General features: G+C 65.4%; 51 protein-coding genes and 1 other RNA gene (2 of these 52 cut by a window edge). 37 read left to right on the forward strand and 15 right to left on the reverse strand.

What is annotated here, in order from left to right; all coding sequences use genetic code 11:
* From rpoE to recO, 9 genes are all read left to right on the forward strand, one after another.
* A protein-coding gene (gene rpoE, locus ISP25_RS21725; RefSeq protein ID WP_192157645.1) for an RNA polymerase sigma factor RpoE crosses the window boundary here: on the forward strand, positions 1–234 show its 3' end. Its footprint begins 387 nt before the window's first position; the window shows 234 of its 621 coding nt (coding positions 388–621); its start codon lies off the left edge, out of view; the stop codon is at positions 232–234.
* On the forward strand, positions 231–905 hold the full coding sequence (locus ISP25_RS21730; RefSeq protein WP_404611643.1) for a sigma-E factor negative regulatory protein: 675 nt from the start codon (positions 231–233) through the stop codon (positions 903–905). Before rpoE ends, ISP25_RS21730 begins: the two co-directional genes overlap by 4 nt.
* Before the next feature lie 127 nt (positions 906–1,032).
* Positions 1,033–2,517 carry a DegQ family serine endoprotease gene (locus tag ISP25_RS21735; RefSeq protein ID WP_404611645.1) on the forward strand — a complete coding sequence of 495 codons (1,485 nt, stop codon included), beginning with the start codon at positions 1,033–1,035 and terminating at the stop codon, positions 2,515–2,517.
* 125 nt (positions 2,518–2,642) lie between these two features.
* The gene (gene lepA, locus ISP25_RS21740) at positions 2,643–4,433 is read left to right on the forward strand and encodes a translation elongation factor 4 (protein ID WP_192157639.1); all 1,791 of its coding nucleotides are present in this window, start codon (positions 2,643–2,645) and stop codon (positions 4,431–4,433) included.
* A gap of 24 nt (positions 4,434–4,457) precedes the next feature.
* Positions 4,458–5,408: a signal peptidase I gene (gene lepB, locus ISP25_RS21745; RefSeq protein ID WP_404611647.1), complete on the forward strand. Its 951-nt coding sequence runs from the start codon at positions 4,458–4,460 to the stop codon at positions 5,406–5,408.
* 121 nt (positions 5,409–5,529) lie between these two features.
* Positions 5,530–5,913, forward strand: a complete 384-nt coding sequence (locus tag ISP25_RS21750) for a DUF4845 domain-containing protein (RefSeq protein WP_404611649.1) — start codon at positions 5,530–5,532, stop codon at positions 5,911–5,913.
* A 10-nt stretch (positions 5,914–5,923) separates the two neighbouring features.
* Entirely contained in the window at positions 5,924–6,583 is a 660-nt protein-coding gene (gene rnc / locus ISP25_RS21755) for a ribonuclease III (RefSeq protein WP_404611651.1), read from the forward strand.
* A 74-nt stretch (positions 6,584–6,657) separates the two neighbouring features.
* Positions 6,658–7,593: a GTPase Era gene (gene era, locus ISP25_RS21760; RefSeq protein WP_404611653.1), complete on the forward strand. Its 936-nt coding sequence runs from the start codon at positions 6,658–6,660 to the stop codon at positions 7,591–7,593.
* A gap of 16 nt (positions 7,594–7,609) precedes the next feature.
* Positions 7,610–8,320, forward strand: a complete 711-nt coding sequence (gene recO / locus ISP25_RS21765) for a DNA repair protein RecO (RefSeq protein ID WP_404611655.1) — start codon at positions 7,610–7,612, stop codon at positions 8,318–8,320.
* 2 nt (positions 8,321–8,322) lie between these two features.
* Here recO and ISP25_RS21770 read toward each other — a convergent pair whose 3' ends face one another.
* Positions 8,323–9,027, reverse strand: coding sequence for a response regulator (locus tag ISP25_RS21770; RefSeq protein ID WP_404611657.1), 705 nt, complete (start codon positions 9,025–9,027; stop codon positions 8,323–8,325).
* A gap of 44 nt (positions 9,028–9,071) precedes the next feature.
* On the opposite strand from ISP25_RS21770, the gene ISP25_RS21775 reads away from it, so the two are divergent.
* The 11 genes from ISP25_RS21775 (at position 9,072) to fabV (ending at position 19,773) form a co-directional block, all read left to right on the forward strand.
* On the forward strand, positions 9,072–11,093 hold the full coding sequence (locus tag ISP25_RS21775; protein ID WP_404611659.1) for a hypothetical protein: 2,022 nt from the start codon (positions 9,072–9,074) through the stop codon (positions 11,091–11,093).
* Between the two features lie 56 nt (positions 11,094–11,149).
* Positions 11,150–12,493 (forward strand): 23S rRNA (uracil(1939)-C(5))-methyltransferase RlmD, encoded by a 1,344-nt coding sequence (gene rlmD / locus ISP25_RS21780; RefSeq protein ID WP_404611661.1) that lies wholly within the window; start codon positions 11,150–11,152, stop codon positions 12,491–12,493.
* Between the two features lie 112 nt (positions 12,494–12,605).
* Positions 12,606–13,130 carry a CYTH domain-containing protein gene (locus tag ISP25_RS21785; RefSeq protein WP_404611663.1) on the forward strand — a complete coding sequence of 175 codons (525 nt, stop codon included), beginning with the start codon at positions 12,606–12,608 and terminating at the stop codon, positions 13,128–13,130.
* Complete coding sequence (nagZ, locus tag ISP25_RS21790) at positions 13,130–14,146, forward strand: beta-N-acetylhexosaminidase (RefSeq protein WP_404611665.1); 1,017 nt, start codon at positions 13,130–13,132, stop codon at positions 14,144–14,146. Before ISP25_RS21785 ends, nagZ begins: the two co-directional genes overlap by 1 nt.
* The gene (locus ISP25_RS21795) at positions 14,143–14,691 is read left to right on the forward strand and encodes a hypoxanthine-guanine phosphoribosyltransferase (protein WP_192157617.1); all 549 of its coding nucleotides are present in this window, start codon (positions 14,143–14,145) and stop codon (positions 14,689–14,691) included. The genes nagZ and ISP25_RS21795 overlap by 4 nt, the downstream gene beginning before the upstream one ends.
* Positions 14,692–14,715: 24 nt before the next feature.
* The gene (locus ISP25_RS21800; protein ID WP_404611667.1) at positions 14,716–15,258 is read left to right on the forward strand and encodes an NADPH-dependent FMN reductase; all 543 of its coding nucleotides are present in this window, start codon (positions 14,716–14,718) and stop codon (positions 15,256–15,258) included.
* A complete protein-coding gene (locus tag ISP25_RS21805) occupies positions 15,255–16,007 on the forward strand; it encodes an S-methyl-5'-thioinosine phosphorylase (RefSeq protein ID WP_192157614.1) in 753 nt (250 codons plus the stop codon). Before ISP25_RS21800 ends, ISP25_RS21805 begins: the two co-directional genes overlap by 4 nt.
* Before the next feature lie 191 nt (positions 16,008–16,198).
* Entirely contained in the window at positions 16,199–16,405 is a 207-nt protein-coding gene (locus tag ISP25_RS21810; protein WP_049620931.1) for a cold-shock protein, read from the forward strand.
* Between the two features lie 321 nt (positions 16,406–16,726).
* Positions 16,727–17,722, forward strand: coding sequence for a N(4)-(beta-N-acetylglucosaminyl)-L-asparaginase (locus tag ISP25_RS21815; protein ID WP_404612072.1), 996 nt, complete (start codon positions 16,727–16,729; stop codon positions 17,720–17,722).
* Positions 17,719–18,438, forward strand: a complete 720-nt coding sequence (locus tag ISP25_RS21820; RefSeq protein ID WP_404611670.1) for a copper homeostasis protein CutC — start codon at positions 17,719–17,721, stop codon at positions 18,436–18,438. The genes ISP25_RS21815 and ISP25_RS21820 overlap by 4 nt, the downstream gene beginning before the upstream one ends.
* 132 nt (positions 18,439–18,570) lie before the next feature.
* The gene (gene fabV / locus ISP25_RS21825) at positions 18,571–19,773 is read left to right on the forward strand and encodes an enoyl-ACP reductase FabV (protein ID WP_404611671.1); all 1,203 of its coding nucleotides are present in this window, start codon (positions 18,571–18,573) and stop codon (positions 19,771–19,773) included.
* A gap of 99 nt (positions 19,774–19,872) precedes the next feature.
* On the opposite strand, the gene ISP25_RS21830 is transcribed toward fabV, so the two are convergent.
* Positions 19,873–20,397, reverse strand: a complete 525-nt coding sequence (locus tag ISP25_RS21830; protein ID WP_404611673.1) for a PepSY domain-containing protein — start codon at positions 20,395–20,397, stop codon at positions 19,873–19,875.
* Positions 20,398–20,755: 358 nt separating this feature from the next.
* Here ISP25_RS21830 and ssrA point away from each other — a divergent pair.
* The 3 genes from ssrA to ISP25_RS21845 all read left to right on the forward strand — a co-directional run bounded on the left by ssrA (position 20,756) and on the right by ISP25_RS21845 (position 24,072).
* Positions 20,756–21,107, forward strand: a transfer-messenger RNA (tmRNA) gene (ssrA, locus tag ISP25_RS21835).
* A 295-nt stretch (positions 21,108–21,402) separates the two neighbouring features.
* Positions 21,403–22,902: a GGDEF domain-containing protein gene (locus ISP25_RS21840; protein ID WP_404611675.1), complete on the forward strand. Its 1,500-nt coding sequence runs from the start codon at positions 21,403–21,405 to the stop codon at positions 22,900–22,902.
* A 516-nt stretch (positions 22,903–23,418) separates the two neighbouring features.
* On the forward strand, positions 23,419–24,072 hold the full coding sequence (locus ISP25_RS21845) for a response regulator (RefSeq protein ID WP_404611677.1): 654 nt from the start codon (positions 23,419–23,421) through the stop codon (positions 24,070–24,072).
* A gap of 77 nt (positions 24,073–24,149) precedes the next feature.
* Here the strand turns inward: ISP25_RS21845 and ISP25_RS21850 are convergent, their stop codons facing one another.
* Positions 24,150–27,170 (reverse strand): Rne/Rng family ribonuclease, encoded by a 3,021-nt coding sequence (locus ISP25_RS21850; RefSeq protein ID WP_404611679.1) that lies wholly within the window; start codon positions 27,168–27,170, stop codon positions 24,150–24,152.
* A gap of 345 nt (positions 27,171–27,515) precedes the next feature.
* Between ISP25_RS21850 and ISP25_RS21855 the strand changes: the two genes are divergently transcribed.
* On the forward strand, positions 27,516–28,520 hold the full coding sequence (locus tag ISP25_RS21855; RefSeq protein WP_404611681.1) for an RluA family pseudouridine synthase: 1,005 nt from the start codon (positions 27,516–27,518) through the stop codon (positions 28,518–28,520).
* Here ISP25_RS21855 and ISP25_RS21860 read toward each other — a convergent pair.
* On the reverse strand, positions 28,498–29,988 hold the full coding sequence (locus tag ISP25_RS21860; protein ID WP_404611683.1) for a CPBP family glutamic-type intramembrane protease: 1,491 nt from the start codon (positions 29,986–29,988) through the stop codon (positions 28,498–28,500). The two genes, ISP25_RS21855 and ISP25_RS21860, sit on opposite strands and share 23 nt — an antisense overlap.
* A 14-nt stretch (positions 29,989–30,002) precedes the next feature.
* The gene (locus ISP25_RS21865; protein WP_192157596.1) at positions 30,003–30,344 is read right to left on the reverse strand and encodes a 4a-hydroxytetrahydrobiopterin dehydratase; all 342 of its coding nucleotides are present in this window, start codon (positions 30,342–30,344) and stop codon (positions 30,003–30,005) included.
* Between the two features lie 155 nt (positions 30,345–30,499).
* Between ISP25_RS21865 and ISP25_RS21870 the strand changes: the two genes are divergently transcribed.
* On the forward strand, positions 30,500–31,108 hold the full coding sequence (locus tag ISP25_RS21870; RefSeq protein WP_404611685.1) for an NfuA family Fe-S biogenesis protein: 609 nt from the start codon (positions 30,500–30,502) through the stop codon (positions 31,106–31,108).
* A gap of 118 nt (positions 31,109–31,226) precedes the next feature.
* Here the strand turns inward: ISP25_RS21870 and ISP25_RS21875 are convergent, their stop codons facing one another.
* From ISP25_RS21875 to ISP25_RS21890, 4 genes are all read right to left on the reverse strand, one after another.
* The gene (locus ISP25_RS21875) at positions 31,227–31,577 is read right to left on the reverse strand and encodes a c-type cytochrome (RefSeq protein WP_192157592.1); all 351 of its coding nucleotides are present in this window, start codon (positions 31,575–31,577) and stop codon (positions 31,227–31,229) included.
* A gap of 13 nt (positions 31,578–31,590) precedes the next feature.
* The gene (locus ISP25_RS21880; RefSeq protein ID WP_404611687.1) at positions 31,591–31,923 is read right to left on the reverse strand and encodes a c-type cytochrome; all 333 of its coding nucleotides are present in this window, start codon (positions 31,921–31,923) and stop codon (positions 31,591–31,593) included.
* 402 nt (positions 31,924–32,325) lie between these two features.
* The gene (locus ISP25_RS21885) at positions 32,326–33,558 is read right to left on the reverse strand and encodes a TraB/GumN family protein (RefSeq protein ID WP_404611689.1); all 1,233 of its coding nucleotides are present in this window, start codon (positions 33,556–33,558) and stop codon (positions 32,326–32,328) included.
* Positions 33,559–33,817: 259 nt separating this feature from the next.
* On the reverse strand, positions 33,818–34,708 hold the full coding sequence (locus ISP25_RS21890; RefSeq protein WP_192157586.1) for a carbon-nitrogen hydrolase: 891 nt from the start codon (positions 34,706–34,708) through the stop codon (positions 33,818–33,820).
* A 168-nt stretch (positions 34,709–34,876) separates the two neighbouring features.
* Here ISP25_RS21890 and ISP25_RS21895 point away from each other — a divergent pair, with 168 nt between their 5' ends.
* A complete protein-coding gene (locus ISP25_RS21895) occupies positions 34,877–36,676 on the forward strand; it encodes a chloride channel protein (protein WP_192157584.1) in 1,800 nt (599 codons plus the stop codon).
* A gap of 68 nt (positions 36,677–36,744) precedes the next feature.
* On the opposite strand, the gene ISP25_RS21900 is transcribed toward ISP25_RS21895, so the two are convergent.
* The 4 genes from ISP25_RS21900 to ISP25_RS21915 all read right to left on the reverse strand — a co-directional run bounded on the left by ISP25_RS21900 (position 36,745) and on the right by ISP25_RS21915 (position 39,691).
* Positions 36,745–37,269, reverse strand: coding sequence for a YbhB/YbcL family Raf kinase inhibitor-like protein (locus ISP25_RS21900; RefSeq protein ID WP_404611691.1), 525 nt, complete (start codon positions 37,267–37,269; stop codon positions 36,745–36,747).
* 90 nt (positions 37,270–37,359) lie between these two features.
* Positions 37,360–38,109 (reverse strand): helix-turn-helix transcriptional regulator, encoded by a 750-nt coding sequence (locus tag ISP25_RS21905; RefSeq protein WP_404611693.1) that lies wholly within the window; start codon positions 38,107–38,109, stop codon positions 37,360–37,362.
* Positions 38,110–38,117: 8 nt separating this feature from the next.
* Positions 38,118–39,155: an agmatine deiminase family protein gene (locus ISP25_RS21910; protein ID WP_404611695.1), complete on the reverse strand. Its 1,038-nt coding sequence runs from the start codon at positions 39,153–39,155 to the stop codon at positions 38,118–38,120.
* Between the two features lie 188 nt (positions 39,156–39,343).
* A complete protein-coding gene (locus tag ISP25_RS21915; RefSeq protein WP_404611697.1) occupies positions 39,344–39,691 on the reverse strand; it encodes a hypothetical protein in 348 nt (115 codons plus the stop codon).
* Positions 39,692–39,826: 135 nt separating this feature from the next.
* On the opposite strand from ISP25_RS21915, the gene abc-f reads away from it, so the two are divergent.
* The 5 genes from abc-f (at position 39,827) to asnB (ending at position 47,358) form a co-directional block, all read left to right on the forward strand.
* Positions 39,827–41,773, forward strand: coding sequence for a ribosomal protection-like ABC-F family protein (gene abc-f / locus ISP25_RS21920; protein WP_404611699.1), 1,947 nt, complete (start codon positions 39,827–39,829; stop codon positions 41,771–41,773).
* Positions 41,774–41,779: 6 nt separating this feature from the next.
* Positions 41,780–42,694, forward strand: a complete 915-nt coding sequence (locus ISP25_RS21925) for a phosphoglycerate mutase (RefSeq protein WP_404611701.1) — start codon at positions 41,780–41,782, stop codon at positions 42,692–42,694.
* Complete coding sequence (locus tag ISP25_RS21930; protein WP_404611702.1) at positions 42,646–44,505, forward strand: single-stranded-DNA-specific exonuclease RecJ; 1,860 nt, start codon at positions 42,646–42,648, stop codon at positions 44,503–44,505. The genes ISP25_RS21925 and ISP25_RS21930 overlap by 49 nt, the downstream gene beginning before the upstream one ends.
* Positions 44,506–44,857: 352 nt before the next feature.
* Complete coding sequence (locus ISP25_RS21935) at positions 44,858–45,229, forward strand: SpoIIAA family protein (protein ID WP_192157566.1); 372 nt, start codon at positions 44,858–44,860, stop codon at positions 45,227–45,229.
* A gap of 464 nt (positions 45,230–45,693) precedes the next feature.
* Complete coding sequence (gene asnB, locus ISP25_RS21940; RefSeq protein ID WP_404611704.1) at positions 45,694–47,358, forward strand: asparagine synthase B; 1,665 nt, start codon at positions 45,694–45,696, stop codon at positions 47,356–47,358.
* 338 nt (positions 47,359–47,696) lie between these two features.
* Here the strand turns inward: asnB and ISP25_RS21945 are convergent, their stop codons facing one another.
* The gene (locus ISP25_RS21945) at positions 47,697–49,010 is read right to left on the reverse strand and encodes an aspartyl protease family protein (protein WP_404611706.1); all 1,314 of its coding nucleotides are present in this window, start codon (positions 49,008–49,010) and stop codon (positions 47,697–47,699) included.
* A 98-nt stretch (positions 49,011–49,108) separates the two neighbouring features.
* On the opposite strand from ISP25_RS21945, the gene prfB reads away from it, so the two are divergent.
* The 3 genes from prfB (at position 49,109) to lysS (ending at position 52,340) form a co-directional block, all read left to right on the forward strand.
* Positions 49,109–50,234 (forward strand): peptide chain release factor 2 gene (gene prfB, locus ISP25_RS21950; protein ID WP_192157559.1). Its coding sequence is split into 2 segments (ribosomal slippage): positions 49,109–49,183 and positions 49,185–50,234, totalling 1,125 coding nucleotides; the frame shifts between segments, so codons are not numbered across the junction.
* Between the two features lie 87 nt (positions 50,235–50,321).
* Complete coding sequence (locus tag ISP25_RS21955; RefSeq protein ID WP_404611709.1) at positions 50,322–50,669, forward strand: hypothetical protein; 348 nt, start codon at positions 50,322–50,324, stop codon at positions 50,667–50,669.
* Between the two features lie 165 nt (positions 50,670–50,834).
* A complete protein-coding gene (gene lysS, locus ISP25_RS21960) occupies positions 50,835–52,340 on the forward strand; it encodes a lysine--tRNA ligase (RefSeq protein WP_404611711.1) in 1,506 nt (501 codons plus the stop codon).
* A gap of 59 nt (positions 52,341–52,399) precedes the next feature.
* Here the strand turns inward: lysS and yidC are convergent, their stop codons facing one another.
* Complete coding sequence (gene yidC, locus ISP25_RS21965; RefSeq protein ID WP_192157553.1) at positions 52,400–53,035, reverse strand: membrane protein insertase YidC; 636 nt, start codon at positions 53,033–53,035, stop codon at positions 52,400–52,402.
* A gap of 137 nt (positions 53,036–53,172) precedes the next feature.
* On the opposite strand from yidC, the gene ISP25_RS21970 reads away from it, so the two are divergent.
* The 3 genes from ISP25_RS21970 to smc form a co-directional block, all read left to right on the forward strand.
* Positions 53,173–53,472, forward strand: a complete 300-nt coding sequence (locus ISP25_RS21970) for a YciI family protein (protein ID WP_192157551.1) — start codon at positions 53,173–53,175, stop codon at positions 53,470–53,472.
* Complete coding sequence (locus tag ISP25_RS21975) at positions 53,469–53,720, forward strand: BolA family protein (RefSeq protein WP_404611713.1); 252 nt, start codon at positions 53,469–53,471, stop codon at positions 53,718–53,720. Before ISP25_RS21970 ends, ISP25_RS21975 begins: the two co-directional genes overlap by 4 nt.
* Before the next feature lie 143 nt (positions 53,721–53,863).
* Positions 53,864–56,715: the 5' portion of a chromosome segregation protein SMC gene (smc, locus tag ISP25_RS21980; protein ID WP_404611715.1), read on the forward strand. 658 nt of this gene lie beyond the right edge of the window; the window shows 2,852 of its 3,510 coding nt (coding positions 1–2,852); the start codon lies at positions 53,864–53,866; its stop codon lies off the right edge, out of view.

Raw genomic sequence — 56,715 nt, forward strand, 5'->3', positions numbered from 1 at the left:
CGCGAATTGATGCGGCAGGAAATTGAACGTTCGGTATTTTCCACTGTCCAAGCCCTGCCCGAGGAACTGCGGGTGGCCATTACGCTGCGCGAGGTGGACGGCTTGAGTTACGAGGAAATTGCCGAACAAATGGGCTGCCCCATCGGCACGGTGCGTTCGCGCATCTTCCGGGCCCGTGAGGCGATCGACGAAAAATTGCGCCCGTTGTTGACGGGTGGCGAGGAAACGACATGAACCAGCCTGACCAGCACGCGCGTGAACATCTTTCGGCCGGCATCGATGGCGAGCTGGCGCACGAGGAACTGCGCTTCCTGCTGCGCCGGCTTGACCACGACATCGAGCTGCAGCGCACTTGGGTTAGCTATCACGTGGTTCGCGACGGCTTGCGCCGGCAGTTGCCGCCACTGGCCGGATCAGGCTTCGCCTCGCGGGTGATGTTGGCTATCGAGCAAGATTCCGTGGCAGTCGCGGTTGCGGCACCGCGACATCATCGTTGGTTGCGGTGGTCGGCTGGTGGCGCCATTGCCGCCGGTGTGGCCGCCGCGGCGTTGATGGTTTCCCAGCCTGCCGGCAATGCTGATCGGCATGCGGCCCCGCTCACTGCCCGGGCTACGGCTGGTGCCCCGGCGCACAGCCTGCCGACCACGGCGCCACAGCCCGAGGTAGCGGTGGTACCGCAGTGGTTGAGCGGCAACACACCTGGCCTACTCAGCCAGCAGGCCTCGGCCACCTTGGGTGCGCCGGCCAGTTCCCGTTTCTCGCCTTACGGCAGCAACGCTTCGCCATTTCCCGTGCAACGCTACCGCACGCTGGATAACCACGATGGCAGTTACCTGATCCTGCTCGATCCGGCCCAGCAGCCGGCGCCGAATGCCCTGCGCCAGGGTACCGTCAGCGCGCAGTAAGGCCGGTCCGCGTGTCCGCTGCGCAGTCGGATCGCCGTTCCAAATGTCTTCACCCACACACGGCCCGATCCGGGTCGCGGGTGAGGCATGCCTGTTCCATTGCCCGAGTTCAACCAAAGGAGGAGTCATGCATTCGTCCATCCTGCGCAGCACCCGCTTGAGCATACTGCTGTGTTGCGCCTTGGCCGGCACGGCCTTTGTCGTGCCTGATGCGCCGGCCCAGTCTGCCCCGTCCACGGCTTTGTCGCTGCCCGATTTCACGGGCATCGTGCAGAAGAACGCGCCTGCCGTGGTGCAGGTGGAGGCGAAGTACGATGGCCACGACAAGCCAAGCGTGCGTGGCCGGCAGGGGCAGGGCGGCATGCCGGACGACCCGCAGGCCGAGATCCTTCGCCGCTTCTTCGGCATGCCGATGATGCCGTCGCCGGCGGAGCAGGCGCACACGTCGCTGGGTTCCGGTTTCATCATTTCCGGCGATGGCTACATCCTTACCAACAATCACGTCGTTGCCGACGCGGACAAGGTGATCGTGCGCCTGCAGGACCGGCGCATTCTCGACGCCAAAGTGGTGGGTACCGATGCCACTTACGACATTGCCCTGCTCAAGGTGAACACGAGCAGCAGTCTGCCCACGGTGAGCATCGGCGATTCGCGCAGCCTCAAGCCCGGCCAATGGGTCTTGGCGATGGGCTCGCCGTTCGGCTTCGACTACACCGTGACCCAGGGCATCGTGAGCGCGGTGGGCCGCAACCTGGGCAGCCAGGACCAACCCTACACCTCTTTCATTCAGACCGACGTACCGATCAACCGAGGTAATTCCGGCGGTCCGCTGTTCAACCTGCAGGGCCAGGTAGTGGGTGTCAATTCGCAGATCTACTCCAGCACGGGGGGATACCAGGGCGTGGCGTTCTCCATCCCCATCGACGTTGCGATGAGTGCGGTGGATCAGCTCAAGACCAAGGGGTACGTGACACGCGGCCAGCTCGGCGTGCAGGTGTCGGCGGTGAGTGACGACATGGAGAAAGCCTACAAATTGCCGGATGCCTCCGGCGCAGCGGTGGCGGATGTCACCTCTGGCGGCAGTGCCGACAAGGCGGGTATCCAGAACGGTGACATCATCCTTAATTACAACGGGCAGGCCATCCACGATCCTGCGGATTTGCCGCCGCTGGTCGCCATGACCAAGCCGGGCACCCGGGTGCCCTTGGAGATCCTGCGCAACGGCAGCAGGAAGACCGTGCAGGTCACCGTCGGTGCGATGGCGCGTGACAAGGATTCGGTAGACAGCAGCGGCGCCGCGCCAAATCCAGGCAGCAGCGGCTCCAGCATGCTGGGCATCACCGTACAGTCGTTGGACGATGCCACACGCAAGCAGGCTGGCCTGAAACCTGGGCAGGGCGTGTTGGTGGGCGATGTCACGGGCGATCTGGCAGCGCAGGCCGGCCTGCAGCCGGGCGACGTGATCCTGATGGTGAATCAGCAGCCGGTAGGCAGCGTAGAGGCGTTCCGGGCCGCCACCAAGGACGTGAAGGCCGATTCCACCGTGCTGCTGCTGGTGCGCCGCAATGGCCAGAACGGCTTCATCGGCCTGACAGTGCCGGGCGGCAAGTGAGGGTGGCGCGCGCGCCGGCTTGATCGGCCGGTGCGCCTCGCACCACCACGGTTCCATGCGACAATAGGGGGTTCATGTCGCCCTACCGGCGGCATCCCCAAGGTAAGGCTGGCTGTCCGCGCTCCATGGAACTGATCCGCAATTTCTCCATCATCGCCCACATCGACCACGGCAAGTCCACGCTGGCGGATCGCATCATCCAGATCTGCGGTGGCCTGGCCGAGCGCGAGATGGAAGCGCAGGTGCTCGACAACAACCCGATCGAACGCGAGCGTGGCATCACGATCAAGGCACAGTCGGTGTCGCTGCCGTACAAGGCTCGCGACGGCAAGACCTACCAGCTCAACTTCATCGACACCCCCGGCCATGTGGATTTCAGCTACGAGGTGAGCCGTTCGCTGGCCGCCTGCGAAGGCGCGCTGCTGGTGGTGGACGCCGCACAGGGCGTGGAGGCGCAGTCCGTCGCCAACTGCTACACGGCGGTGGAGATGGGGCTGGAAGTGGTGCCTGTTCTCAACAAGATCGACCTGCCCACTGCCGACATCGACAAGGTGAAAGGCGAGATCGAGGCGGTGATCGGCATCGATGCCATCGACGCGGTGGCGATCAGCGCCAAGACCGGCCTCAACGTGACCGAGGTGCTGGAAGCCATCGTGGCGCGCATCCCGCCACCGAAGCCGCGCGACACCGACAAGCTGCAGGCGCTGATCATCGACTCGTGGTTCGACAACTACCTCGGCGTGGTGTCGCTGGTGCGCGTGATGCAAGGCGAGATCAAGCCGGGCGACAAGCTGCTGGTGATGTCCACCGGCCGCGTGCACGAAGTGGATGACGTGGGCGTGTTCACGCCCAAGCGCAAGAAGCTGGACAAGCTTGCGGCGGGCGAGGTGGGTTGGATCAACGCCTCGATCAAGGACGTGCATGGCGCGCCGGTTGGCGACACGCTTACGCATGCTGGCAAGCCTGCTTCCGAACCGTTGCCCGGCTTCCAGACCATGCAGCCGCGCGTGTTTGCCGGCCTGTTCCCCGTCTCGGCGGACGACTTTCCAGCCATGCGCGAAGCGCTGGACAAGCTGCGCCTCAATGACGCCGCGCTGTTCTTCGAGCCGGAAAGCTCCGAGGCGATGGGCTTCGGTTTCCGCTGCGGCTTCCTCGGCATGCTGCACATGGAAATCGTGCAGGAACGGCTGGAGCGTGAGTACGACCTCAACCTCATCACCACCGCGCCCACCGTGGTGTACGAGGTGCTGAAGACCGACGGTACGGTGCTGGCGCTGGACAATCCGGCCAAGCTGCCGCCGGTGCCGCAGATCGACGAGATCCGCGAGCCGATCATCGTGGCCAGCATCCTCACCCCGCCGGACTACATCGGCAACATCATCACACTGTGCGAGGAGAAGCGCGGCGTGCAGCGCTCGATCCAGTACCTGGCCACCCAGGTGCAGATCACCTACGAGCTGCCGCTGGCCGAGGTGGTGCTGGACTTCTTCGACCGCCTGAAGTCCGTGTCGCGCGGCTATGCCTCGATGGATTACCACTTCGAGCGCTTCGACGCCGGTCCCTTCGCGCGCGTGGACGTGCTGATCAACGGCGACCGCGTGGACGCGCTTTCGCTGATCGTGCACCGTACGCATGCGGATCGCCGCGGTCGCGAGCTGGTGGAGCGCATGAAGGATCTGATCCCGCGCCAGCAGTTCGATGTGGCGATCCAGGCGGCGATCGGCGCGCAGATCATTGCGCGCTCGACGGTGAAAGCGTTGCGCAAGAACGTGCTTGCCAAGTGCTACGGCGGCGACGTCAGCCGCAAGAAGAAGCTCCTGGAAAAGCAGAAAGAAGGCAAGAAGCGCATGAAGCAGGTCGGCCGGGTGGAGATTCCGCAGGAAGCCTTCCTCGCCGTGTTGCGTACAGACAAATAAGAAGCGGCACTCTCAGGAGCAAGCATGGAATTCGACTTTTCCGCCATCCTGCTGGCCCTCACCGTATTGTTCGGTGTGGTGTGGGGACTGGACCGGCTGTTCTTCTACAAGAAGCGCAAGGCAAGACTGGACGCGACGGGCAGCGAGTACGTCGATCCGGTAGCGGTGGACTGGGCGCGTTCGTTGTTCCCGGTGGTGCTGGTGGTGTTGCTGCTGCGTTCCTTCGTGGCCGAGCCGTTCCGCATCCCCTCCGGCTCGATGATGCCGACGCTGGACGTAGGCGATTTCATCCTGGTCAACAAGTTCGCCTATGGCCTGCGCATGCCCGCGTTCAACACCAAGTTCCTCGACCTTGGCGAGCCCAAGCGCGGCGATGTGGTGGTATTCCGGTTCCCGGGTTACCTGTGCCGCCGGCCGGATGGTTCGCTGATTCGCGTCGGAGGCGACGAAGGCAATGGCTCGCCGGCTGTCGGCTCGGAGCAAAGTTGCCCGAGCACGATGCTGCCGGTGCAGAACCAGAACTGGATCAAACGCGTGATCGGCCTGCCCGGCGACACGCTGGAAGTCCAGGGTTCCGACCTGCTCGTCAACGGCAAACCGGTGCAGGCCGATGAAATCGGCCCCTTCGTGGGCAACCCGCAGCGCGACGAAGACCGGCTGATGCTGGACATGGGCGCCACGGTCTGGACCGAACACCTGGTGCGCGAGGACGGCAAAGTGGTCAACCACACCATCGCGCGCATGCCGGCCTATACCACGCCCAACTCGATCCCGAACCCGGTGGTGCCGTCCAAGGTGCCGCCGGGCTGCTACCTGGTGATGGGCGACAACCGCAACAACAGCACCGACAGCCGTTGGTGGGGCTGCCTGCCGGAGAAGAACCTGGCGGGCAAGGCCTTCATGATCTGGATGAGCTGGAAGGGCTGGGGCACCGGCGGTGTGGATTTCCATCGCATTGGCAGGATCATCCATTGATGTGATGCGACAGCACGTGCAAGGCGCTCCACCGCTGGCATAATCGCCACGAGCGGCTGCGTGGGGTGCGGCCGTCGCACGCATCCACAATCGGCCTGGCTGGCCGCATGGCGAGGGGACTATGAAAACGAAACAGTCGGGTGTGACCCTTATCGGGTTTCTGATGATCCTGTTGGTGGTGGGTTTCTTCGGCTACATGGCGATGAAGCTGGTGCCTGCCTACACCGAATACGGCGGGGTGGTGAAGGCGATGAGCGGCATAGCCAGCTCCGGTACCAGTGGCCAGTCGCTGGACGAGATTCGTCGCGAACTGCTTCGTCGGATGGATTTCCAATATGTGAATGACGCCACCATCAAGCCGACCGATATCACGATCAGTCGCAATAACGGCGGTACCAATTCGCTGAACGTGTCCTACGACAAGGACATTCCGTTCCTGTACAACATCGATTTCCTGCTGCACTTCCAGAAAAGTGTGCCACTGCAGGGTAACGTGAACCAGTGAGCCGATTCGCTTGCCCCTGAACTATCGTTTCCGAGACCCCGCGCTTGCCGCGCTGGCGCTGACCCATCGCAGCGTCGGCAAGCCGAACAACGAGCGCATGGAGTTCCTCGGCGACGCGCTGCTCGGCGCCTTTGTCGCCGAGATGCTTTACGAGGCGCATCCCAAAGCCAGCGAAGGCGAGTTGTCGCGTCTTCGCGCGCAGCTGGTCAACGGCCAGGCATTGGCGGAAATCGCGCGAAAACTCGAGCTGGGCAATGCGCTGACGCTCGGCCCCGGTGAATTGAAGAGCGGTGGTTTCCGTCGCGACTCCATCCTGGCCGATGCATTCGAAGCCTCGCTGGCGGCAGTTTTCCTCGATGGCGGCCTTGAGGCGTGCCGACAGGTGGTACGCGAACTGTTTGGCGAGCGCGTCGGCGCATTGCCGCGTTCTTCCAAGGACGCCAAGACACGCTTGCAGGAATGGTTGCAAGGCCATGGCCATGCGTTGCCGCAGTACGAATTGATCGACAGCCATGGCGAGGACCACGCCAAGACCTTCGACGTGCGCTGTACGGTGAGCGAGCCGCAAGTGCATAGCGCCGAAGCCAGTGGCTCCAATCGCCGCCAGGCGGAGCAGGACGCCGCGGAGATCGTGCTGGCTCGACTGACCGCGCAGGCGCGCAACACCTGAACATGCGGCGCGTGCCGCCTAGATCACCGTCAGGCGCACTACAATGCCTGCATTCCTTTCAGTAGTCGTCATCCATGGATCACACCCTCGAAACCGAAGCTGACGCCGCGCTGCCACACGACGACTATCGCTGTGGCCTGGTCGCGCTCGCCGGCCGGCCAAACGTGGGCAAGTCGACCCTGCTCAACGCGATGATCGGCTTCCGCCTCTCCATCGTCAGCCCGCGTCCGCAGACCACGCGCCATCGCATCCTTGGCATTGCCAGCAGCGAGGCGGGGCAGATCCTTTATGTCGATACGCCTGGCCTGCATCGCGGCGCCAAACGGGCGATGAACCGCAGCCTCAACCGTGCCGCACGGGCGGCGATCAGCGATGTGGATCTGGTGGTGCAGGTGATCGAGGCCGGCCGCTGGACCGACGAGGACGAGGCGCTGTATGCCGCACTCACCGAACAGAAGGCGCCGCGTATCCTGGTCATCAACAAGGTGGACTTGAGCAAGGACAAGGGCGCCCTGCTGCCATTCGTGGCCTCGCTCAGCGAGAGCCATGTCTACGACGAGATCCACTACGTCAGTGCATTGAAGAAGAAGGGCCTGGCTGAGCTGGAGCGCGCCATCCTCGGCCGCCTGCCGGTGCGTGCACCGGTTTACGGCGAAGACGAGATCACCGACCGCAGCGAGCGTTTCCTTGCTGCGGAGATGGTGCGCGAGCAGTTGATGCTGCGGCTCGACCAAGAACTGCCTTACGCCACCACGGTGGAAATCGAGCAGTTCAACGACCGCCCTGATGGCATCGCCGAAATCCACGCCGTGATCTGGGTGGAACGCGATGGCCAAAAGGCCATCGTGATCGGCCAGGGGGGTGCCCAGCTCAAGGCGATCGGCACGGCCGCGCGCCGCCACATGGAGCGCCTGTTCGAGCGCAAGGTCTTCCTCAAGCTGTGGGTGAAGGTGCGCGAGGGCTGGGTCGACGACGAGGCGATGCTGAAGAAGTTCGGCTACACCGACTGAGGCATGCCAGGCTGCGATGCGCCTCGACCAGCAACCCGCATATGTGTTGCATGCGCGGCCTTACCGCGAAACATCGCTGCTGCTCGAATGCCTGACGCGGGACCATGGCCGGCTGGGCGTGGTTGCGCGCGGGGCACGTGGCGAGCGGGCGCGCCTGCGCCGTTCGCAGTTGGAACCGTTCCAGACTCTGGCACTGGATCTGGTGCTGCGCGGCGAGTTGTCCACGCTGGCCGGCGCCGAAGTGGTGGGCATGCCGTTGCGGCTGGCTGGCGACCATGGTTTTGCCGGGCTCTACCTCAACGAGCTGGTGGTGCGGCTCACCGCACGGCAGGACGCACAGCCGGTGCTGTTCGACGCCTATGCGCGGACACTGACGCGGCTGGCTGCCGGTGAACCGGTGGCATGGACGCTGCGCCGTTTCGAGCGCGACCTGCTGGAAGCCATCGGCTACGGATTGCAGTTGCAGCACGAGGCTGATGGCGAGAGCACTCTGCAGGTGCAGGCGCATTACCGTTACGACGTCGAACAGGGAGCGCTGCGTTGCACCCCGGGAACGCCTCACGCCGTGCGTGGTGCCGACTTGCAGGCACTGGCTGATGACCGCATGCCGGATCGCGCAGGGATGGCTGCCTTGCGCCACCTGATGCGCGAGGTGATCCGCTACCACCTCGGCGGTGGCGAGTTGCGCGCCTGGCGGGTGCTGGCCGGCGTGCAACCGCAACGCTGAGGTCAAATATCCAGTGCCTGCAATGTGACCTGCAAGGCGGTGCGGAACTGTTCGATAGCCTTGAGGGGCGCAGAAGGGGATTCGCGGAGCCGCCGTTGCAGGTGTTCCGCCTCGATCGCCAGTGCAGTGGCGCCGCAGAAGCCGCAGGACGAGCGCAACCGGTGCAGACGATCGCCCAGCGCCGAGTCATCCCGGCCGACCTGACCCAGGTCGCAGTGCAGTTGAGCGAGTTCATCGCGCAGCAGACTGCGCAGCGCCTGCATGGTGGCGGCATCGCCACTGGCACGCAACGCTGCTTCGTTGTCCAGCACGGGAACGGTGCCAGGCAACAGGGCCAGCAGGCGCTGCAGCTCGGCGATGCCACAGGGCTTGCGCAGCACCTCGTGAAAGCCGCCGGCCAGCAGTTCGCGCCGTTCGGCGATGCCCAGCTCGGCGGAACTGGCGACGGCAAGGCAACTGGCGGAGGCGCCACCGTTCGCGTGCAGTGCCGCCAGCACCTCGCGTGCACCTGCACCGGGCATGCGGCAATCGAGCAGCAGCAGGTCGAATGCCTGCTCTCGGGCCAATTGCAAGGCTTGCGTGCCGTCGACACACTCCCAGGCCTCGGCGCCCAGCGAATGCAGGCCATCGCACAGGAAGCGGCGGCTGGCCGCATCGTCGTCGGCCACCAGCACGCGTGGCGAGAGATCGGCGGGTTGGGCCGGCATGACCGTCTCCTTGGTTCAGCTGTTGTTTGGCAGAATGGACGGACATGCGTGCGACTTCAAGCCACCTGCTGTTGTGCCTGTTCCTGCTGCTCGGCCTGGGCCTGCTGCCGACCGCGCGTGCTGACGTCACGGTCGCCGCTAAGCAGATCGATCTGCCGGGCCTTCGCCTGCAGGACGTGAACGCGCAACTCGGCGAGGACCCAGCCGGCGGCCTGCATCTGCAATTGCAGGCGAGCCAAGCCGACGTTGCCGCGATGGGTTGGCGCCACGTGGGTCTGCATCTCGAAGGTCGTCTGCAACGCGATGCGCAATTACGTTGGGTGTTCGACGGCCGGGTGCAACTGCGTGGAGCGCCTGGCGGCGCGTTGGCCGATGCGCAGCTGACTTGGGTGTTGGATCCCGACGCCGACACCATGCAGGTCGAAGTGCAGCAGGACAAAGCACTGGCCAACGCATGGCTGCCGCTGGACCAGCCCAGCCACGCAAAGATCAGCCTGCACCAGTTGCCCGCCGGCTGGTTGCAAGGTGTGTTGGGGCGCTTGTGGCCGGCGCGACTCACCAGCGGTCACGTGGATGCCGACCTTGCGCTGGATGTGGAGGATGCAAGCGTGCAGTCGTCCGGCCAGTTCACGCTGGATGCCGTGGGCTTCGACACGCCTAGCAACGCGATGGCAGGGCAGGGTGTGGCCGGCAGCGGGCGCTTTGGTTTCGACAACAGTGCGGATGGCCGCAGGGTAAACGTTCAGTGCAACCTGGAGGGGGGCGAGCTGCTGCTGGGCCCGTTCTACGCGAAGCTGCCAGCGCATCCGGTGCAATTGGATGTGGATGTGCGCACCCGCCAGGGTACAGTCGAATTGCAGAAGCTCTATATCGACGATATGGATGCACTGCAGCTCGATGGTGCGATGGCGTTCGATGCCAGGGGCAAGCTGCAGAAACTGCAACTGAATCGTTTCCAGGCGAATTTCCCGCTGGCCAGCCAGCGCTATGGTCAGGCTTGGCTGGCCACGCTGGGCCTGCGCGACGCGCGCATCGCCGGGCGCGTCGCCGGCAGCATCGACTGGCGCAGCGACGGTCTGCATGCCTTCGCATTCGATACCGACGGGCTCGACTTGGCCGATGGCGAAGGGCGTTTTGCAGTGAGCGGACTGCATGGCGGCCTGGACTGGTCGTCGCAAGACGATCGCCCCGCCACTACGCTGGCCTGGCAAGGACTGCAGCTCCGTCGAATTTCCGTGGCCGCCGCGACATCGCACTGGCGGGATCGCGGTGGCAGCCTGATCCTGTCGCAGCCGCTCGCCATGCCCATGCTGAAGGGCGAGGTGCGGTTGACCAGCCTGGATTGGCGTCCAGCGCCGGCAAGGGGACAGCGCATCATTGCCAGCCTTGCCGTCGCCGGCGTGGACATGGCAGACCTCAGCCGCATGCTGGATTGGCCGATCATCCCAGGCACGCTAGCCGGTACCTTTCCTTCGCTGCGCTGGGCCAATGATCGCCTGGAGCTGGATGGCAGCCTCGTGGCAGGCGTGTTCGGCGGCACCGTGGAAGCTACGCATCTTTCATTGCAGCAGCCGTTTGGCGACGCGCCGGTGCTGGCCGGCGACTTCAAGTTCGACCAGCTCGATCTGGCGGCGTTCACCAGCGTGTTCGACATCGGCGCCATAACCGGGCGACTGCATGGTGCCGTCGATGACCTGCGCCTGGTGGACTGGCATCCCGTCACATTCAAGGCATCGCTGCTGGCCGACGGCGGCGGACGCATCAGTCAGCGCGCGGTGAACAACCTCGCCGCTTTGAGCGGCGGCGGCGTGGCCAACGGTCTGCAGGGTGCAATGCTGAAACTGTTCAGAAACTTCAGCTACAAACGCATCGGCCTGGCTTGCACGTTGCAAAGCGGAGTCTGTCTGATGGGCGGGTTGGCGAACGAGGAGGACGGTTACACCATCATCGATGGCAGTGGCTTGCCGCACTTGCAGTTGCTCGGCCGCCAGACCAAGGTGGATTGGCCCACCTTGCAGCGACGCCTGCACGAAGCCGCAAGCAGCCGTGCGCCGACGGCTCACTGACCCTCGAATCGGCGATAATGCCCGGTCTGCTCCTGCCGTGTTGAAACCTCGCAGACATGTCCCGATCCAACTCCCGTTCCCGCGCGCCCGTCGCGGAGATTGAAGCCGACATCGCCGACCTCGCCCACGATGGCCGTGGGGTGGCCCGCATCGATGGCAAGGCGGTATTCGTCGCCGGTGCGCTCGAAGGCGAGAGGGTGCGGTTGCGCATCCGTAAGCGCCATCGCCATTTCGACGAGGCAGAGGCGGTCGAGGTTCTCATGGCCTCGCCACATCGGGTCGAACCGAAATGCCCCCACTTCGGCGTGTGCGGCGGCTGCTCGCTGCAACACCTGGATGCGGCCGCGCAGATCATCGCCAAGCAGCGCGTGCTGGCCGACAACTTCGCGCGCATCGGCAAGGTTGAGCCATCCGGTTGGCTTCCACCCTTGGTGGACGAACCCTGGGGTTATCGCCGCAAAGGCCGTCTTTCCGTGCGGGCCGTGGCGAAGAAGGGACGTGTGCTGGTCGGGTTCCGCGAGGAGGCCAACCCGCGCTATGTGGCCGATATCCGTCATTGCGACGTGGTGCATCCTGCGTTGGGTACGAAGATCGAACTGCTCGGTGAGCTGGTCGGTTCACTGGACGCCGCTGCCGACATCGCGCAGATCGAATTCGCCGCCGGCGACGACACCGTGGCGCTGGTGTTCCGCCACCTGCAGCCATTGAGCGATGGCGACCGCGCCGCACTCATCGCCTTCGGCCAGCAGCACGGCTTTGCCATCTATCTGCAGCCAGGTGGCGTGAGCAGCGTGCATCCGTTGTGGCCGGAGGCGCCCAGGCTGGCGTTCAAGCTGTCGCCGGGTGGCGGCGCGGAAGATGTGGAACTGGAATTCCGGCCCCTGGATTTCGTACAGGTCAATGCCGGCATGAACCGGCGCATGATGGCGCGCGCGATGGAATTGCTCGATCCGCAGCCCACCGACCGCGTGCTCGACCTGTTCTGCGGCCTGGGCAACTTCACCCTGCCCATCGCGCGCCGGGTGGCCGAGGTGGCGGGTGTGGAAGGCGAACACGGCCTGGTCGAGCGAGCGGGCGAAAACGCCCGGCGCAATGGCATCGCCAACGCGGGCTTCCACGTCGCCAACCTGTTCGAGGACCAGCGCGGTACAGACTGGGCGTGCCAGCCTTGGGACAAGCTGTTGCTCGATCCGCCACGCGCCGGCGCCGACCAGGTGTTGGCCTACCTGCCGCACAAGGCCACGCGGCGCATCGTCTATGTTTCCTGCCATCCCGCTTCGCTGGCACGCGATGCCGGCATTCTGGTCAATCAGCACGGCTTCAAGCTCAGCGCAGCCGGAGTGATGGACATGTTTCCGCATACGGCGCATGTCGAATCCATCGCCGTGTTCGAGAGGTGATGCCCGTGCTTTTGTCCATGCATGCGAAGATCGGGCGGCGGCGATCCATGGCCGCACCCTTGCCAACGCCGCACCTTGTGAGTGGGATTCTGCAGACTGCTGGCGCCGAACCATGGGTATAGAGATCGAACGCAAATTCCTCCTGCGCGACGACGGCTGGCGTGCGCAGGTTTCGTACAGCGAGCACATTGCACAGGGCTATCTGGTCGGTGCGGCAGCGCTTGCGGCAGGGAACGCGCGCGGTTCGGTGCGCGTGCGCCGCGCGGGCGACGAAGCGTGGCTCAACATCAAGGCCGCGCGACTGGGCATCGAACGCGCCGAATACGATTACGCTATTCCGCCCGGCGATGCCGATGCGCTGCTGGCGACTTTGTGCGATGGCGTGCTGGGCAAACGGCGCCACCACGTCACGGTGGAAGGCGTGCTGTTCGAGATCGACGAGTTTCTGGGCGACAATGCCGGCCTGGTAGTGGCCGAGGTGGAACTGCCGTCGGTGGATGCGCCATTCCCGCGACCCTCATGGCTGGGTCGCGAGGTGAGTGCACTGGCGCGCTATTACAACGTCAACCTGATCGCGCACCCGTATGTCCGCTGGACGGCTGCCGAGCGCGACGCCAACGATGGAGCGAATGCCTGATGCTGCTGATCGGCCTGGCCGGACTCGAAGTCGCCGAGCGTGAACGCGCATGGCTTGGTGCCCCTGGCGTGGCGGGCGTGATCCTGTTCGCGCGCAACTATGCCGACCGTGCGCAATTGATGGCCCTGTGTGAATCCATCCGCGAGATCGGCGGCGAGCACCTGCTGGTCGCGGTGGATCAGGAGGGCGGCCCGGTACAGCGCTTCCGCGAGGGCTTCACCCGCCTGCCGGCGCTGGCGCGCATCGGCGAGGTATACGACTGCGACCCCATCGAGGCGGTGCGTCTCGCCGAGGAGCACGCCTGGGTGATGGCCAGCGAGTTGCGCGCCTGCGGCGTCGACTTCAGCTTCGCACCGGTGGCGGACCTGGCGCGTGGCAACGCGGCCATCGGCGCGCGTGCTTTCCACGCCGATCCCGCCGTGGCCGCCGAACTCGCCGCGGCCTACGTGCGCGGCATGCATCTCGCTGGCATGGCCGCGGTGCTCAAGCATTTCCCCGGCCATGGCTCGATCGCGGTGGATACGCACAAGGCGCAGGCGGTCGATGCGCGGCCGCTGGAACTGATCCGCCGCGATGATCTGCGCCCGTTCGTCGAGTGCATCGCCGCGCGGGTGGAGGCGGTGATGATGGCGCACGTGGTCTATCCCGCTGTGGACGCCCAGCCGGCGGGCTATTCGCGCAAATGGACCATCGAAATCCTGCGCGGCGAACTGGGTTTTGCCGGCGCGGCGATCAGCGACGACATCAGCATGGCTGCCGCGGGCGTCGCTGGTGGCGTGGCCGAGCGAGTGCATGGCCATCTGGACGCTGGCTGCGACCTCGTGCTGACCTGTTTCCCCGACGTGGTGGACGAAGCCATCGCGGCCGTCGCACGCCGCGTGCCTGCGCATCCCGAACGGCTGGCGGCATTGCGCGGCGCCATCGGCGCCAGTTGGGACAGCCTCACCGACAACCCGCAGCGCGACCGCTTCGTCGCGCGCATCACGGCGCTGGACGCCACGCAGGCCAATGCATGAACGACAAGCTTCCATCCTTGAGAGATGCACTGGCGAACGCCGACGTGCTGTTCGAGCGCGCCGAACTGGAAACCGTGATCGCCGAGCTCGGTCGACGCATCGATGCCGCGCTGGACGGCGAGCGCGCGGTGTTCCTTACCGTGATGAACGGCGCCCTGATGTTCGCCGGCCAGCTCGCGCTGACGATACGCACGGATCTCGAATTCGACTACGTGCATGCCACCCGCTACCGCGGTGCGACCAGCGGTAGCGATCTGCATTGGCTGCGCGAGCCGACGGTGGATCTCGCCGGTCGTACCGTATTGCTGGTGGACGACATCCTCGACGAAGGCCATACGCTGAAGGCCGTGCGCGATGACTGCCTGCACCGCGGCGCCAGGCGCGTGCTGATCGCCAGCCTGTGCTGCAAGGATCACGATCGCCTGGCTGAGGGCGTCACCTCCGACTTCAACGGCGTGGTCTTGCCCGACCGCTACGTGTTCGGTTATGGCATGGACTACCACGAGCAGGGTCGCAATCTGCCGGCGATCTACGCATTGCGTTGAGCAGCACTTCCTGGGAACTCGTGCATGAACATTCTGGGCATCTCCGGCAGCCTGCGCCGGGCTTCGTTCAACACGGCGCTGTTGCATGCCGCGCAGGAACTGCTGCCAGTGGGCACGACCCTTGCCATCCACGACCTGCACGGCTTGCCGCTGTTCGACCAGGACGTGGAGGAGCAGGGTGACCCCGCGTCGGTCGCCGCGTTGAAGGAGGCGGTGACCCGAGCGGATGCGTTGCTGCTGGCCTGCCCCGAATACAACGGCGGCATCACCGGCGTGCTGAAGAACGCCATCGACTGGGTCTCGCGGCCAGGCATTGCCAGGACGGTCGCGCCGCTGGCAGGCAAGCGTGCCTGCATCTTCGGGGCCAGCCCGGGCATCACCGGTACGGTGCGCGCGCAGGATCAGTTGCGGCTGGTGCTGCGCCGTGCCGGTGCTGTGGTCGAACCGCAAGGCGAAGTCCTGGTATTCCAGGCGCACACCAAGATCGCCGATGGCCGGCTGGCGGACGAGCGCACCCGCGAACTGCTGGCGCGTCACCTTCACAACTTCCTCGGAACCTTCGCATGAGCAACCACCTGATTGACCTGGCCGTGATCGGCGGCAGTGGCCTGTACAAGTTTCCGGGCCTGGAAAACACCAGCCGGCATGCGGTGGGGACACCGTTCGGTGTGGCCTCGGGTGAGGTGGTGCTGGGTGATTTCGCGGGTAAGCGCGTGGCCTTCCTTGCGCGCCACGGCGAGAGCCACAGCCTGCCGCCGCACCGGGTGAACTACCGCGCCAATCTCTGGGCGCTGCACCAGCTCGGTGCGCGCGCGGTGATCGGCGTCAACGCCGTAGGCGGTATCCGTTCCGACATGGGGCCGCGCGCCATCGTGGTGCCCGATCAGCTGATCGACTACACCCATGGCCGCTACACCAGCTTCTGCGACATCGAGGGAGCCGAGGTGAACCACATCGATTTCAGCGAGCCGTACACCGCTTCGCTGCGCCATCGCCTGCTGCAGGCCGCGCGCAAGACCGGCATCGCGGTAATCGATGGCGGCTGCTACGGCGCCACGCAAGGACCACGGTTGGAAACCCGTGCCGAGATCGCGCGCATGCGGCGCGATGGTTGCGACCTGGTCGGCATGACCGGCATGCCCGAAGCCTCGCTGGCGCGCGAACTCTCGCTGGAATACGCCTGCCTCGCCCTGGTGGCGAATTTCGCCGCCGGTTGCGGCGACGAGGCCGAAATCAGCATCGAGGAAATCTTCGCCCATCTCGCCGCCGCCACCGCCGAAGTGCCACGCCTGTTGGAGGCGATGCTGCGCGCCTGATCGCGCATTAGCGCATTACCGCGTTGCGCAGCATCTTGCGCGGAGTGTGCGGGCAAGCCGCGAATCGGTCCGCGCATATTGCGCTTTGCCCCGGATCATGCGGATACTTCCCAGGCACCAGGACGGTGAGCCAGGGGGATGGTTCGAGCTCGGTCGGGTGCATCCTGTCCATGCTTCCAGAGGTTCCAGCAATGCGTTTCGGTACGGTCAAGTGGTTCAACGACGCCAAGGGCTTCGGTTTCATCGCGCCCGAGGACGGTGGGGAGGACGTGTTCGTCCATTTCTCGGCGATCAATTCCAAGGGCTTCCGCAGCCTGCAGGAAGGCCAGCGCGTGAAGTTCGAAGTCACTCAGGGCCCGAAAGGCGCCCAGGCTTCGGGCGTCGAAATCGCGGGTTGATCTCCATGGGCCGGCCTTGCTTCGGCCATGCAATGAAGTCGAGCCCCGCGCCCAGGCGCGGGGCTTTTTGCTTTGAGAAGTGTGACCATGGGCAACCGCACATGGTTTCCGCGGCGCGATCGCCAGATTTGAAAAAAGCGGCCACGGACGGCTACTCGTTTGATCTCATCACCATGACGATCGCAAAAAATAAGAATGCAGCCACGGACGACTGTCCGTTTGATCTCCGCGACCATGGACGATCGCAAAAACGAAGGAATAGACATGACTGACCGGCGACAATTCCTCAAGACTTCCTTGCTTGGCGCATCAGCGCTAGCGATGGCCAAGCCGCTTGCCGCGGCTGCTTCCTCGGGCGCAACGGGTGCCACGGGCCAGCCCGGCATCGTGCGCGTGGCTTCCACCTGGGATTTCGGCGTGGCGGCGAACCAGGCGGCGTGGACTGTCCTGGGCCAGGGCGGCCATGCGTTGGATGCGGTCGAAACCGGCGTACGCGTCCCGGAGGCCGATCTCAAGAACCACAGCGTGGGCCGCGCGGGTTATCCGGATCGCGACGGCCACGTCAGCCTCGATGCCAGCATCATGGACGCCGAGGGCAACTGTGGCGCGGTCGCCGCGATCGAACACATCGCCCATCCGATCTCGGTGGCCCGGCGCGTGATGGAGCGCACGCCGCACGTGTTGCTGGTCGGCGACGGCGCGCTGCAGTTCGCGCTGGAGCAGGGCTTCAAGAAGGAGCATCTGCTCACGCCCGAATCCGAAAAGGCCTGGCACGAATGGCTGAAGACGGCGCACTACGAGCCGTCGATCAACAGCGAAGTGCGCGATTACGGCAAGACGAATCTCGGCCTGCCCGGCGGCAAGGACAACCACGACACCATCGGCATGCTCGCGCTGGACGCGCACGGCAAGCTGGCTGGTGCCTGCACCACCAGCGGCATGGCGTGGAAGATGCGCGGTCGCGTCGGTGACAGTCCAATTATCGGTGCCGGCCTGTACGTGGACGGCGATGTCGGCGGTGCCACGTCCACCGGCGTTGGCGAAGAAGTGATCCGCAACGCTGGAAGCTTCCTGGTGGTGGAGCTGATGCGCCAGGGCCGCACGCCTACCGAGGCCTGCAAGGAGGCGGTGATGCGCATCATCAAGCGCCGCCCTGAGGCCACCAAGACACTGCAGGTCGGCTTCCTCGCCATGAACAAGGAGGGCGAAGTGGGCGCCTACGCGATCCAGCATGGCTTCACCTACGCCGTGTGCGACGCAAAGAAGCAGGACGCGTTGCTGCCTTCGGCCAGCGTCTATACCACGAGCTACTCATGATCCTCGAAGTCTCTGCCAATTCGGTGGCCTCCGCGCTGGCTGCACAGGCCGGCGGGGCAGGGCGGGTGGAACTGTGCGCCGCGCTGGAGCTCGGCGGCCTTACTCCTTCGCACGCCACCATCGCGATGGCGCGCGAGCGGGTGCGCATCCCGCTGTACGTGCTTATCCGGCCGCGTGCCGGCGATTTCCTTTATGACGACGACGAATGCGAGGCCATGCGCCGCGACATCGAAACCTGCGTGGCGCTGGGTTGCGACGGCGTGGTGCTGGGTGCTCTGGATGCCGATGGCGACGTGGACATGGAGCGCTGCTACGGCCTGATCGCTGCGGCGGGCCATATCGGCGTTACCTTCCATCGCGCCTTCGATCTCGCGAGCGACCCGCATCGCGCGCTGGGCGACGTGATCGCCCTGGGTTGCGAGCGCGTGCTTACTTCGGGCGGCCAGGCCAGCGCGATGGAAGGCGCTCCGCTGATACGCGAGTTGATCGCGCAGGCCCACGGCCGCATCAGCATCATGCCCGGGGCGGGCGTCACCGACCGCAACATTGCCGCGCTCGCCGCGGCCACCGGGGCGCACGAAATCCACGCCTCAGCCAAGCGGCAATTGCCTTCCGGCATGCGCCATCAGCCGCCACGGCTCGGCGACATGCAAGGCGGGGAGCTGCGCAGCGATGTCGAGCAGGTGCGCGCCTTGGTGCGGGCGATGCAGCCTTAGCTTCTCTCGCCTGGGGGAGTCGTGGCCTGGCTTCGGAAGGGCCGAGACCAGGGCCGATTTCCCTACCGCAGCGCATGTTGCCCCACCTTCGCTAAGATGCCGCTTTGCAATTCCCTTGCGGAGCGAGTTCCTGTGATCATCAAACCCAAAGTGCGCGGCTTCATCTGTGTCACGGCCCATCCGGTCGGTTGCGAGCTCAACGTGGCCGAGCAGATCGCCACCACCAAGTCCGCCATCCATGACGACGGCAAGGGCCCGAAGCGCGTGCTGGTGATCGGAGCCTCCACCGGCTACGGCCTCGCTTCGCGCATCACCGCCGCCTTCGGTTATGGTGCCGCCACACTGGGAGTGTTCTTCGAGAAGCCAAGCAGCGAGGACAAGCCCGGTACTGCCGGCTGGTACAACGCTGCGGCGTTCGACAAGTTCGCCAAGAACGCCGGCCTGTACGCGAAGTCCATCAACGGCGACGCCTTCGCCAACGCGACCCGCGAACGCGCCATCGAGATCATCAGGAACGAGATGGGCGGCCAGATCGATCTCGTCGTCTATTCGCTGGCATCTCCTGTGCGCAAGCTGCCGGACTCCGGCGAGGTGGTGCGCTCCGCGCTCAAGACGATTGGCGACACGTTCACGGCGAGCTCCGTCGATACCAACAAGGACACGGTGATCCAGGCCAGCGTTGAGCCAGCCACCGAGCAGGAGATCAAGGACACCGTCACCGTGATGGGGGGCGAGGATTGGGCGCTGTGGATCGAGGCGCTGGGCAACGCTGGCGTGCTGGCGCCGAATGCAAAGACCATCGCCTACAGCTACATCGGCACCGAGATCACCTGGCCGATGTACTGGCACGGCACGCTGGGCCAGGCCAAGCAGCACCTCGACAACACCGCCAAGGCGTTGCGCGGGGGCCATGCCGGGCTGGATGCCCGCGTGGGCGTGATGAAGTCGGTGGTCACCCAGGCCAGTGCCGCGATCCCGGTGATCCCCCTGTACGTCTCCATCGCCTTCCGCGTGATGAAGAGCAAGGGTATCCACGAAGGTTGCATCGAACAGATCAACCGCCTGTTCCATGATCGTCTCTACCGGGCCGACGGGGCTGCGGTGCCTACTGACGACGATGGTCGCGTACGCCTCGACGACTGGGAACTGCGCGAGGACGTGCAGGATGCCTGCAAAGCGCTCTGGCCCACCGTTACCACCGAGACGCTGCGCGAGGTCACGGACTACGACGGCTACAAGCACGAGTTTCTCAAGCTTTTCGGCTTCGACCGCAACGACGTGGACTATGGCGCCGAGGTGGATGCCGATCGCCGCTTCGACTGCGTGGAAATGTAAGAGCCCGCTCCGCTTCATGAAAAAGCCCCGCACAGCGGGGCTTTTTTGTGCGCCGGAATTATCGGCCCGACATAACGCTGTCAGGTGCGAAGTGTCGGATCATCCGTGTGACTGAGCGACTACGCTGCCGTCATTGGGATCGGCCAGCAATTCGACGCTATGTCCATCATTGGACTTCGCCTTTGCACTCCACAAGCCGTGATCGAACTTCACGTCCTTGACGTTCTGGTAGCCGGCGGCAGTCAGCTTGGCGCTGACCTCGTCTTCGTCGAGCTTGGACGGTGCATCGGTAGGATAGACGCGGCCGGAAACGGGGCCGACCGCAAGCTTGACCCACTTCTTGTTGCCGCCACGAGCCTTGCTGCGCCACACACCGTCCTTGAATTCCAGGTCTTTCACTTCCTTGTAGCCGGCATCGGCGATCGCGGTCTTGATAGCGTTCTCGCTCATGGCCCCATTGGGCGGCTGCGTAGACCAAGTGCTTGTGGTGGTGGTCGTGGTGGTGTGGGTCATGGACGACGCGGCCATTGGCGTAGGCGGCGACGTTGGCGAAGGCTGGGTTTGCGCGAAGGCGACACCGCCAATCGACAGTCCAATCAACAGGGGAAGCAGGCGTTTGCTCATGATGCACTCCTTGATGATGGGGCAGGGTCGTGCCGGCAGGGAAAGCTCACGGTTCGGTGTTTGCGATGGATAGACCGTCTGTCGGCTCTGACAGAACAAATGAGACCATCGCATTCCAGACGGTGGTCTGAATAAAAGCGTGGACGGGAGGTGAAAGCCGGCTTCGGTTCAGTTGGTCTGGATTTAGTTCGCAGCGAGGCGGTCACGCATCGGACGCCTGCGGCGGATGGGAGGGGCACATTTCAACGTAGTTGTGCCCTAGCCCAGGTGGGGGCGGCTTTGCAGAGCCCCAGCAATGCGATCGCATTGATGCAATACGTCGCGACCCCATATACTTGAGCGGCCATACCGTTTCCCCGGGGGTGTACTGGCTTCGACGGGGGTAGTGAGATGGCTTGGTGCATGCCGAGGGGGCAGCTTTCCTCGTTAATCCAGCAGCAAACTTATAGTTGCCAACGACGACAACTACGCTCTGGCCGCTTAAGGCCTAGCCCCGAACCCGCTTGTGCTCGTGCTCGCCGGTGTAGGGTCATTATCACGAGATCGCCCGAAGCTGCCGCCTGTCGGTAAGGGTTAAATCAAGCAGGCTGGTCCTTCGATGCGCTTCGCACATCGTGCTGTCGCGGGACGAGATTCAACGGTGAGCTAAGCATGTAGTACCGGGCGTCAAGCGCCTTCGGACGCGGGTTCGACTCCCGCCACCTCCACCAATACAGCCACCTAAGCGAATGATTCGCTCAGGTGGCTTTTTCATTTTGGTGGTGGTTGGGTCTGGACTTGGTGTCGACGATGATGACGGGAATAAGCATATGATTTGCTTAAGGGCGGTCACGTAGGATGTTTGCCAGCGTCAGGGCAGAGTGAGTAGGACCTGGGGCGTTGCCTACATTTCCATGCATATGCCTGCACGACGGCGCTGGCGGAGCACTTTCCCTATTAACGCGACGCGTTTTGTCCGTAGACGTTGGGCCATCGCCCCTGCGCTGATCTAGAGGAACCATACGCTTGCAAGTTGTCTTGCTCATCGTATTGCTGACGGCCCACTTGGCACTGGCGCACTGGTACGGGCATACGGAGGCAGTGCTGCCCCAGTTGGCCATGTTGGCGGTGCAGGGCATGGCGGTGTGGGCGGTATTTACACGCTATCGACGCAGCCCGTCTCTGATACGGCTGCCATGGCTGCTGTTGGCGCTGGCTGTGCTGATGCAGATGCTATGGGACAGTACCAATGTGCTGGCAACAGTGCTGGGCGACAAGGGCGGCTACCTGGCCGCGTTGGCAACGGTGTTGTCGGCCTTGTACGTGATCCCGTGCATGTTCATGTCGACGCGCTTGTTTACGCAGCATGAGCCGCGCACAGTGGTGGCGCTGGATCTGGTGCTGCTGTGCATGGTGGCGGCGCTGGTCTACCAGTTCTTCATCACGCTGTTGAGCGGCCCGCTGGCTTCCGATCCGGCCAGCATCTACGTGGTGGTCTACCTTGCCGACGCCATCGACTTTTCGCTGGCTGCGATGGCGATACTGCGCCTGTTTGGTGCGCGCAGCTTCCGCTGGCGCTTCTTCTACTACGTGGCCAGTGCCTATCTGCTGGTCAATGCATCGGTGGCCTGCATCTACAACCGCGTCGAAATGCACGGCCTGCCGTGGTGGGCGGGTTCATTGATCGATGTTCCGCATGCCTTGCTGCTGGTGGTGGCCTTGCGCCAGCCACCGCGCTGGTTGCGCACTTACCGTCCGTCGCTGGGGGTTTCCCAGACGATCGGCTCGTTTGCGCCGATCCTGCTGGCGATGATGGTGGTGATGCTCGGCATCAGCACTTCGCGCATCAACTTCGTGCTCAGCTTGCTGGTCGGGGCGGCGGCGGTGCTGTTCTATGGCTTGCGTGTCGCATTCATCCAGAGCCGCCATATCGACCAGCAGCGTGCCATCGATCTGAGTACCTGGCGATTGGAACAACAGGTGGGGCGCGACCCGCTTACCGGCATCGCCAACCGGGCCACGCTGGACACGCGCCTGCGCGAAGTACTGGAAGAGGGGCGCAGCACCGGCTGCTTCGGCTCGCTGCTGATGATCGATATCGATTACTTCAAGCAATACAACGACAGCCTCGGACATATCGCCGGCGACGCTTGCCTGATACAGGTGGCCGGTGCCCTGAGTCGCAGCCAGGTGCGTGCACGCGATCTGGTGGCGCGTTACGGCGGCGAAGAGTTCGCCATCGTGCTGGTCGATACCAATGCGGAGGTGGCGCTGGAAGTGGCGCGCCGCCTGGTCACCGCGATCGAGCACCTGCAGATCGCCCATCCGGCCTGTCCTCTTGGACGCCTTTCGATCAGCATCGGAGTGGCTACCCAGACAGAGCAGACGCCGATAGATCCTGTGGCTATGCTGGATCAAGCCGATCATGCGCTATATCGCGCCAAGCGCAATGGCCGCAACCGTTTCGAGGCGGCGACAGGCGATGCCGATCCATCTTCGGCTCTGTACGGCGCCAGCAACGCGTAGCGCACCTGATCTGTCCACGCAGCGTGCGATTCATCTATGCCAGCTGGCTACTGCTGGGTGAAACGTGATTCGCCAGGTACGTGCAGTGTCGCGGGTCGCGCCGTGGCCGACCCTGTAGGGATATCCGTAAAAGGCCGGTAAGCTCGGCAACATCGAGGCTACGGGCTTTTCTTGCTCGAAGCCGCCTCGGGCATTCATCGCAGTCCGGCCTTTGTCGGGGAATGGCCAATTCCTGCCTGTTTAGCGGACACGAGATGTGGGCATCGGCTGACGCATCCAATGGACATGGCATGGCACAGTGCATGGGATCGGCGGTGTTCGACGCCGCCTCGCACCGTGATTCACACGTGAAGAAACACTTGGTGATTGGCAATTTTGTGACGGCTTGCGTTGTTCGATGTACACCCCACGCTTGCATCTGGCGGCGGGGCTGCCTAGCTTGCAGGCAGGAGTGTCCCCGTGGGCGCGATGACATGGTGCATCGGCAACCGAGATATCCATCAAGGAGGAGAGGGCATGATCCAGATTGTTCTGATCGACGACCACGAGCTCGTTCGCACGGGCTTCCGGATGATCCTGCAGCAGCAGCCGGACATGCACATTTGTGGCGAGGCGGCGAGTGCGGAAGATGGCTTGCGCTTGATCCGCAGCCTGAAACCGGAGATCGCTCTGGTGGACGTACACATGCCGGGCATGAGTGGTATCGAGTTGACGGAACGGGTTAGTCGTGCCGACTTGGCCACGCGTATCGTGGTAGTCACCGTGGTGGACGATGGCCGCTTCCCCAAACGCCTGCTCGATGCGGGTGCCTCGGGCTACCTGACCAAGGGTTGCAATGCCGACGAGCTGGTGACTGCCGTGCGGCAAGTGGCTGGCGGCCGACGTTACCTCGCGCCGGCAGTGGCTCAGCAATTGGCACTGGCCACGCTGGATGGCAAAGCCTCGCCGTTTGACTCCCTGTCCAGCCGTGAGCTGGAAGTGGCAATGATGCTGGTGCGAGGCAAGCCCCTGACGATGATCGGTGAGCAACTCAACCTCAGTCCCAAGACCGTATCCACCTACAAGCAACGATTGATGGAAAAGTTGCGCGTGGAGCACGTGCTGGAGCTTGCGCACCTGATGACGACGCACGGTTTGATCGACGCCCCGAATCATCGAGTGGGAACCTGAGCAACCGGCACGGTATGGGCTGACAAAAAAGCCGAACCCCTAGGGTTCGGCTTTTTTGTTTTGATGACGGGTGGCGCTTAGGGCGCCGCGTCGTGTCGAGGCTTTTCCGGGGACTCCGTGGCCACATCGTCGGAAGGTTCGGTCGTGGCAGGCCGCACGGGCGAGGCAGGAGCACTCGTGGTTTCGGCCACGAGTCCAAGCAAATCGCCCTGTTGCGGTTGCGCGGCAGCCGGCGGTGCGGCGTGCTCGTTCCCGGAAGGCTCCGCGTGCGTTTCCACGACGGCAACCGGAGCCGGAGCAGCCGGCACAGCGGTTTCCGTAGGCTTCTCCTGCTCCGCGGCCGGATTCTTCGTTACGGGCTCACGCGACTGCTCCGTTTCAACAGTGGCAGCCTCTGTTCCAGCGGAGGACGACACTTCTGTTTCCGCGGTGGCGGGTGCCATGGGCTTTTCGGGAATCGGCGGCAGTGTCGGCAGACTGAAGGCAGTGGCAACGGCAGCGGCCAGCGGCGCTTCGGTCAGTACTACGCGCACGGGTTCGTGGCGTTCGGCTTGCGGAGGCGCGACACGTGGAGCGGGTGCCGGACGAGGAGCCGGGGAAGTGGCCGGGCTGGGCGAAACGGCTTCGGCGACAGCCTCATCGGCAACGGCAGCAGGTGCCGCCACGGCGGGCGAAGCGGCATCTGCAGGTCTGGCTTCTCCAGCGGCGACGTCCGCCTCGTCGCGATCCTCGTCGTCCAGTTCGCCAGCCTGCTCGGCGCCGGGCAGGCCTGCGGTGGCCTCGTCGTGACGGCGGCGGCGACGCCCGCCACGGCGACCACGACGGCGACGCGAGGAACCTTCGGCGTCGCCCTCGGTGGCGCCGGCCGCCACTTCCTGGCCATCAGTCACCGGGGCAACGGCCAGTTTGGCTTCATCCATTGCTTCAGCAGGAGCGACAGTGGGACGTACAGCCGGTGCTTCCGGTTTCGGTGCTGCGGGCATGGCGGCGACGGGGGCCGGAGCCGCAGGCTTGCGCTCAGGCTGGGGAGCCTTGTTGCTCTCCAGATTGTTGTTGCGCGGCTGCTGTTGGCGGTCTTGCTGGCGCTCTTGCTTCGGTGCCTGGCTGGCCTGCTGCTGGCGCTGCGCGCCTTCGTTGCCCTTGTTGCGGCTGTTCTGCTGCTGTGAGTTCGGCTTGGCCTGCTGCGTACCGCTATCGCGACGTTCGTCACGACGCTGCTGCTGGCGGTTGCCGCTGCTGCCCTGTGCGTTGCGGCTGCGCTCGTCGCGACGGGGTTGTTGCTGCTGGCGGTTGTTGCCGCGCGCGCTGCCGCGGTCGTTGGCGTTCGGCTGTGCGGCGGCCGCAGTCGTGTCCGTCGCTGCGGCGCCGTTGCGGAACCAACCGAACAGGCGGGAAATGATGCCGCCGCTCGGAGCGGAAGCAGGGGCAGGTGCCGCCGCCTGACGACGTGGCGCCTGTTGTTGCTGCACAGGTGCTGCGGTCTCCTCGCGCACGGGTGCGGGGGTGGCGGGCACGATGCCGCTGACGGCGGGCTGCTCGTTGCTGCCCAACGCCTGGCCCATCTTCGGGATCGGCGTGGCGTCGACCGCGGTGAGGCGCTCGTAACTGGGCTTGCTGTGCTCGCCCATGTCCGCTTCCTTGATCCGCTGGATCTGGATATGCGGCGTTTCCAGCTTGTCATCGGCCACGATCACCACGTGCGCCTTGTGGCGCAGCTCGATCTCGACCACGCTGGCGCGCTTCTCGTTGAGCAGGAAGTTGGCCACCGCGGACGGAGCCTGCACCAGCACCTGGCCGGTGTTGTCCTTCATCGCATGCTCTTCGATCAGGCGCAGGGTGGACAGGCCCAGCGACTCCACGCTGCGGATGTGGCCATGGCCTTCGCAACGCGGGCAGACGATCTGGGTGGCTTCGCCGAGGCTGGGGCGCAGGCGCTGACGGGAAAGCTCCAGCAACCCGAAACGCGAGATGCGGCCCACCTGCACGCGGGCACGGTCGAGCTTCAGGGCGTCCTTGAGCTTGTCCTCGACCTCGCGCTGATGACGCGGGCTGTCCATGTCGATGAAGTCGATCACGATCAGGCCGCCGGCGTCGCGGATGCGGCACTGACGGGCGATCTCCACCGCGGCTTCGAGGTTGGTGTTGAACGCCGTTTCCTCGATGTCCGAGCCCTTGGTGGCCTTGGCCGAGTTGATGTCGATCGCGGTGAGCGCCTCGGTCTGGTCGATCACGATCGAGCCGCCGGAGGGCAGGCGCACCTGGCGGTCGAACGCGCTCTCGATCTGCGTCTCGATCTGGTAGCGGCTGAACAGCGGGGTGTCGTCCTTGTACAGCTTGAGTTTGCGCAGCGAGGTGGGCATCACCTGCTGCATGAACTCGCGGGCGTCCTCGTACAGCGATTCCTCATCGATCAGGATCTCACCGATGTCGCTGCGCAGGTAGTCGCGCAGGGCGCGGATGAACAGCTTGGATTCCTGGTAGATCAGGAACGGCGCCTTGCGCTTGCTGGCGGCGTCGGAGATCGAGCGCCAAAGGGTCAGCAGGTAGTCGAGATCCCATTGCAGCTCTTCGGCGTCGCGGCCCAGACCGGCGGTACGCACGATCAGACCGACGTCGTCGGGTACGGTGACGTGTTCCAGTGCTTCCTTCAGCGCCTGCCGATCCTCGCCCTCGATCCGGCGCGAGACGCCGCCGGCCTTCGGGTTGTTCGGCATCAGCACCATGTAGCGGCCAGCCAGCGAGATGAAGGTGGTCAGCGCGGCGCCTTTGTTGCCACGCTCTTCCTTCTCGACCTGGACGACGACTTCCTGGCCTTCCTTCAGCAGGTCGCGGATGCCCGACTTGTGCGGGTTCAGGCCAGGGGTGAAGTACTGCTCGGCGATTTCCTTCAGCGGCAGGAAGCCGTGGCGCTCGGCGCCGTACTCGACGAAGCAGGCTTCCAGGGATTGCTCCACACGGGTGATGCGGCCCTTGTAGATATTGGCCTTTTTCTGCTCGCGGGAGGGGATTTCGATGTCGAGATCGTAAAGGTTCTGGCCATCGACGATGGCCACGCGCAACTCTTCACGCTGAGTTGCGTTGATCAACATGCGCTTCATTGTAGTTTTCCTCAGCTCGCCCGCGCGTCGCGTGCCGCGGTGGCGCCGGGATGGCGGCCTGCCGGGGATCGCGCCGCTGCGGTGGAGCGGCTCATGTGACGGCGCCGTTCCCGGCGCCCGGATGTTCGGGTTGCTGCACCAGCCGCGCCCAAGCCAAACGGGCTTCGGGCAAACGACGGTCCGAACCGTTACGATGAAAGGGAGTCGCGACCGCTGCCTGGGAATCAATCCTTGGGCAGTCGGCGCAATCCTCGCCGGCGTGACGGGCGGGGCCCCGGCCCGAACCGGTCTCGGCGGGCAGGGAATGGCGCTCGCCGAGTATCCTATTTCGACAGGTTTTTTTCAATGCAGACGGCAACTTCCCGCGACGTACCTCAAGGTGTGCGTCAAGTCGCGATCGGACCCGAGCGGGACGGCCAGCGTATCGACAATGCGCTGGCGACCCTGCTCAAGGGTGTGCCGAAAAGCATGATCTACCGGCTGCTGCGCACCGGCCAGGTGCGCGTGAACGGCAAGCGTGCCAAGCCGGATACGCGGCTAACCGACGGCGATATGCTGCGAATTCCGCCGATACGGCAGGCAGAACGCCCCGAAGAGCGTGCGGCGCCAGAGACAATGGTCGCCTCGGTAGCCGGGGCGGTGATCTTCGAGGACAAGCACTTCCTGGTGATCGACAAGCCCTCGGGCATCGCCAGCCATGGCGGCAGCGGAGTCAGCCACGGCGCCATCGAGCTGCTGCGCGCGGCGCGCCCCCACGAATCCCTGGAGCTGGTGCACCGGCTCGATCGCGATACCAGCGGCGTGCTGGTGCTGGCCAAGTCCCGGGCCGGCCTGACCGGCCTGCAGGCGGCGATCCGCGCCGGCGAAGTCACCAAGCAGTACCTGTGCCTGATGGTCGGCCATCCGCCCAAGGCCAAATTCGACGTCAACGCGCCGCTGCGCAAGTTCGCCCTGCAAGGCGGTGAGCGCATGGTGCGGGTCAGCGAGGACGGCAAGCCCGCACTGACCTTCTTCCGCGAGATGGAGCAGTATCCGGGCGCCCGCCTGATGCAGGCCACGCTTGGCACGGGACGCACCCACCAGATCCGCGTGCACGCCGCCCACGTCGGTCACCCATTGGCCGGCGACCCGAAATATGGCGATCGCGAGATGAACAAGCGCCTCCGCGAGATGGGGTTGCAACGGCTGTTCCTGCACGCCTCGCACCTCAGCTTCGAGCTGGATGGGCGCCTTTACAGCTTCTCCGCGCCGCTGCCGGACGACCTGAAGACCTTTCTTGATGTCCTGGCCGTGAAGGGCAAGCACCTGCCGTACATCCAGGCTGCCGCTAGAGAAAGAAACGGGCGCTGACCTCCAGCGAACGCAACAAGCCACCCTCCAGCCCGGCTTCCACCAGCAACGCGCAGGCGGCATGTGCCGCGGCCACCGGCAGCAGTGCGCGCGACCGCTGGAAACACCAGGCCCACCACAATTCGGCCAACAGGCAGAGCTGCATCAGCGCGCCGTTCGGCGTGTGCATCAAGGCGAACACGAGGGCGGTGAGCAGCACGGCAAAAGTGCCGTGCACCTGTTTGCTTTCGAGGCGACGCATCACCACGACCAGCATCAGCCATTGCTGCAACAACGCCCACGACAGATACATAAGCGCATGGCTCAATGCCGGCACCGCGAGCTGGCCACCGAAACGGATGACCAGCAGCAGCGCCAGCGGCAGCAGCGCGAATGGCAACAGCCACGTACGGGGATTGCCCCACCAGCACCAGTTCGCCGGGCGGCGCCGCCGTTCGGTTTGCGCGGCGAACAATACGGCGCCGACGAAGACCAGCACGCTGGGTACGGTCAACCGCAGCCCGAGTTGAAGACCGGCAATCAGCCACAGCGGGCCGGCGAGGCAGGCGAGCAACTCCAGCCATAGGCGCCCAGGCAGGCGTGGCCACCACGATGCCAGCATGAGCAGTCCCAGCAGGTAACCACCGGCACCGATCCATGGCAGCCAGCCATGATCATTGGACTCCCGCATGGTTGCCGGCGCGTCGCCATGCGGCAGGATCAGCGCACCCGGTCGTTGCCGCCACGTCAATTCGCGCAGCATCAATTGGGTTTCCGCCGAGGCGCCTGCGGGCAGGGCGATCCAGGGCACTGCCGGCAACATGGGATCGGCGAGCTGACGTGCCGCCGTCAACGGATCGGGCGACAGCAGCAGTGTGGGCAGCGCGGGGGCGGGCAGGGACGCATCGGGGTGCAGCGCCAGCTCGTCCAGTCGCAAGGAGACGTGTGCAGGAAGTAGCAGTCTCAGGCGCAGCACGTCGATCCGCTTCGGTGCGGAGCAGTCGCTGCCGCCAGCGGTTTGCCAATGCAGGTGGCGCAGATCGACCGCAAGTTGCAGCGGGCCGGCGGCGACGGGAGCGTCCTGCCAACCCAGGCAACCGGGCTGGTCCAGTCGTGGCTGCCAGACAATACCCAATTTGAACGGCGCATCCGCCACGCCGTGCAACGACAGCCGGGGCCAATGCTCCACATCGAGCATGCCGTGCACAGGCAGGCCGATTTCGAACGGCGAGCCGTCGCGGCTGGTGATGCGCAGGGCGCCGCCGGAGGATTCAACATCGGCGGCACCGAAGGCACGCCCGGCAACGAGGTCGTGCGGTTCGCGCAATGGCCAACGCCACAGCGGCTGGCCATGCTCGATCAGCGCAAGCCGGCGGTTCGCCACCTCATGCAGGTGCAAGGCGACAATGCGTTCGGCCAGGGTGCGCAGGCCGAGCAGCAGCAGAACCACCAGCAGCGCGAAAGCCGTGCCGGCAAGCCATCGGCGCACGATGGGGCGCACGGTCAACGTGCCAGCAGCGCCTCGACCTTGGCTGCACAGATGATGTCGTTGAGCGACAGCCCGCCCACGTCGTGGGTGGACCACAGCAACTGGCAATGGCCGTAGCCGGCTTCGATGTCCGGATGGTGATCCTCGTGGTTGGCCATGAAGCCGACCGCGTTGATGAAGCCCAGTGTGCGGTGGAAATCGGGGAAGCGGAAATCCTTGACGATGGCGTGGCCATCGGCAGCAAGCGTCCAGCCGGGCAGCAGCTGCAACAACTGGGTGATCTTGTCCGCACTCAGCGCATGTTCCTTGCCCTTGCGCGGCTGGCAATGCTGGCTGGCGAAATCGTGGATGTTCATGGCAGCTCCATCGGATGCACAAAGGCGAGGCTGCGCAGCGTCGAAGTTGTGCGTGCAAATGTCAAAGCCCGCAGCGCAGGAAAACAGTACTAAAATGGTGCTGATTCGACGGGCCGCGCTGGCGCGGCTGTCGCAACAGTTGCCACAGGTGAGACATGATCGAAATTTCTGAACGCGCCCAGCAGCACTTCCGCCGCCTGTTGGCGCAACAGGGCAACGAAGGCATGAGCATCCGCCTGCACGTGACCGCACCGGGAACGGCCGCGGCGAACTGCGAGCTGGAGTTCTGCGAGCCGGCCGAGTTGATAGGCAACGAGTGGACGGTCGAATGCGCAGGCTTTGATTTCCACGTCGAAGGGAGCAGCGCGCCGTGGCTGGATGGCGCCAGCATCGACTTCGAACCCAACACCACCGGCGGCCTGCTCAACATCCGTGCTCCGAAGATCAAGGGAGACGTGCCGGGGCTGGAAGCTGGCGTGATCGAGCGCGTGCGCTACGTGCTCGATGCCGAGATCAACCCACGGCTGGCCTCGCACGGTGGCCGCGTCACCTTGCTGGAGGTCGATGCCGAAGGCGTGGTGCTGCTGCAGTTCGGCGGTGGCTGCCATGGTTGCGGGATGGTGGATGTCACCCTGAAGCAGGGTGTGGAAAAAACCTTGCGCGAGCGCGTGCCTGAAGTGAGCGCAGTACGCGACGCCACCGATCACAGTGGCGGCAAGCAGCCGTACTACAGCAAGCACGAAGGCAAATCGGCCTTGGGCTGAGGCAGGCATTCGCAGGCGTCCCGATCGTGATAACCCGGCAAGCGGCCGTCCACGGCTGAACTCCTCAAACAGAAAGCCCGCCGTGAGGCGGGCTTTCTGTTTCGGTGAGAGGAGCGCGTCAATCGCCCTGGACGTGTCCCTTCAGCGTGTCGAGCTTGGTCGACTGGCTGGAGAAATAAGCGGCGATGTCCTCGATGTCCTGATCCGACAGCGTAGCCACCATACCCTTCATGATCGGGTTGTTGCGACGGCCGTCCTTGTACTCGTGCAGCACCTGTTGCAGGTATTCGTTGTACTGGCCGGCGAGGCGCGGGTACTGCGGATCGACCGCGTTGCCGTCGGCGCCGTGGCAGGCGAAACAGGCGGTGGCCTTGGTCTTGCCATCCGCAGGGTTGCCGCTGGCAAGCAGCGGAGTGGAGGCGATCGCCAAAACGGCGCCGAACGAAAGCAGGGCAAGTGCGCGTTGCATGCGGGGTCCTTGGTTACTTGGTCGGCGTGATACTGGACAGGTAGGCGGCGATGTCCTTGATGTTCTGGTCGGTCAGGCTTTGCGCCTGGGCCACCATCGTCGGATAGGTGCGGTCGCCACTCTTGTATTCGTTCAATGCATTGATGATGTACTGCTCGTTCTGCCCGGCGATTTTCGGCACGGGGTAATCCGGGTAGGCGTTGGCATAGCCCGGCACGCCGTGGCAGCCGGCACAGGTGTAGACCAGCGTGCGCCCAGCGGCCTTGTCGCCGCCTTCGGCGTGCGCGCTGACGGTGGCCAGCAAGGCAAGAGCGCCCGCCAAGCCAAGTGTGTGCAGTCGAATCATCGAGATCGTTCCCCAGGTGCGGCGGCAGATGCGAATGAATGCAACAATCGTCGCAGTATAGACAGCAGCTCCGGGCACGGACAACCTGCGGTGGCTAGAGCTTGCTCAAAGCCTCCCTACGGATCGCGCCGGGAGCTGTTTGCGCACAGGCCAAGGAAGAACGAAGGCACGCAGGGAGAGCTGCGGACGCACGGCTTTGTGGGGCAGGCAGTGGCCCATTCGCGACGCGGTGATGACATGGGCATCTGCGCAAACGGGCCCCGTCCCGTGGACTGCCTAGCAGCGGCCGCCATGCGACGGTGCGCGACTCGACCAGCCGGCCAGACAAGCACTGCGCCATGCACTACGACCTGACGACTGCGCAACGCGGGCTATGCGGAGATTTCGAACAAGTTTTGCCGCTCAGAACAGGCTGCGGACAATGTGGATGCCCGCGCTGTACTCGCCCACGATGGTGCCGAGGCTGACCAGGAAGAAGTTCAGCAGGGTGCGCGCCACGCGGTTTTTCCACCAGCCGCTCCAGTGCACGATGTCGTCGCGCAGCGTGTCGAAGTCGGCCACACGCGGGCGACGCACCCAGGCTTCGGCCATGGCGCTGATGCCGCCGGCCGGGATGCCTGGACGAAACGGCTTGATCGGCGCGGCGATGAAGGCGGCGAGGATGCTAAGCGGATGTGCGCCCGCAGCGACCGCGCCCAGCGCGGCGAAGCCGCCGGTGAACAGCACCCACGCGGTGAGCACCTGCGTGCCCAGCGCCGCGTTGCGATGGAAGGCGAAGGCGATGGCTGCGAATACCGCCAACACGAGGCCCACGGCCAGCCATTTCGGCCACCGTGCCTTTGGCGGCGACCGCGCCAGATCGGCGGCGATCGTCGCCGGGTCGTCGCGCTGTTCGCGCAACAGTTCGCACATGCCCTTCAGGTGCCCTGCGCCGATCACCACCAGTACGCGGCGCGGTTCGGCAGAAGGCTTGCGCGCGGCTTCCTCGCGCAAGCGCGCGGCCATGTAGGCGTCGCGCTCGCCGATCAGGCTCTGGTACAGCGGCTTGGACTCGCTGGCGAACTCGCTGAAGGCGCTTTCCAGCATGTCGCCCTGCTTGAGCTTCTCGATCTCGCCGGGCTCGATTTCCTCGCGCTCGAACACGCTGGCGAGCAGGCCGCCGAGCAGGCCGAAGCGCTGCCAGAAACCTACGTTGTGCCAAGCGCGCTTGAGCGTAGTGCCAACCTCGCGGTCGATCAGCCACAGCGGCAGGTTGCGCGCGGCGGCGCCTTCCATCGCCGCCTTCATCTCGGCACCGGGCTGGATGCCGGATTGCTCGGCGAGGCGTTTCTGGAAGGTGGAAAGGACCAGGCTGGCAGCCACCATGCCTGCTTTGCCCTGGCGTATCACCTGGAACAGGTCCATGCGCTTGAACGCCTCGGGATCGCGCATGCCCTGTGCGCGGCTATCGCACAACTCCACCGCGACCGCGTCGAAGTGCTCGTGGTCCAGCAGTGCCTCCACCGCCTCCATGCTGGTGCGCGAGACGTGCGCCGTGCCCAGCACCACGTACTCCACGCCGTCGCGCGTCACGCGTTCGATGGGCTGGTCCTGCAGCACGGCTGGCAGGGGAGAAGTGGATTTGGGAACACTCATGCGTAAGGCATATCGGTCACTGGGAAGTCCCCAAGCATGGGGACGCGCCCCGCGCGAAGCAAGTCAGAAGTGTGGCCACGGGAGCCACGCATGTGATTTTCGTCGCTGGGAATAGTCGCCATGAAATTGAAGAGTGCGGCCATGAATGGCCGCCCGTGTGATTTTCGCGATAGGGATGATCGCCATGGAATCGAAGAGTACGGTTATGGGTGGCCGCTCATGTGGTTTTCGCGATCAGCGATCACCGCAAAGGCAAAATTCAGTCCCGGAAACGCTTGAGCAGGTCGCCGTAGGAGTCGATGCGACGGTCACGCAGGAACGGCCAGATGCGACGCACGTGCTCGCTGCGCTGCATGTCGATCTCGACCAGCAGCAGCTCGCGCTGATCGGTGCCGGACCTGGCGAGGAATTCGCCTTGCGGTCCGGCGACGAAGCTGGTGCCCCAGAACTGGATGCCCGCGCCCGTGCCCGAAGGGTCGGCCTCGTGGCCGGTGCGGTTGCAGGCCAGCAGCGGCAGGCCGTTCGCCACCGCGTGGCCACGCTGTACGGTGACCCAGGCTTCGCGCTGGCGATCCTTCTCTTCCTGTGCGTCGTTGGGGTCCCAGCCGATCGCGGTGGGGTAGAGCAGCAGCTCCGCGCCGGCCAGCGCCATCAGGCGCGCGGCTTCGGGATACCACTGGTCCCAGCACACCAGTACGCCAAGCTTGCCTACCGAGGTCTGGACCGGATCGAAACCAAGGTCGCCTGGCGTGAAGTAGAACTTCTCGTAGAACGCCGGGTCGTCGGGAATGTGCATCTTGCGGTACTTGCCCGCGATCGCCGTCGAGCGGTCGAATACCACGGCCGTGTTGTGGTAGAGCCCCGCCGCGCGCTTCTCGAACAGCGAGGCCACCACCACCAGCTTCAGCTCCTCAGCCAGCTTGCCGATGCGGGCGGTACTGGGGCCGGGGATGCTTTCCGCGAGATCGAACAGGTCGACCGACTCGTGCTGGCAGAAATACGGGCCGTTGTGCAGCTCCTGCAGCAACACCAGTTCGGCACCGGCCTTGGCAGCTTCGCGCAGGCCGGCCTCGATCGCATCGAGGTTGGCGTCGCGGCTGCCGCGGTCGGTTTCCTGCAACAAGGCGGCTTTCAGGATTTTGCGGGTCATGGCGATTCGGCGTGAGAGTTTGCGCCGCATAGTGTAACAAGGCCGTCCGCCATGACTGCCGTTTGGGCTACTCTGGATCGCAGCGATGCTTCCCTGACGGAGGTGGCCGATGGTTGGTGCAGACGGACGCATGATCCGGTGCTGCGGCATCGGTGGCGGGTGTGCCGCATGAACGCTGTCGCCAACTGGCTGCTGCGCAAGTACGAACGCTGGAAGCAGGACACGCTGAGTCAGAGCGATTTCCGCCCCAGTGTCAGCATCCTCAAGCTCTCGCTGATGGCCGTGTTCGTGGGTATCGCTGCGGCCTTCGTCGCGTACGTGCTGTACCGGATGATCGGCCTGGTCACCAACCTGGCGTTCCGCCAGCAGTTCTCCTTCGATTTCATCGCGCCGGCCCTGCACGCTCCGTTGTGGGCGATCGTGCTGGCGCCGCTGGTAGGCGGCCTGCTGGTGGGGCTGATGGCGCGCTATGGCAGCGACCGCATCCGCGGGCACGGCATCCCGGAGGCACTGGAGGCGATCCTGTTCCGCCGCAGCAAGATGATGGCGAAAGTGGCGATCCTGAAGCCGCTGTCCGCGGCGGTCGCAATCGGCACCGGCGGCCCGTTCGGCGCGGAAGGGCCGATCATCATGACCGGCGGCGCGGTGGGCTCGCTGTTCGGCCAGATGTTCTATCTCACCTCGATGGAACGCCGCACCTTGCTGGTGGCCGGCGCGTGCGCCGGCATGGCGGCGACCTTCGGCACGCCGATCGCGGCGACCCTGCTGGCGGTGGAACTGCTGCTGTTCGAGCTGCGCCCGCGCAGCACGATTCCGGTGGCGATCGCTTGCTTTGTGGCCGACGCGCTGCGCATGTGGTTGCTCGGCCCCGGCGCGTTGTTTCCGTTGGCGACGGCATTCGAGGTAAGCCTGCCGACCTTCGGCCTGGCCGCAGTGTGCGGCTTCCTCGCCGGCTTGCTTGCCACGGCGCTCACTGCATTGGTGTATCGCGCGGAGGATCTGTTCCACCGCTTGCCGGTGCATTGGATGTGGTGGCCGCTGATCGGCGCGGTGGCGGTAAGCGTCGGCGGCGTGATCGAACCGCAGGCGCTGGGCGTGGGCTACGGCGTGATCGACAGGTTGCTTAACGGCCAGTTGGTAGGCATGGCGATTCTGGTGTTCATGCTGGTGAAGTCCGCGATGTGGGTGATCTATCTCGGTTCGGGCACGTCCGGCGGCGTGCTGGCGCCGCTGTTGTCGCTGGGTGCCGGCCTGGGCGGGCTGGAGTCGATGGTGTTTCCCGGCCAGGATCCGTTGCTGTGGCCCTTGCTCAGCATGGGCGCGATGCTGGCCGGGGTGATGCGCCTGCCGTTCACCTCGATCATGTTCGCGCTCGAGCTCACCCACAACGCCAGCGCACTGCCAGTGCTGCTGGTGTCCTGCACCATGGCCTACGGCGTGAGCGTATTCCTGATGAAGCGCTCGATCCTCACCGAGAAGATCGCGCGCCGTGGTCTGGACATCTTCCGCGAATACACGGTGGACCGGCTCGAGCACATCCCCGTGCGCGAGGTGATGACCACCACAATGATCACCGTACCTGGTGATGTCAGCGTGCGTGAGCTGTCCGAACGTTATTTCGGTCCAGACCAGCGATACCGCGCATTTCCCGTGGTGGATGCCGAAGGCGGCCTGCTCAACGTGGTCAACCGGCAGGACGTGCAGCGCTGGCTGCGGGACGATCCTGCAGGTAGCGCGCGGCTGGCCGAAGTGGTGGACAAGGAACCGGTGGTCGCCTTGCCCGACGAGAGCTGCCAGAGCGTGGCCGTGCGCGCCGCGGTGGAAAAGCTCGATCGCATCCCGGTGGTCGGCCCGGACCGTCGCACCCTGGTCGGCATGGTCACTCGCTATGACCTGCTCAAGCCGTACACGCACTACCACGACGAAGAGAAGGTACGCGAACGCTTTTTCCGCAACGGCAAGCCGTGACGGCGGCGTCGAGAGCGCGAAAACGCAGGACACGGAAAGCCCGGGCCACATGCGCTCCCGCCGATCATTCAACGGCCGTAGGTCAACGTGACATGGGCTTTGCCAAGCGTATGGCCGTGGATCATGAAGCCGGCCAGTGCCGGCGAAGCGCCTTCCGGCAGCTCCATGGAAGGCACGTCCAGCGCATACACGGTGAAGATGTAGTGGTGCGGCGCATCGCCCTTGGGTGGGCAAGGGCCGCCCCAGGCTGCCTGGCCATAGTCGTTGCGCACCGCAAGTGCGCCGGTCGGCAAGTCGCCGCCGGCCGGCAGCGCAGTGTTCGAGGCCGGCAGGTTGATCACCACCCAGTGCCACCAGCCGCTACCCGTGGGAGCATCCGGGTCGTAAACGGTCAGCGCATAGCTGCGCGTGCCGGCCGGTGCGTGCTGCCAGTGCACGGCGGGTGCGCGGTTGCCGCCGGTGCAGCCAAAACCATGGAAGCTGCTGCTCCGGGGCAGGTGGCCGTGTTCGCCATCGACCTGCACCCGGAAGTCGGCGGCATGGGCACCCAGAGCAAAGGCGGATGCAAACAGTGTGGCAATCAGGCGGCGCATGGGGAACCTCGCGGGGACGGAGTGCACGCATGGTGCGTGGCATCGCATCGTCGCGGTGGCTCCAAACGCGCAAGCGCTCGCTCGATCCGCTCAATCACGCAGCTCGGAGGGCAAGCTGCCGAAGCGTTCGCGGAAACGCGCGGTGAAGCGCGAAGGCGAGGCATAGCCGCACTCGACGGCCACTTGCTTGAGCGGCTTGTGCGAGCCCTGCACCAAGGCCAGCCCGTGGGTGAGCCGCACCTCTTCCAGGATCCCGCGGAAGCTTGTCGCCTCTTCGGCCAGCCTACGGCGCAGCGTGGCGGTGCTGAGCGCGAGTTGCGCGGCCACGGCTTCTGCGCGCCACTCGCGTGCGGGCTGTGTGTTGAGCAGCAGGCGAATGCGCTCGCCCAGCCCGCGGTCGCGCGGCATCGGCGCTCGGTAACCGGCCAGCGCCACGGCGGCCACCAGTTCGGCGACACGGTGGCGCAGCAGGTTTTCCGGGAGCTGTTCGGAGACGCCTTGCTCGACGTGGGCAAACGCCTGTTCCAAGGCGCGCTGGACAGGCAGTGCCGCCCAGGGCGGTGCATCGGCGGGCGCCAGGTCGGCAGTCGTCAGCATCGCCTGCGGCAGGCACAGGCAGACGGCGCGATACGCGCCATCGTCCGGCGGCAGGTTCTCCACATGCAGCAACTGTCCAGGCGCCACCGCGGCAAAACCGCCGGCAGGGATTTCGTCCTGACGTTGTCCGTTGCCTATGCGCTTGCGGCCCGCGCGCACCTGGAAGATCGAGAACTCGGCGAAGGGCGCGGCAGCGATGCGCTGGCGCCGCCTTGCGAATATCTCCAGGCGTGCGATGGTCACGCGTGAACTTAATCGACCAGCCCGGCAGGCAACTGCATGGTGATGCAGTGCAGGCTGCCGTTCTGCCAGATCAGCGGACGGCAGGGCACCTGCACCACTTCGCGGTCGGGATGCGCAGTGGCGATGATGCGCGCGGCCTCGTCGTCGACCGCGTCGCCATAGGCGGGCACCAGTACGGCGCCGTTGACGATCAGATAGTTCGCGTACGAGGCGGCGAGGCGACGGCCTTGGTCGATGATGGGCTGGGCCCAGGGCAGCGGGTGCAGCCGATAGGGGCGGTCATCGGTAGTGCGCAATGCGGCGAGTTCGTCGCCCATGCGCGCGAGCTCGTCGTGGTGTTTGTCGCCGGCGTCATTGCAGGCTTGGTACACGATGCGTTCGCCAGGCGCGAAGCGGGCAAGGGTGTCGATGTGCGCATCGGTGTCGTCGCCTTCCAGGTAACCGTGATCCAGCCACAGGATGCGATGGGCGTGCAGGCTGTCCATCAGGACGGCGTCCATCGCCGCGCGACTCTGTTCGGGGTGGCGTTGGCTGAGGCACTTCCAGGTGGTGAGCACGCTGCCGACGCCGTCGCTCTCGATGCCGCCGCCTTCCAGCGCCCAGTCGATGCGGCGGTGGCCGGCCTTGCCGAACACCCCGGCATCGACGAGGCCCGCGATCAGCGCGTCGTCCTGTTCGGCGCCGAACTTGCCGCCCCAGCCGGTGAAACGGAAATCGGCGAGCTGGAAGTTGCCGTCGCCGTCGGCGAGGGTGATCGGACCGGAGTCGCGCAACCAGGTGTCGTCGTAGGGGAGCTCGATGAAACGGATGCGGGCAAGTTCGACACCCGCCGCGCGCAACAGGGTTTCGGCATGGGTACGCACATCGGCATCAGCCACCACCACGATCAGGCGCTGGAAGCGCGTGACCGCTGCGGCCAGCGCCACGTAGGTGGTTTCCACCTCTGCAAGGCGTTCGGCCCAGTCGGTGCCCGCATGCGGCCAGGCGATCAACACCGCGGCTTGCGGCTCCCATTCGGCGGGCAGGCGCCAGCGGGGTTCGGTCATGAGGAGATACTCGTGCGGGTCGGACGGCGCCACCGGGGCGCAGGGCCGCTCATTTTAAGCGATACGCACAGCGCAAAACGGCGGGGCGCCGCTTTGCGCGCCCGAACGGCGCCGCAAGGGCGGCACAGAAGTGTGCGGCATGAAAAAAGCGGCCCGCATTGCCGCGGGCCGCGATTGGGAGCCGGCAATCAGTTCGTGGCGGCCGGATTGGTGTTGTTGCCGGCCGGCGTGTTGAGCACCGAATGGATCACGTGGCTGCCCTGGAAATATACGATGAAGTCCGCGTATTCCCAGCGGTTGATGACCGGATGCTTGCTGCTGTCACCGCCGCGCGGCGCGAGTTTGCGCTGCGGTGCGCCGTAGCGCTGTTCGACCTGCGCCATGCTCATGCCGCGCGTCGGTAGGTTCATGGTGTTCTCCTGCTGCACGCGATGGATCAGCAGGTTGTCGGCGCGGGCCATTTGCGGCGCGGCGAAGCCGCTGAATCCGATAGCGATGGCTGCCAGCAAGGGCAGGTTGTAGCAATGCTTGGACATGATCCCCTCTCCGCACGTGGCGTTGCCGCGCCGTTGTAGCAGAACTGCCGACGACTATCCACGGTTGGTGGCGCCGGGTGTGATCCCCATAGCCGTTATGATGTGCGGCCGATTCGCCCCGATTGAAGTGTTCCCATGATCGCGTTCCGCCATTTTGCCCTGCGCCGCGGCAGCCGCCTGCTGCTGTCCGACATCGACCTGGTGATCCAGAGTGGCTGGCGGCTGGGCGTGATCGGGCGCAACGGCTGCGGCAAGTCCAGCCTGTTCGCCGCGTTGCAGGGGCAGGTGGAGGCCGACGCCGGGGACATCGACCTGCCGGCCAGGCTGCGCCTGGCCTCCGTCGCGCAGGAAACGCCCGCGCTGCCCGATCCGGCGATCGACTATGTGCTGGGTGGCGACATCGAGCTGGCTACCGCACTGCGCGACGAAGCCGACGCCGAGGCGCGCGGCGACAGTGAGGCGATGGCGCGCGCGCATCACCGCATCGAGGAACTGCACGGCTACGACGCCCGCGCCCGTGCTGGCCGCCTGCTGCACGGCCTCGGCTTCGCGCCGGAAACGCACGAACGCGCGGTCAAGGAGTTCTCCGGCGGCTGGCGTGTGCGCCTGAACCTGGCGCGCGCGCTGATGGCGCCGTCCGAACTGCTGCTGCTCGACGAGCCGACCAACCACTTAGACCTCGACGCCGTGCTGTGGCTGGAAGAGTGGCTGCGGCGCTACCAGGGCACCTTGCTGATCATTTCGCACGACCGCGAATTTCTCGACGGCGTGATCGACCACACCTTGCATCTGGTCGATGGCGGCGCGCGCCTCTATACCGGCAACTACAGCGCGTTCGAGCGTCTGCGCGCCGAACAGCTGCGCCAGCAGCAGATCGCGCACGAACGCGAGCAGGCCGAGCGCGCGCACCTGCAGAGCTTCATCGACCGTTTCAAGGCCAAGGCCAGCAAGGCCAAGCAGGCGCAGTCGCGCATGAAGCGACTGGAGAAGATGGCCGGCACCGAGGCGGTGCGCGCCGAACGCGCCTTCCATTTCCAGTTTGCCAGGCCTGATCGCGTGCCCGATTCCATGCTGCAGCTGGAAGAGGTGAACGCCGGCTATCCGGCCGGTTCGCGCGAGGAAGGCAACGATCATCTGCCCGGTCACGACGCGCCCAGCCGCGAGGCCACGATCATCCTGCGCGACGTGCGTTTCCGCCTCGAAGCCGGCGAACGTATCGGTCTGCTCGGCCCCAACGGCGCTGGCAAATCCACGCTGGTGAAAACGCTGGTGGGCGAGCTCACGCCGCTGGCGGGCGAGCGCAAGGCGCACAAGGACCTGAAGATCGGCTACTTCGCCCAGCACACGGTGGAGAGCCTGCGCGAAGGCGCCAGCCCGTTCGACCATCTGCAGGACAAGGCGCCCGGCGTGGCCGCGCAGGCACTGCGCGATTTCCTCGGCACGTGGAACTTTGCCGGCGACCGCGCCTTCGAGTCGGTGGACGGTTTCTCCGGTGGCGAACGCGCACGTCTCGCGCTGGCCTTGATCGCCTGGGACAAGCCCAACCTGCTGCTGCTCGACGAACCCACCAACCATCTCGACCTCGACATGCGCGAGGCGCTGGCCGATGCGCTGGCCGACTTCGACGGCGCGCTGGTGCTGGTGTCGCACGACCGTCACCTGCTCGGCATGGTCAGCGACAGCTTCTGGCGCGTGGCCGACGGCGTGGTGGAGCCGTTCGATGGCGATCTCGACGACTACGCACGCTGGCTGCGGGCGCGCGGTTCGGCGAACAGGAAATCCGCCAAGGTCGAGGCGAAACCTGCGGCAACCGTCGAATCGCCGGAAGAACGTCGCCGCAATGCGGCCCAGCAGCGCGACAGCGAAAAGGCCTCGCGCCAGCGCGTGAAGAAAATCGAGACGCGCGTGGCCGCCATCGACGCCGAGCTGGTTGCGCTGGAAGCTAAGCTGGCCGACCCGGAAACCTACAACGGCCCCACCGCTGCGTTGATGAAGCTCGGCCAGCAGCAGACCGAACTGCGCCGCGAGAAGGAAACGCTGGAGACGGAATGGATGGCCCTCTACGAAGAACTGGAAGCCTGATTGCCGATGAGCGCGCAACCGACGCAGTTGTGGCTGCCGGCGCTGGATCGCTTTGATCGCACACATCCGCTGCGTCGCCTGTTGGTACGCGCGGATCGCGAGGCAGACTGCGGCCATGACCGGCTCGCGGCGCTAGCCGATGCCTTCCAGGCTGGCGCAGCGACGCTGCCGGCGGCGGCGCTGCTGCGCCAGCATCTGGCAGGCGATGCGGGCGACGCCATCTGGCTCAATGCCGATCCCGCCTGGGTACAGCCGGACATGGCCGGTGTGCGCATGCTTGCCTGCGGCTCGATGCCGCTGGAAATGGACGAGGCGCAAGCCTTCTTACAGGTGCTGCAACCGGCCTTCGCCGAAGCCGGCCTGCAACTGGAGGCCGGCGCGCCCAACCATTGGCAATTGCGCCTGGCGCACGAGGTGCGGCTGCCGGATTTCGCCACGCCCGAGCAGGCGTTGGGCGAGGACTTGTACCAGCACTTGCCACAAGGCGCGGAAGGCCGCGTGTGGCGCATGCTGCTCAATGAAGTGCAGGTGTCGCTGCACCAGCATCCCTTGAACGTCGCGCGCCAGTCGCGTGGCCTGCCGCCTGTCAACAGCGTGTGGTTTTGGGGAGCAGGGCGGCTGCCTGCGTCGCTGCAAGGCCGATCTGCTGGTGTGGTCGGCAGCGATGCGTTGCTGCTTGCGCTGGCCGCGCGCGCAGGCATTCCGTTCGCAGGACGCACGCAGGATGCCGTGGCGTCGGTGCCAGCCGGCTGGCTGGTCGACCTGCAGGACTTGCCTGCGGCGGAGTTTGACGAAGCATGGTGCTCGGCCATCCAGACGCTGGCGCAACGACAGCCTTTGCACATCGCATTCGCCAGCGGCGAACGCTGGTCGTGGCGGCCGCTGCACCGCTGGCGCTTCTGGCGTGGAGTGCCGCATTGAGCGTGCTGGAACTGCGGCGGCGCGAATCGCAGGGCGAACCGTCCGGCTGGGACGCCGCCGTGCACCCGGTGTTGCAGCGGGTCTATGCCGCGCGAGGCGTGCTGCGACCCGAAGGCGTGGCGCATCGCTTGCAGCATCTGCTGCTGCCGCAGTCGCTGGGCGGCCTGGATGCCGCCACCGAGCTGCTGGCCGAGGCCATCCGCGACGATTGGGCCATCCTGATCGCCGGCGACTACGACTGCGATGGCGCCACCGGCACCGCCGTGGCCGTGCGCGGCCTGCGCATGCTGGGCGCCAAGCGCGTGGCTTATGCCGTGCCCAACCGCTTCGTGCACGGTTACGGGCTCACGCCCGCGCTGGTCGATTCGCTGCAACCGCGGCCACAACTGATCGTCACCGTGGACAACGGCGTGGCCAGCGTGGCCGGCGTGGCGCGGGCGCGCGAACTCGGCATGCGCGTGATCGTCACCGACCACCACCTGCCGGGCGAGCAGCTGCCGGGTTGCGATGCGATGGTGAATCCCAACCTTGCCGGGGACGGCTTCCCGAGCAAGGCGCTTGCCGGCGTGGGCGTGATGTTTTATCTCCTGCTCGCACTGCGCGCGCGGCTTTACCCGGGCGATCGTCCGGATCGCCAAGGTCGAGAAGAGTCCATCCACGGACGCACTCCCGAAAAGGGCAGACCCGACCTCTCCACCTTGCTCGACCTGGTGGCGCTCGGCACCGTGGCTGACCTGGTGCCGCTGGATTTCAACAATCGCGTACTGGTGGAGGCCGGCTTGCGGCGCATCCGCAATGGCTATGCCTGTGCCGGCATCGCTGCGCTCATCGAGTGCGGCAAGCGCAGTGCGGCCACGCTGTGCGCCAGCGATCTCGGCTTTGCGGTGGGGCCACGTCTCAATGCCGCCGGCAGGCTGGAAGACATGCAACTGGGCGTGGAATGCCTGCTCACCGACGACATCGCACAGGCACGCCGCTACGCCGGGGAGCTCGACGCGATCAACCGCGAGCGCCGCGACCTGCAAGCCTCGATGGTGGCCGAAGCCGAGGCGATGACGGCCGGCCTGAGCGATATCGACGCGGTGGGCGTGGCGCTGTACGAACCCTCGTGGCACGCGGGTGTGGTGGGCCTGGTGGCCTCCAAGCTGAAGGAGCGCCTGCACCGGCCGGTGATTGCCTTTGCGCCGGCCACCCTTGAAGAGTGCGGCGACGGATCGCCGCTTCTTGATTCTTCCGCACAAGAAGTGCGTACCAACCGCTCCGACACCGAACACCTCCGCGGCTCGGGGCGCTCGATTCCCGGTTTCCACCTGCGCGATGCGTTGGCGATGATCGATGCCCGCCAGCCCGGCCTGATCGAACGTTTCGGCGGCCATGCGATGGCGGCCGGCCTGAGCCTGCGCACGGCGGATTTCCCGCGCTTCGCCGCCGCTTTCGACACGGCCGCGCGCGAGCTGATTGCGCCGGAACGCCTGCAAGCGGCTCTTTACACCGATGGCGAACTTCCTGCAGGCAGCCTGTCGCTGCAGCTGGCCTTGCAACTGCGCAGCGCCGGTCCCTGGGGGCAGGCCTTTCCCGAGCCCCTGTTCGACAACGTGTTCGAATGCGCGAACTGGAAGCCGATGGGCGAGGGCCACTGGCGGCTGGGACTGCGCGATCCGCGCGACGGCAGCATGCACGACGCGGTGATGTTCAACGTCGGCAGCGTCTCTCCACCCTTGCGTCTGCGCGCCGCCTACGAACTCGTGGTCAACGACTGGCAGGGCCGCGAGTCACCGCGCTTGCTGCTGCGCCACATCGAGCCGGCCTGAGAGTCTGTTCGCGATCTCCAAGTGCCGGGCGTTGCCATCGAGTGGCAGCGCGCGGCGTAGCGCCTGTCCAGCAACCGTGCGCCGCGTGGCGGCCACTCGATGAGAGCCTAATGAGCCGAGTTTGTTTGCCCATAGGCTGGCCTCATCATTCGATATTGGACAGGCGTCTACTCCTCGCTTCTCAAGGCCGAATCCATCCATGGATTCCCCTGCGTGCCTTCGGCCTTCTTTCGCCTGCGCATACACAGAGCTCTGCGTGCGCGGCACCTGGAGATCGTGAACAGACTTTGAGCTCGCGCGGCGTTCACGACGTACGTCCCACACTGGTCACCCGCTCGTCACGGAGACCCTCATGCTTGAACAGATCGATGGATTGCCGCCCGGTACAGTGGGCTTTCGCGCGCACGGCCAGGTGACCGCGGCGGACTACGAGCAGGTGCTGGTGCCGGACGTGGAAGCGGTGTTCGCGCTCAATCGCAAACTGCGCATGCTGTTCGTGGTGGACCCCGACTTCACCGGCTTCGACGCCGGCGCGATGTGGGACGACGCCATGCTCGGCATGCGCCACCTCAGCGGCTGGGACCGCGTGGCGCTGGTGACCGACGTGCGGTGGCTGCGCACGGCGACCAAGGCGACGCGTTTCCTGGTGCCCGCCGATTTTCGCCTGTTCGCGCTGGCCGGGCTGGAGGAAGCGACGCGCTGGATCGCAGAACCAGCGGAATAGTGCATGCCGCGCCGGGTCACCGGGTCACCGGGTCAGTGCATGGTGAGTACATGGACGGCCAAATGCCTTCATGCCCAATCGTCACTTGCGCAAACGCCAGCCTTCTGTTCTAGTCGTTCCATGACCTTCACGTCCGCCATGTTTCCGAACGCCACCGCGCTTGCCGCGCCGGGCATCGTGGCGGTCGCCAACAATAATCGCGCGAGCAGTAACGCCAATCGTTGGCGGGCCCGCGCGTAGCTGAAAGCAACACCACCAGACACGCGACCAAGGCCCGCCCAGTGCGGGCCTTGGTTTTTTTGTGGGTCTGATTTGTGCGCGGATCCATCCGCGCGAAGGCAAGACCGGCTCTCCATGGCCGTGCATCGACCATTGCGTGGCTCCATCCACGCAAAGCAAAACCGGCCATCCGTGGCCGACTTTCAAATAGAGCTTTCATCACCAGCAAACGAGGAACGCCCACCATGTGTTCGATTTTCGGAATGTTCGACCTGCAACCGGGCGACGATCTCGCCGCCCTGCGCCGGCAGGCGCTGGAACTGTCGCAGCGCCAGCGCCATCGCGGCCCGGACTGGAGCGGCGTGTTCGTGGATGCTGGCGTCATCCTGGTGCACGAGCGCCTCGCCATCGTCGATCCGGCCTCCGGCGCGCAGCCGCTGCGCTCGCGCGACGGCGCGCTGGCGCTGGCGGTCAACGGGGAGATCTACAACCACCGCGAATTGCGCGATACCAGCGGCTATGACTTCACCACAGGATCGGATTGCGAAGTCATCAACGCGCTTTACCGCGAATACGGCGCGGACTTCCTGCACAAGCTCAACGGCATCTTCGCGTTTGCCCTGTGGGACGGCGCCGCGCAGCGTTACCTGATCGCGCGCGATCCCATCGGCGTATGCCCTCTGTACTGGGGGCATGACGAGCAGGGGCGCCTCTGCGTGGCTTCGGAGATGAAGGCGCTGTCCGGCGTGTGCGCCGACGTGGCCACGTTCCCGCCCGGCCACCTGTACGACAGCGCCACCGGCGAGCTGCGCCGCTACTACGAGAAGGGCTGGCGCGACCATGCCGCCACGCGCGGTCACGAAGTGCCTGCGGCCGAGCTGCGCGAAGCGTTCGAGCGGGCCGTGCATCGCCAGCTGATGACGGACGTGCCCTATGGCGTGCTGCTTTCCGGCGGGTTGGATTCCTCGCTGGTGGCCGCCTGCGCCGCGAAGTTTGCCCGCGAGCGTATCGAAGACAACGACAGGAGCGAGGCGTGGTGGCCGCGCCTGCATTCCTTCGCCATCGGGCTGGAAGGTTCGCCCGATCTTGCCGCCGCGCAGATTGCTGCCGATGCGCTGGGTACGGTGCACCACGGTTTCGTCTACACCTTCTGGGAAGGGCTGGACGCGCTGCCCGAGGTGATCCGGCATCTGGAGACCTACGACGTCACCACCATTCGTGCCGCCACGCCGATGTACCTGCTGGCTCGCCGCATCAAGGCGATGGGAGTGAAGATGGTGCTGTCGGGCGAGGGTTCGGACGAGATCTTCGGCGGCTACCTGTACTTCCACAAGGCACCCTCGGCGGAGGCTTTCCACGAGGAAACCGTACGCAAGCTCGACGCACTGCACAGCTACGACTGCCTGCGTGCGAACAAGGCGATGATGGCCTGGGGCGTGGAGGCGCGCGTGCCGTTCCTCGACCTCGAGTTCATCGACGTGGCAATGGGCATGGACGCCACCTACAAGATGGCCGGCAACGGCAGGATCGAAAAGCATGTGCTGCGTGCCGCATTCGACGGTGCCTTGCCGAAGGAAATCCTCTGGCGCCAGAAGGAGCAGTTCAGCGACGGCGTGGGCTACGGCTGGATCGACGGACTGAAGGCGAACGCCGAGCAGATGGTGAGCGACCGCGAATTCGCCGCCGCCGCGGCCCGCTTTCCGTTCAACACTCCCGCCACCAAGGAGGCGTACTTCTACCGCCGAATCTTCGAACAGCATTATCCGGGCGAAGCCAGCGCGGCCACCGTGCCGGGCGGCAAGTCCATCGCGTGCTCCTCGCCGGTTGCGATCGAATGGGATGCGAGCTTTGCCGGCATGGCCGATCCGTCGGGTCGCGCGGTGCGCGGAGTGCACGAAAAGGCGTTGTAACGACGCCGAAGGTTCAAGCGGTTATTCCAGGGCACGCCCATTGCTGTTCGGGATATCCGAACTCCTGTGTCCAGACTCCTGGCACCGCGGACCCTTGCTCCAAACAGTGAAGCCGGGCGACTTGAATTCGCGCGAACGCCGGATAGTGAATCTCTCTCCCTCCGGGAGAGGGGGCGGCAGCCGGGAGAAGGTTCGGGCAGAGCGAGATGCCGTGGCAGGTACGGCCCCTCTCCCCCGGCTCTCTCCCGGGTAGGAAAGGGGAGAAGAGCGGCCGCGAAATATTCCGGGCAGCAATGGATGCACACCGGGATGTGCACTCCATCTGGCGTCGACAGGCCTCAATGTTTCAGCAGACAAGTGTGCTGGCTGTTGAAGTCCACGTAGAGGTCCATGTCGTCGAGCATGGCATGGCCCAGCGCGTAGTCCCATGGCAGGTTCGGACTGCGCGCGGCGACATAGGGCATCCGCAGGGTCTTGCCATCGAGCGTGACCTCCAGCGTGCTGCGCGCGCTGCCGCCACGGCCGCCGCCCATGCTCCCCATGCCTCCGCCGCCCATGCCGCCCATCCCACCCATGCGATGTCCGCCTCCATGGCTTGGTGCTGCCGGCGCATCCTTGTTGCCATAGAGATAGAACGGGCTGTCGAGGCTCAGCATCGCCACGCTTTGCGCATCGTCTATGCCCAGCTGCACAGCCAGGCGCAGGCCGGTGCTTCCGCCTGCATCGCTGGCGAGCAGCATCGCGTCATCGCAGGCCGGGCGGGCGTCGGTCGGGCCGTAGACCTGGATGTTGTCGCGCGCCATGCGGAACGTGCGCAGATACTTGAAGAGGCCCATGCCGATGGCATGGATGTGCGCGCCAGGCACGACCTGCACCGGCACATGCCGGAAGGTGGCGCCGGCGAAACTCAGGCTGTCCAAAGTGGCGAAGGTTGGCGATGCCGGGTGGTCCTTGTCGGCGCTTTCAGCTGCGACCTGGATGCCCAGGCCCTGGGCAGTGTCCTGATCCAGTACGACATAGGCGCTGCTGGTGCCGACACGTAGCGCGACTGGCTTGCCGTTGATTTGCGCGTCGATGGTGTCGTCGTCACTTTCGCGATTGCCATGATGCCTGCCGGCATGTACCGGGATGTCGAAGCCCGTGCTCGGCAGCTCCGCTTCAGTCACCGCCTGCCCGGTCTGCAGGGCTACAAAATGGTTCAGCTGCTCCCATTGCGCGGCCGGCAGCTTGCCCTGGAATTGTTGCGGTAGTTGCTGCATCGCTGTGCTGGCGGCATGGTCCTGACCGGACAGGCGCAGGTTGCCCAATGCGAACAGCGCGCAATACAGCGCTACCTGTGGCTGGTTGTTGATCAGGCCATTTTTGCAGGTTGCGGCCTCGGTGCTGGACTGGGCCAGGCGCCCATGCACGCGGTCCAGCGCCATCGCGGCCAGCACCCGCGTCAGCGGATCGTTTTGTCGGAGGAGTTTGTCCAAGGCATCGGTATCCACCTTGACCAGGGCGGTGTTGATGACTTGCACGGTATCCGCCGGGGTGGCGGCTGGCGGATTGTCTGCCGCAGCCACCGGCATCGCGGCCACGGTGGCGGCAAGCATGGCAAGCAGGGCGAAAACAGGGCGAAGGCGCACGAAGATTTCCCGGATCGATGGCATTCCGAACGCCAACGCGGCAAATCCGGGTCGGTGGACAGGGCCATGTCATGGGGCGCTCTGTTAACATGGACGGCCTTTCTCCACCGTTTTCACCATCCATGATCGAGACCAATCCGATCCTCGCGCAGATCGCGGACCTCACGGCCCGCGTCGAGTCGCTTAGGGGGTATCTTTGACTACGCCACCAAGCGTGAGCGCCTCGAAGAAGTAAGCCGCGAACTGGAAAGCCCCACCGTGTGGGACGATCCGCCGCGCGCGCAGGAACTGGGCCGCGAACGCGCGCGCCTGGACACGGTGGTGACCGGCATCGACGAACTCACCGCCGGCCTCTCCGACGCGGGTGAGCTGGTGGAAATGGCCGCCGCCGACGGCGACGAGGAAACCGTCGCTTCGGTCACGGACGACGTCGGCAAGCTCGAAGCCCGTGTCGGCAAGCTGGAATTCCAGCGCATGTTCTCCGGCAAGATGGATTCGGCGAACGCCTTCGTCGACATCCAGGCCGGCGCCGGCGGCACCGAGGCGCAGGACTGGGCCGAAATGCTGCTGCGCATGTACCTGCGCTGGGCCGAATCGCGCGGCTGGAAGACCGAGCTGCTGGAAGCCTCCGGCGGCGAAGTGGCGGGCATCAAGTCGGCCACGTTCCGCGTCGAAGGCGACTATGCCTACGGCTGGCTGAAGACCGAGATCGGCGTGCACCGCCTGGTGCGCAAGTCGCCGTTCGATTCCGACAACCGCCGCCACACCAGCTTCACCAGCGTGTTCGTCTCGCCCGAAGTCGACGACGACATCGACATCGAGATCAATCCGGCCGACCTGAAGACCGACGTCTACCGTTCGTCCGGCGCCGGTGGCCAGCACGTGAACAAGACCGAGTCCGCGGTGCGCATCACCCACGTGCCCAGCGGTGTGGTGGTGGCCTGCCAGACCGAGCGCAGCCAGCACGCCAACCGCGACCGCGCGATGAAGATGCTGGCTGCCAAGCTGTACGAGCTGGAAGTGCAGAAGCGCAATGCCGAGAAAGATGCGCTGGAAGCGACCAAGTCCGACATCGGCTGGGGCAGCCAGATCCGCAACTACGTGCTCGACCAGAGCCGCATCAAGGACCTGCGCACCGGCGTGGAGCGTTCCGACACGCAGAAGGTGCTGGACGGCGACCTCGACGAGTTCATCGAGGCCAGCCTGAAGTCCGGTCTGGATGCGGGCGCCAAGCGCATCGATGCCTGAGGAATCCGTATCGCGGCTTCAGCCGCGATACGGAAGGTCGCCTGTATAGAGCTTTCCCGGTTCCCAACACAGACGGAGGTAGCCAGCATGAATGCCAAGAAGATTTGCAGCATCCTGTTTGCCTGCGCCGCATTCACGGCGTTTGGCGCGAGTGCGCAGAGCGCAGGCCAGGACATCAAGCAGGGCGCAAAGGACGTAGGCCACGGTGTCGCCACCGGTGCACGGGCGGTGGGGCACGCCACCAAGAACGTCGCCACCAAGGTCGGCCACGGGGCGAAGGAAGCCGGCACGGGTATTGGCCACGGTGCCAAGAAAGCTGGCGTCGCCGTCGGTCATGGCGTCAAGAGCGCCGGTACCGCCATCGGCCACGGTGCTAAGGAAGGCTGGGACGCCACCAAGGACGCGACCAAGAAAGCGTTCGGCAAGGGCAATTGACCGCCTTCTGACCGTTCGCGCTGAGCATTGCTTGCGTAAGCAAGCGAAGTCGAAGCGTCTCGCGCAGTTCCTTCGACTTCGATCCTGCGGACCTGCGCTCGGGACGAACGGTTCTATTTCAGATATGCAGCCACCGGTGCCAGCACCGGCCATCACGGAAGCCTCATGAGCGACGATACCCAAGACGAAAACAAGCTGATCGCCGAACGCCGCGAAAAACTCACGGCATTGCGCGGGCAGGGCATCGCGTTTCCCAACGACTTCAGGATGGACAGCTTCGTCGGCGACCTGCAGGATGAGTACGCCGACAAAGATAAGCACAATGCCGAGGCCATCGAAGCCGCACAGCGTCGCGTGAAGGTGGCCGGCCGCATCGTGCTCAAGCGCGTGCAAGGCAAGGTCAGCTTCGCGCAGATCCAGGACATGACCGGTCGCATCCAGCTGTTCATCCATGCCGGTACCGTGGGCGACGTCTACGATGCCTTCAAGGGCTGGGACATGGGCGATATCGTCGGCGCCGAAGGCGTGCTGATGCGCACCAAGACCGGCGAGCTGTCGGTGAAGGTGGACGCGCTGCGCCTGCTCACCAAGAGCCTGCGCCCGCTGCCCGACAAGCACCACGGCATGGCCGACGTGGAGCAGCGCTACCGCCAGCGCTACGTGGACCTGATCGTCACGCAGGAAGCGCGCGACACCTTCCAGAAGCGCTCGCGCATCATCGGCTTCATCCGCCAGTGGCTGGAAGCCGAACCGCGCCGCTTCATGGAAGTGGAGACGCCGATGATGCACGTGATCCCCGGCGGCGCCACGGCCAAGCCCTTCATCACCCATCACAATGCGCTGGACATCGACCTGTTCCTGCGCGTGGCGCCGGAGCTGTACCTGAAGCGCCTGGTGGTCGGCGGCTTCGACCGCGTGTACGAGATCAACCGCAACTTCCGCAACGAGGGCGTGTCCACCCGGCACAATCCCGAGTTCACCATGCTGGAGCTGTACCAGGCCTACGCCACCTACAACGAGATCATGGACCTCACCGAGTCGGTGATCCGCGATACCGCACGGCACGTGCTGGGCACCACGCACCTGGAGTGGGATGGCGCGCAGATCGACGTCGGCCCGACCTTCCGCCGCTGGACGATGGAAGACGCGGTGCTGGAGCACAACCCCGAGATCAAGCGCGAAGAATTGCGCGACCGCACGGCGATGGCTGCGCACGCGAAGCGCCTGGGCGTGCAGGTCAAGGACGGCTACGGCTGGGGCAAGCTGCTGCTGGAGATCTTCGAGAAGACGGTGGAGCACACCCTGGTCCAACCCACCTTCATCACCCAGCATCCGGTCGAGGTGTCGCCGCTGGCGCGCGAGAACGACAGCGACAAGGGCATCACCGACCGCTTCGAGCTGTTCGTCAACGGCAAGGAGCTCGCCAACGGCTTCTCCGAGTTGAACGACCCGGAAGACCAGGCCGCGCGCTTCCAGGCCCAGGTGGACGCCAAGGATGCCGGCGACGACGAGGCCATGCACTTCGACGCCGACTACATCCGCGCGCTGGAAGTGGGCCTGCCGCCCACCGGCGGCCTCGGCATCGGCATCGACCGCCTGGTGATGCTGCTCACGGGCTCCGCCTCGATCCGCGACGTGCTGCTGTTCCCGTACATGCGGCCCGAGGCCTGAACCTCTCCGCCGGGATATGGCAACAAGGCCCGCGAGTCGCCTCGCGGGCCTTGTGCGTTTCAGGCTGGCAGGCGTCGGACGCGCTGCCGCAGCAGCAGGTTCTGCAGCACGGTCACGCTGCCCGAGCCCAGCCAGTACAGGCCCAGCCCGGCGGCCACGTGCCACACCATGAAGAACGAGATCGCCACCGGCAGCCAGTGCAGCAGGGTGCGTGCCTGCTCGGGCAGCATGGGATTGAGCAGCATCGCGGCCATGCCCAGCATTGCCACCGACAGCGCCAGCCACAGGTCGGGCCGCGCCAGTTTCGGTATCCAGAGGAAGGAACCCATGCTGGTCATGCCCTGGCGGATCGCCGCATAGATGCCCGCGCTCATCGGCGCCTGCACCAGCGCGGTGAGCAAGCCGCTGCCGAGTCCGCTGGTTATACCGTGTTCGCGGTAAAGCGATTGCATGGCGGCTGCATGCGCCGCGGGGTTCTTCGCATGGTGCTCGCGCAGGCGTTCCAACTGGGGCTTCAACGTGGCCAGTCTGCGCTGGCGCAACCAGCCCTGTTCGGCGGCATGCAGGGTCATCGGCAGCAGCGCAAGCCGTACGGCCAGCGCGAGTGCGATCACCGCAAGGCCATAGCTGCCGTCTAGCCCTGCCGCCAGATGGCCCAGCAGCGCGACGATCCCGTTCACGAACATCGTCCACATGTAACGCTCTCCCCAACACGTCGTTGATGACGACACGCAAAGTGGGCATCGCCACGTCCGCTTCAAGCGGGCAATGCACATGACTGGCGGCACAGTCGGGTAAAATTGCGGTTTCGACTCGCAACGGAGCCTTGCCCATGTGGTTCGCGATCATCGCCCAGGATCATCCCGGTTCGCTGGACAAGCGCCTCGCCGCCCGCCCCGAGCACCTGGAACGGCTGAACAAGATGCAGGAAGAAGGGCGCCTGTTGCTGGCCGGTCCGTTCCCGGCGATCGAGTCGGAGAATCCCGGTCCGGCCGGCTTCACCGGCAGCATGATCGTGGCCGAGTTCGCCTCGCTGGCGGACGCCGAGGCCTGGGCGGGCGCTGATCCCTACGTGGCTGCCGGTGTCTACGCCGAAGTGAGCGTCAAGCCGTTCCGCAAGACCCTGCCATGAGCGAAGCGATGGCCGAGCAGATCCGCGTCCGCCTTGCGGCCGCGTTCTCGCCCACCGAGCTGGAGGTGGTGGACGAGGGCCATCTGCACCGCGGCCACGCAGGGGAAGGCAAGGGACATTTCCACGTGCGCATCGTCAGCCCCGCGTTCGCCGGCGTGCTGCCGATCAAGCGCCATCGGATGATCTATGCCACGCTCGATGACCTGATGAACCGCGGCATCCACGCGCTGTCTATAGATGCGAAGTAGAAAATAATTAACAAACAATACGATACAACACATTTCTTCAGTGAAACATCATGTAGAAATGCGTTGCGGCACCGCCCCTCCTTTGGCACAGTGCCCTGTCGCCCAGCCCTTTGGGCGCCCTCCGATTTCCCTGCGATGACCGCATGCGCCTGACCACGATCAAACTCGCCGGCTTCAAATCCTTCGTCGATCCGACCACCTTGCATCTTCCGGCCAACATGACCGGCGTGGTGGGACCGAACGGCTGCGGCAAGTCCAACATCATCGACGCGATCCGCTGGGTGATGGGCGAGAGCGCGGCCAGCCGCCTGCGCGGCGATTCGCTCACCGACGTGATCTTCTCCGGCTCCACCTCGCGCAAGCCGGTGGGTCAGGCCACCGTCGAGCTGATCTTCGACAACGCGGACGGTACGGTGCAGGGGGAGTACGGCCAGTACGCCGAGATCTCGGTGAAGCGCCAGGTGACGCGCGACGGCCAGTCCGCCTATTTCCTCAACGGTGCGCGCTGCCGCCGCCGCGACATCACCGACCTGTTCCTCGGCACCGGCCTGGGTCCGCGCAGCTACTCGATCATCGAGCAGGGCATGATCTCGCAGATCATCGAGGCGCACCCGGAGGAACTGCGCACGCACCTGGAGGAAGCCGCCGGCATCTCCAAGTACAAGGAACGCCGCAAGGAAACCGAGAGCCGCATCAAAGCCACCCGCGAGAACCTCGATCGCGTGAAGGACGTGCGCGACGAGGTGGACAAGCAGCTCGAACAACTCAACCGCCAGGCTCGCGCCGCCGAGCGCTGGAAGGCCTACAAGGAAGAGGAAACCCGCAAGCAGGCCGAGCTGCGCGCGCTGGAATACCGCGCGCTGAAGGGCCAGCACGATGGCGAAGGGGCCGGGCTGTCCGCCGCCGAGATCGAGATCGAGAAGCAACTGGCCGGCCAGCGCGAAATCGAGGCGCAGATCGAGGCCGTGCGCGAACGCCACACCGATGCCGGCGAGCACCTGGGCTCGGTGCAGGCCGAGGTCTACAAGGTCGGCGCCGAAATCGCCCGCGTCGAACAGCAAGTACGCCACAACCGCGAAACCGCGGAGCGCCTGCAGCGCGCGCAGGGCGAGGCCGAGCGCGAACACAACGAACTGGCCGAGCACATCGCCGGCGACCGTGCACAGGTCGAAACGCTGCGCATGGCGCTGGCCGAAGGCGAACCCAGGCTCGAAGCCCTGCAGCAGATGCAGGACGACACTGCCGAGGCCCAACGCAGCGCCGAAACCAAGCTTGCCGACTGGCAGCAGCGCTGGGACACACACACCCGTACCGCCGGCGAATCCAACCGTGCGGCCGAAGTGGAGCGCACCAAGCTCAACTATCTCGATCGCCAGGCCATCGACCTCGCCAGGCGCCGTGAAGCGCTGGAAGCCGAACAGAAGGCCACCGACCTCGTCGCACTGGACGCTGCCGCCGAGCAGATGCATCTGGAGCACGACACCCAGCGCGAGAAGGTGGAATCGCTGGGCAGCCTGCTCGACCAGCACAAGAGCAACCACGAGAAGGTGCTGGAAGAGGAACGCCAGCTGCAGTCGGCGCTCAACGAGTCGCGCTCTCAGCTGCAGACGGCGCGTGGCCGACACTCCTCGCTGGAAGCCCTGCAGCACGCTGCGCTGGGCCAGGAAGAAAACGCAGCCAGCCAATGGCTGGCGCGGCTGGGCCTGGACAAGTCGCCACGCCTCGGCGAGACGCTGCAGGTGGAAGCCGGCTGGGAAACCGCGGTGGAAACCGTGCTCTCCGGCTTCATCGACAGCGTGCTGGTCGATGGCGCACACGCGTTGGCCGCGGACTTCAGTGCGCTGGAAAACGCCGATGTCGCACTGCTCGATGCCGCCGAGGGCGGTGCCAACACTGCCGGCACGTTGGCCGCGCACGTGCGAGGCCCGGCGGCGGCCATGGCCATCCTCGGTCACGTGCTTATTGCCGAGACGCTGGACGAGGCGCACCAGCGCGTTGCCGGCCTGTCCGCGCTGGCGCCGTACCAGTCGGTGATCACCCGTGGTGGCGAGTGGCTGGGCCCGGGTTGGGCACGCGTACGCCGCGCGCAAGGCAACCAGGTGGGCGTGCTGGCGCGCGAGCGCGAGATCCGCACGCTGGCCGAACAGGTCGCCGCGCTGGAAGCGCGCATCGAGGAATGCACCGCCCAGCTCGACGACCAGCGCACCCGCAAATTCGAGGCCGAACGCGCCCGCGACGACACCCAGCGCGAGCTGTACAACGCGCATCGCCGCCAGTCGGAACTCGCCGGTCAGCTGCAAAGCCATCGCGGCAAGCTGGAAACCGCCCGCGCCCGCGGCGAGAAAGTGGCCGGTGAACTGGCAACGTTGATAGAGCAACTGGACGAGCTGCAGGCGCAGACCCGCGAGGCACGCGCGCGGCTGGACGAGTCGGTCGGCCATATGGGCGACCTCGAGGACCAGCGCCGCGAACTGGAGAACGAACGCCGTGCCCTGCTGGAGGCCCGCGAGGCCGCGCGCATGAACGCGCGCGAGGCCGCCGACCAGGCTCACGCGCTGGCGCTGTCGCTGGAATCCAAGCGTTCCTCGCTGGCCTCGCTGGAACAGGCACTGGCGCGCATGGAGAACCAGTTGCGCCAGATCGAGGCGCGTCGAGGCGAGATCGCCGAACAGCTCGCCGCGGGATCCGACCCCATCGCCGAGCTCGAAGCCGAGCGGCAGACCTATCTCGACCAGCGTCTGCTGGTGGACAAGCAGTTGGTGGAAGCGCGCCGTGCACTGGAGGAATGCGATATCGCTTTCCGCCAGTTGGAACAGCGCCGGCACCTTGCCGAACAGAGCCTCGCCAACCTGCGTGAAAACCTTTCCGAAAAGCGCCTCGCCGCGCAGGCCTTGCAGTTGCGCGCCGAGCAGCTGGCCGAAGCCATCGCGGCTTCCGGCCTCGAGCTAGAAACCCTGCTCGCCGAACTGGCGGAGAACGTGGATGCCTCGGAGTG

It is taken from the genome of Rhodanobacter hydrolyticus (assembly GCF_044904645.1).

Excerpts from the sequence above, each read along its gene's own strand:
- ISP25_RS21730 (WP_404611643.1), top strand. The coding sequence starts at position 231 with ATGAACCAGCCTGACCAGCACGCGCGTGAACATCTTTCGGCCGGCATC.
- ISP25_RS21735 (WP_404611645.1), top strand. The coding sequence starts at position 1,033 with ATGCATTCGTCCATCCTGCGCAGCACCCGCTTGAGCATACTGCTGTGT.
- lepA (WP_192157639.1), top strand. The coding sequence starts at position 2,643 with ATGGAACTGATCCGCAATTTCTCCATCATCGCCCACATCGACCACGGC.
- lepB (WP_404611647.1), top strand. The coding sequence starts at position 4,458 with ATGGAATTCGACTTTTCCGCCATCCTGCTGGCCCTCACCGTATTGTTC.
- ISP25_RS21750 (WP_404611649.1), top strand. The coding sequence starts at position 5,530 with ATGAAAACGAAACAGTCGGGTGTGACCCTTATCGGGTTTCTGATGATC.
- era (WP_404611653.1), top strand. The coding sequence starts at position 6,658 with ATGGATCACACCCTCGAAACCGAAGCTGACGCCGCGCTGCCACACGAC.
- recO (WP_404611655.1), top strand. The coding sequence starts at position 7,610 with ATGCGCCTCGACCAGCAACCCGCATATGTGTTGCATGCGCGGCCTTAC.
- ISP25_RS21770 (WP_404611657.1), bottom strand. The coding sequence starts at position 9,027 with ATGCCGGCCCAACCCGCCGATCTCTCGCCACGCGTGCTGGTGGCCGAC.
- ISP25_RS21775 (WP_404611659.1), top strand. The coding sequence starts at position 9,072 with ATGCGTGCGACTTCAAGCCACCTGCTGTTGTGCCTGTTCCTGCTGCTC.
- rlmD (WP_404611661.1), top strand. The coding sequence starts at position 11,150 with ATGTCCCGATCCAACTCCCGTTCCCGCGCGCCCGTCGCGGAGATTGAA.
- ISP25_RS21785 (WP_404611663.1), top strand. The coding sequence starts at position 12,606 with ATGGGTATAGAGATCGAACGCAAATTCCTCCTGCGCGACGACGGCTGG.
- nagZ (WP_404611665.1), top strand. The coding sequence starts at position 13,130 with ATGCTGCTGATCGGCCTGGCCGGACTCGAAGTCGCCGAGCGTGAACGC.
- ISP25_RS21795 (WP_192157617.1), top strand. The coding sequence starts at position 14,143 with ATGAACGACAAGCTTCCATCCTTGAGAGATGCACTGGCGAACGCCGAC.
- ISP25_RS21800 (WP_404611667.1), top strand. The coding sequence starts at position 14,716 with ATGAACATTCTGGGCATCTCCGGCAGCCTGCGCCGGGCTTCGTTCAAC.
- ISP25_RS21805 (WP_192157614.1), top strand. The coding sequence starts at position 15,255 with ATGAGCAACCACCTGATTGACCTGGCCGTGATCGGCGGCAGTGGCCTG.
- ISP25_RS21810 (WP_049620931.1), top strand. The coding sequence starts at position 16,199 with ATGCGTTTCGGTACGGTCAAGTGGTTCAACGACGCCAAGGGCTTCGGT.
- ISP25_RS21815 (WP_404612072.1), top strand. The coding sequence starts at position 16,727 with ATGGCCAAGCCGCTTGCCGCGGCTGCTTCCTCGGGCGCAACGGGTGCC.
- ISP25_RS21820 (WP_404611670.1), top strand. The coding sequence starts at position 17,719 with ATGATCCTCGAAGTCTCTGCCAATTCGGTGGCCTCCGCGCTGGCTGCA.
- ISP25_RS21830 (WP_404611673.1), bottom strand. The coding sequence starts at position 20,397 with ATGAGCAAACGCCTGCTTCCCCTGTTGATTGGACTGTCGATTGGCGGT.
- ISP25_RS21845 (WP_404611677.1), top strand. The coding sequence starts at position 23,419 with ATGATCCAGATTGTTCTGATCGACGACCACGAGCTCGTTCGCACGGGC.
- ISP25_RS21850 (WP_404611679.1), bottom strand. The coding sequence starts at position 27,170 with ATGAAGCGCATGTTGATCAACGCAACTCAGCGTGAAGAGTTGCGCGTG.
- ISP25_RS21855 (WP_404611681.1), top strand. The coding sequence starts at position 27,516 with ATGCAGACGGCAACTTCCCGCGACGTACCTCAAGGTGTGCGTCAAGTC.
- ISP25_RS21865 (WP_192157596.1), bottom strand. The coding sequence starts at position 30,344 with ATGAACATCCACGATTTCGCCAGCCAGCATTGCCAGCCGCGCAAGGGC.
- ISP25_RS21870 (WP_404611685.1), top strand. The coding sequence starts at position 30,500 with ATGATCGAAATTTCTGAACGCGCCCAGCAGCACTTCCGCCGCCTGTTG.
- ISP25_RS21875 (WP_192157592.1), bottom strand. The coding sequence starts at position 31,577 with ATGCAACGCGCACTTGCCCTGCTTTCGTTCGGCGCCGTTTTGGCGATC.
- ISP25_RS21880 (WP_404611687.1), bottom strand. The coding sequence starts at position 31,923 with ATGATTCGACTGCACACACTTGGCTTGGCGGGCGCTCTTGCCTTGCTG.
- ISP25_RS21885 (WP_404611689.1), bottom strand. The coding sequence starts at position 33,558 with ATGAGTGTTCCCAAATCCACTTCTCCCCTGCCAGCCGTGCTGCAGGAC.
- ISP25_RS21890 (WP_192157586.1), bottom strand. The coding sequence starts at position 34,708 with ATGACCCGCAAAATCCTGAAAGCCGCCTTGTTGCAGGAAACCGACCGC.
- ISP25_RS21895 (WP_192157584.1), top strand. The coding sequence starts at position 34,877 with ATGAACGCTGTCGCCAACTGGCTGCTGCGCAAGTACGAACGCTGGAAG.
- ISP25_RS21900 (WP_404611691.1), bottom strand. The coding sequence starts at position 37,269 with ATGCGCCGCCTGATTGCCACACTGTTTGCATCCGCCTTTGCTCTGGGT.
- ISP25_RS21910 (WP_404611695.1), bottom strand. The coding sequence starts at position 39,155 with ATGACCGAACCCCGCTGGCGCCTGCCCGCCGAATGGGAGCCGCAAGCC.
- ISP25_RS21915 (WP_404611697.1), bottom strand. The coding sequence starts at position 39,691 with ATGTCCAAGCATTGCTACAACCTGCCCTTGCTGGCAGCCATCGCTATC.
- abc-f (WP_404611699.1), top strand. The coding sequence starts at position 39,827 with ATGATCGCGTTCCGCCATTTTGCCCTGCGCCGCGGCAGCCGCCTGCTG.
- ISP25_RS21925 (WP_404611701.1), top strand. The coding sequence starts at position 41,780 with ATGAGCGCGCAACCGACGCAGTTGTGGCTGCCGGCGCTGGATCGCTTT.
- ISP25_RS21935 (WP_192157566.1), top strand. The coding sequence starts at position 44,858 with ATGCTTGAACAGATCGATGGATTGCCGCCCGGTACAGTGGGCTTTCGC.
- asnB (WP_404611704.1), top strand. The coding sequence starts at position 45,694 with ATGTGTTCGATTTTCGGAATGTTCGACCTGCAACCGGGCGACGATCTC.
- ISP25_RS21945 (WP_404611706.1), bottom strand. The coding sequence starts at position 49,010 with ATGCCATCGATCCGGGAAATCTTCGTGCGCCTTCGCCCTGTTTTCGCC.
- ISP25_RS21955 (WP_404611709.1), top strand. The coding sequence starts at position 50,322 with ATGAATGCCAAGAAGATTTGCAGCATCCTGTTTGCCTGCGCCGCATTC.
- lysS (WP_404611711.1), top strand. The coding sequence starts at position 50,835 with ATGAGCGACGATACCCAAGACGAAAACAAGCTGATCGCCGAACGCCGC.
- yidC (WP_192157553.1), bottom strand. The coding sequence starts at position 53,035 with ATGTGGACGATGTTCGTGAACGGGATCGTCGCGCTGCTGGGCCATCTG.
- ISP25_RS21970 (WP_192157551.1), top strand. The coding sequence starts at position 53,173 with ATGTGGTTCGCGATCATCGCCCAGGATCATCCCGGTTCGCTGGACAAG.
- ISP25_RS21975 (WP_404611713.1), top strand. The coding sequence starts at position 53,469 with ATGAGCGAAGCGATGGCCGAGCAGATCCGCGTCCGCCTTGCGGCCGCG.